The 56,017-nt window shown below is 70.0% G+C and carries 50 protein-coding genes and 1 tRNA gene (2 of these 51 cut by a window edge); 33 read left to right on the top strand and 18 right to left on the bottom strand.

What is annotated here, in order from left to right; genetic code table 11:
• Positions 1–1,041, top strand: partial view of a glutathione-regulated potassium-efflux system protein KefC gene (gene kefC, locus ALIDE2_RS19555; protein WP_013520296.1) — the 3' portion only. 810 nt of this gene lie to the left of the window's left edge; only the last 1,041 of its 1,851 coding nucleotides appear in the window; the start codon falls outside the window, past its left edge; the stop codon is at positions 1,039–1,041.
• Positions 1,042–1,095: 54 nt separating this feature from the next.
• On the opposite strand, the gene ALIDE2_RS19550 is transcribed toward kefC, so the two are convergent.
• Entirely contained in the window at positions 1,096–1,890 is a 795-nt protein-coding gene (locus tag ALIDE2_RS19550; protein WP_013520297.1) for a GntR family transcriptional regulator, read from the bottom strand.
• Between the two features lie 163 nt (positions 1,891–2,053).
• Here ALIDE2_RS19550 and ALIDE2_RS19545 point away from each other — a divergent pair, with 163 nt between their 5' ends.
• The 8 genes from ALIDE2_RS19545 to ALIDE2_RS19510 are packed head-to-tail and all read left to right on the top strand — an operon-like array spanning position 2,054 to position 10,599.
• Positions 2,054–2,917, top strand: coding sequence for an isocitrate lyase/PEP mutase family protein (locus ALIDE2_RS19545; protein ID WP_013520298.1), 864 nt, complete (start codon positions 2,054–2,056; stop codon positions 2,915–2,917).
• A 7-nt stretch (positions 2,918–2,924) separates the two neighbouring features.
• Positions 2,925–4,334, top strand: coding sequence for a 3-isopropylmalate dehydratase large subunit (leuC, locus tag ALIDE2_RS19540; protein ID WP_013520299.1), 1,410 nt, complete (start codon positions 2,925–2,927; stop codon positions 4,332–4,334).
• A 2-nt stretch (positions 4,335–4,336) separates the two neighbouring features.
• Positions 4,337–4,969, top strand: a complete 633-nt coding sequence (leuD, locus tag ALIDE2_RS19535) for a 3-isopropylmalate dehydratase small subunit (protein ID WP_013520300.1) — start codon at positions 4,337–4,339, stop codon at positions 4,967–4,969.
• A 4-nt stretch (positions 4,970–4,973) separates the two neighbouring features.
• On the top strand, positions 4,974–5,993 hold the full coding sequence (locus ALIDE2_RS19530) for a tripartite tricarboxylate transporter substrate binding protein (protein ID WP_238530056.1): 1,020 nt from the start codon (positions 4,974–4,976) through the stop codon (positions 5,991–5,993).
• An 11-nt stretch (positions 5,994–6,004) separates the two neighbouring features.
• Positions 6,005–7,183, top strand: a complete 1,179-nt coding sequence (locus ALIDE2_RS19525; protein WP_013722967.1) for a 2-methylaconitate cis-trans isomerase PrpF family protein — start codon at positions 6,005–6,007, stop codon at positions 7,181–7,183.
• A 4-nt stretch (positions 7,184–7,187) separates the two neighbouring features.
• Entirely contained in the window at positions 7,188–8,621 is a 1,434-nt protein-coding gene (locus tag ALIDE2_RS19520; RefSeq protein WP_013722966.1) for an MmgE/PrpD family protein, read from the top strand.
• Complete coding sequence (locus tag ALIDE2_RS19515) at positions 8,618–9,577, top strand: tripartite tricarboxylate transporter substrate-binding protein (RefSeq protein WP_013722965.1); 960 nt, start codon at positions 8,618–8,620, stop codon at positions 9,575–9,577. Before ALIDE2_RS19520 ends, ALIDE2_RS19515 begins: the two co-directional genes overlap by 4 nt.
• Positions 9,578–9,603: 26 nt before the next feature.
• Positions 9,604–10,599, top strand: a complete 996-nt coding sequence (locus tag ALIDE2_RS19510) for a Bug family tripartite tricarboxylate transporter substrate binding protein (protein ID WP_013520305.1) — start codon at positions 9,604–9,606, stop codon at positions 10,597–10,599.
• A 113-nt stretch (positions 10,600–10,712) separates the two neighbouring features.
• Here ALIDE2_RS19510 and ALIDE2_RS19505 read toward each other — a convergent pair whose 3' ends face one another.
• Complete coding sequence (locus tag ALIDE2_RS19505) at positions 10,713–11,900, bottom strand: M20 aminoacylase family protein (protein ID WP_013722964.1); 1,188 nt, start codon at positions 11,898–11,900, stop codon at positions 10,713–10,715.
• A gap of 13 nt (positions 11,901–11,913) precedes the next feature.
• The gene (locus ALIDE2_RS19500) at positions 11,914–12,516 is read right to left on the bottom strand and encodes a Bug family tripartite tricarboxylate transporter substrate binding protein (protein WP_238530055.1); all 603 of its coding nucleotides are present in this window, start codon (positions 12,514–12,516) and stop codon (positions 11,914–11,916) included.
• A 71-nt stretch (positions 12,517–12,587) separates the two neighbouring features.
• On the opposite strand from ALIDE2_RS19500, the gene ALIDE2_RS19495 reads away from it, so the two are divergent.
• Positions 12,588–13,412 carry a LysR substrate-binding domain-containing protein gene (locus tag ALIDE2_RS19495; RefSeq protein ID WP_013520308.1) on the top strand — a complete coding sequence of 275 codons (825 nt, stop codon included), beginning with the start codon at positions 12,588–12,590 and terminating at the stop codon, positions 13,410–13,412.
• Positions 13,413–13,793: 381 nt separating this feature from the next.
• On the opposite strand, the gene ALIDE2_RS19490 is transcribed toward ALIDE2_RS19495, so the two are convergent.
• From ALIDE2_RS19490 to ALIDE2_RS19470, 5 genes are all read right to left on the bottom strand, one after another.
• Positions 13,794–14,786 carry a Bug family tripartite tricarboxylate transporter substrate binding protein gene (locus tag ALIDE2_RS19490; RefSeq protein WP_013520309.1) on the bottom strand — a complete coding sequence of 331 codons (993 nt, stop codon included), beginning with the start codon at positions 14,784–14,786 and terminating at the stop codon, positions 13,794–13,796.
• Between the two features lie 44 nt (positions 14,787–14,830).
• Complete coding sequence (locus tag ALIDE2_RS19485; protein ID WP_013520310.1) at positions 14,831–15,556, bottom strand: SDR family oxidoreductase; 726 nt, start codon at positions 15,554–15,556, stop codon at positions 14,831–14,833.
• A 61-nt stretch (positions 15,557–15,617) separates the two neighbouring features.
• Positions 15,618–16,820, bottom strand: coding sequence for a 3-oxoadipyl-CoA thiolase (gene pcaF / locus ALIDE2_RS19480; protein WP_013520311.1), 1,203 nt, complete (start codon positions 16,818–16,820; stop codon positions 15,618–15,620).
• Between the two features lie 77 nt (positions 16,821–16,897).
• Positions 16,898–17,542, bottom strand: coding sequence for a 3-oxoacid CoA-transferase subunit B (locus ALIDE2_RS19475; RefSeq protein ID WP_013520312.1), 645 nt, complete (start codon positions 17,540–17,542; stop codon positions 16,898–16,900).
• A gap of 22 nt (positions 17,543–17,564) precedes the next feature.
• On the bottom strand, positions 17,565–18,260 hold the full coding sequence (locus ALIDE2_RS19470) for a 3-oxoacid CoA-transferase subunit A (RefSeq protein WP_013520313.1): 696 nt from the start codon (positions 18,258–18,260) through the stop codon (positions 17,565–17,567).
• Positions 18,261–18,362: 102 nt separating this feature from the next.
• On the opposite strand from ALIDE2_RS19470, the gene ALIDE2_RS19465 reads away from it, so the two are divergent.
• On the top strand, positions 18,363–19,166 hold the full coding sequence (locus ALIDE2_RS19465; protein ID WP_013520314.1) for an IclR family transcriptional regulator domain-containing protein: 804 nt from the start codon (positions 18,363–18,365) through the stop codon (positions 19,164–19,166).
• Positions 19,167–19,176: 10 nt separating this feature from the next.
• On the top strand, positions 19,177–19,611 hold the full coding sequence (locus ALIDE2_RS19460; protein WP_013520315.1) for a DUF1841 family protein: 435 nt from the start codon (positions 19,177–19,179) through the stop codon (positions 19,609–19,611).
• On the opposite strand, the gene ALIDE2_RS19455 is transcribed toward ALIDE2_RS19460, so the two are convergent.
• Complete coding sequence (locus tag ALIDE2_RS19455) at positions 19,546–20,427, bottom strand: universal stress protein (protein ID WP_013520316.1); 882 nt, start codon at positions 20,425–20,427, stop codon at positions 19,546–19,548. The two genes, ALIDE2_RS19460 and ALIDE2_RS19455, sit on opposite strands and share 66 nt — an antisense overlap.
• A gap of 446 nt (positions 20,428–20,873) precedes the next feature.
• The gene (locus tag ALIDE2_RS19450; protein ID WP_013520317.1) at positions 20,874–21,533 is read right to left on the bottom strand and encodes a c-type cytochrome; all 660 of its coding nucleotides are present in this window, start codon (positions 21,531–21,533) and stop codon (positions 20,874–20,876) included.
• A 120-nt stretch (positions 21,534–21,653) separates the two neighbouring features.
• Between ALIDE2_RS19450 and ALIDE2_RS19445 the strand changes: the two genes are divergently transcribed.
• Both ALIDE2_RS19445 and ALIDE2_RS19440 read left to right on the top strand, forming a co-directional pair.
• The gene (locus tag ALIDE2_RS19445; protein WP_013520318.1) at positions 21,654–22,496 is read left to right on the top strand and encodes an AAA family ATPase; all 843 of its coding nucleotides are present in this window, start codon (positions 21,654–21,656) and stop codon (positions 22,494–22,496) included.
• A gap of 11 nt (positions 22,497–22,507) precedes the next feature.
• Entirely contained in the window at positions 22,508–23,107 is a 600-nt protein-coding gene (locus tag ALIDE2_RS19440; RefSeq protein ID WP_013520319.1) for a GNAT family N-acetyltransferase, read from the top strand.
• Between the two features lie 15 nt (positions 23,108–23,122).
• Here the strand turns inward: ALIDE2_RS19440 and ALIDE2_RS19435 are convergent, their stop codons facing one another.
• Positions 23,123–24,136: a Bug family tripartite tricarboxylate transporter substrate binding protein gene (locus ALIDE2_RS19435; RefSeq protein ID WP_013520320.1), complete on the bottom strand. Its 1,014-nt coding sequence runs from the start codon at positions 24,134–24,136 to the stop codon at positions 23,123–23,125.
• 260 nt (positions 24,137–24,396) lie between these two features.
• On the opposite strand from ALIDE2_RS19435, the gene ALIDE2_RS19430 reads away from it, so the two are divergent.
• From ALIDE2_RS19430 to ALIDE2_RS19390, 9 genes are all read left to right on the top strand, one after another.
• Entirely contained in the window at positions 24,397–25,176 is a 780-nt protein-coding gene (locus ALIDE2_RS19430; RefSeq protein ID WP_013520321.1) for a GntR family transcriptional regulator, read from the top strand.
• Between the two features lie 7 nt (positions 25,177–25,183).
• Positions 25,184–26,380, top strand: coding sequence for a CaiB/BaiF CoA transferase family protein (locus ALIDE2_RS19425; protein WP_013520322.1), 1,197 nt, complete (start codon positions 25,184–25,186; stop codon positions 26,378–26,380).
• Between the two features lie 16 nt (positions 26,381–26,396).
• Entirely contained in the window at positions 26,397–27,557 is a 1,161-nt protein-coding gene (locus ALIDE2_RS19420) for an acyl-CoA dehydrogenase family protein (RefSeq protein WP_013520323.1), read from the top strand.
• Positions 27,558–27,569: 12 nt separating this feature from the next.
• Positions 27,570–28,352, top strand: coding sequence for an enoyl-CoA hydratase/isomerase family protein (locus tag ALIDE2_RS19415; protein WP_013520324.1), 783 nt, complete (start codon positions 27,570–27,572; stop codon positions 28,350–28,352).
• Entirely contained in the window at positions 28,349–29,686 is a 1,338-nt protein-coding gene (locus ALIDE2_RS19410) for an MmgE/PrpD family protein (RefSeq protein ID WP_238530054.1), read from the top strand. The genes ALIDE2_RS19415 and ALIDE2_RS19410 overlap by 4 nt, the downstream gene beginning before the upstream one ends.
• Before the next feature lie 74 nt (positions 29,687–29,760).
• Positions 29,761–30,948, top strand: coding sequence for a vWA domain-containing protein (locus ALIDE2_RS19405; RefSeq protein ID WP_013722962.1), 1,188 nt, complete (start codon positions 29,761–29,763; stop codon positions 30,946–30,948).
• A 4-nt stretch (positions 30,949–30,952) separates the two neighbouring features.
• Positions 30,953–32,848: an autotransporter assembly complex protein TamA gene (locus ALIDE2_RS19400; RefSeq protein WP_013722961.1), complete on the top strand. Its 1,896-nt coding sequence runs from the start codon at positions 30,953–30,955 to the stop codon at positions 32,846–32,848.
• Between the two features lie 105 nt (positions 32,849–32,953).
• Entirely contained in the window at positions 32,954–37,042 is a 4,089-nt protein-coding gene (locus ALIDE2_RS19395; protein ID WP_013722960.1) for a translocation/assembly module TamB domain-containing protein, read from the top strand.
• Positions 37,043–37,145: 103 nt separating this feature from the next.
• Positions 37,146–37,220 (top strand) — tRNA-Arg (locus ALIDE2_RS19390).
• Between the two features lie 31 nt (positions 37,221–37,251).
• Here ALIDE2_RS19390 and ALIDE2_RS19385 read toward each other — a convergent pair.
• Positions 37,252–38,151 carry a COX15/CtaA family protein gene (locus ALIDE2_RS19385; protein WP_013520403.1) on the bottom strand — a complete coding sequence of 300 codons (900 nt, stop codon included), beginning with the start codon at positions 38,149–38,151 and terminating at the stop codon, positions 37,252–37,254.
• Positions 38,152–38,417: 266 nt separating this feature from the next.
• Here ALIDE2_RS19385 and ALIDE2_RS25305 point away from each other — a divergent pair, with 266 nt between their 5' ends.
• The 9 genes from ALIDE2_RS25305 to ALIDE2_RS19345 all read left to right on the top strand — a co-directional run bounded on the left by ALIDE2_RS25305 (position 38,418) and on the right by ALIDE2_RS19345 (position 48,100).
• On the top strand, positions 38,418–38,570 hold the full coding sequence (locus tag ALIDE2_RS25305; RefSeq protein WP_013520404.1) for a hypothetical protein: 153 nt from the start codon (positions 38,418–38,420) through the stop codon (positions 38,568–38,570).
• A gap of 13 nt (positions 38,571–38,583) precedes the next feature.
• A complete protein-coding gene (locus ALIDE2_RS19380; RefSeq protein ID WP_013520405.1) occupies positions 38,584–39,123 on the top strand; it encodes a cupredoxin domain-containing protein in 540 nt (179 codons plus the stop codon).
• A 13-nt stretch (positions 39,124–39,136) separates the two neighbouring features.
• Positions 39,137–40,837 carry a cbb3-type cytochrome c oxidase subunit I gene (locus ALIDE2_RS19375; RefSeq protein ID WP_013520406.1) on the top strand — a complete coding sequence of 567 codons (1,701 nt, stop codon included), beginning with the start codon at positions 39,137–39,139 and terminating at the stop codon, positions 40,835–40,837.
• 17 nt (positions 40,838–40,854) lie between these two features.
• On the top strand, positions 40,855–41,757 hold the full coding sequence (gene cyoE, locus ALIDE2_RS19370; RefSeq protein WP_013722959.1) for a heme o synthase: 903 nt from the start codon (positions 40,855–40,857) through the stop codon (positions 41,755–41,757).
• 95 nt (positions 41,758–41,852) lie between these two features.
• Positions 41,853–42,632 (top strand): SCO family protein, encoded by a 780-nt coding sequence (locus ALIDE2_RS19365; protein WP_238530052.1) that lies wholly within the window; start codon positions 41,853–41,855, stop codon positions 42,630–42,632.
• Positions 42,633–42,646: 14 nt separating this feature from the next.
• Positions 42,647–44,230, top strand: coding sequence for a cytochrome b N-terminal domain-containing protein (locus ALIDE2_RS19360; protein WP_013722958.1), 1,584 nt, complete (start codon positions 42,647–42,649; stop codon positions 44,228–44,230).
• On the top strand, positions 44,227–44,730 hold the full coding sequence (locus ALIDE2_RS19355) for a hypothetical protein (protein WP_013520410.1): 504 nt from the start codon (positions 44,227–44,229) through the stop codon (positions 44,728–44,730). The genes ALIDE2_RS19360 and ALIDE2_RS19355 overlap by 4 nt, the downstream gene beginning before the upstream one ends.
• Positions 44,727–46,175 carry a cbb3-type cytochrome c oxidase subunit I gene (locus ALIDE2_RS19350; protein WP_013722957.1) on the top strand — a complete coding sequence of 483 codons (1,449 nt, stop codon included), beginning with the start codon at positions 44,727–44,729 and terminating at the stop codon, positions 46,173–46,175. Before ALIDE2_RS19355 ends, ALIDE2_RS19350 begins: the two co-directional genes overlap by 4 nt.
• Complete coding sequence (locus tag ALIDE2_RS19345) at positions 46,172–48,100, top strand: FAD-binding oxidoreductase (protein ID WP_013520412.1); 1,929 nt, start codon at positions 46,172–46,174, stop codon at positions 48,098–48,100. The genes ALIDE2_RS19350 and ALIDE2_RS19345 overlap by 4 nt, the downstream gene beginning before the upstream one ends.
• Before the next feature lie 15 nt (positions 48,101–48,115).
• Here ALIDE2_RS19345 and ALIDE2_RS19340 read toward each other — a convergent pair whose 3' ends face one another.
• The 6 genes from ALIDE2_RS19340 to ALIDE2_RS19315 form a co-directional block, all read right to left on the bottom strand.
• Entirely contained in the window at positions 48,116–49,519 is a 1,404-nt protein-coding gene (locus ALIDE2_RS19340) for a phospholipase D-like domain-containing protein (protein ID WP_013520413.1), read from the bottom strand.
• Complete coding sequence (locus tag ALIDE2_RS19335; RefSeq protein WP_013520414.1) at positions 49,516–50,892, bottom strand: ATP-binding protein; 1,377 nt, start codon at positions 50,890–50,892, stop codon at positions 49,516–49,518. The genes ALIDE2_RS19340 and ALIDE2_RS19335 overlap by 4 nt, the downstream gene beginning before the upstream one ends.
• On the bottom strand, positions 50,889–51,545 hold the full coding sequence (locus tag ALIDE2_RS19330) for a response regulator transcription factor (RefSeq protein WP_041701661.1): 657 nt from the start codon (positions 51,543–51,545) through the stop codon (positions 50,889–50,891). The genes ALIDE2_RS19335 and ALIDE2_RS19330 overlap by 4 nt, the downstream gene beginning before the upstream one ends.
• 40 nt (positions 51,546–51,585) lie before the next feature.
• A complete protein-coding gene (locus tag ALIDE2_RS19325; protein ID WP_013722956.1) occupies positions 51,586–53,106 on the bottom strand; it encodes a DegQ family serine endoprotease in 1,521 nt (506 codons plus the stop codon).
• Between the two features lie 66 nt (positions 53,107–53,172).
• Complete coding sequence (gene arsC / locus ALIDE2_RS19320; protein ID WP_013722955.1) at positions 53,173–53,523, bottom strand: arsenate reductase (glutaredoxin); 351 nt, start codon at positions 53,521–53,523, stop codon at positions 53,173–53,175.
• A gap of 15 nt (positions 53,524–53,538) precedes the next feature.
• Positions 53,539–55,200 (bottom strand): ABC transporter permease, encoded by a 1,662-nt coding sequence (locus ALIDE2_RS19315; protein WP_049791359.1) that lies wholly within the window; start codon positions 55,198–55,200, stop codon positions 53,539–53,541.
• Positions 55,201–55,271: 71 nt separating this feature from the next.
• Between ALIDE2_RS19315 and ALIDE2_RS19310 the strand changes: the two genes are divergently transcribed.
• Positions 55,272–56,017 carry the 5' portion of an ABC transporter ATP-binding protein gene (locus tag ALIDE2_RS19310; RefSeq protein WP_013520419.1) on the top strand. Its footprint extends 319 nt past the window's final position, so 746 of the gene's 1,065 nt are visible here — the first part of the coding sequence; its start codon is at positions 55,272–55,274; its stop codon lies off the right edge, out of view.

The following is a 56,017-nucleotide window of genomic DNA, read 5'->3' as shown; positions in this document are numbered from 1 at the left end:
ATCGAGCCCTTCAAGGGCCTGCTGCTGGGTCTGTTCTTCATCGCCGTGGGCATGAGCATCGACTTCGGCGTGATTCTGCGCCAGCCCTTGGTCATGCTGGGCCTGCTGCTGGGCTTCCTGATCGTCAAGGCGCTGGTGATCTGGCTGCTGGCGCGCGTGACCGCCATGCCCTACCAGGAGCGGCCCGTGTTCACGCTGATGCTGGCGCAGGGCGGTGAATTCGCCTTCGTGGTGTTCCAGGCCGGCGCCACGTTCGGCGCCATTCCCCCCGAGACAGCCTCGCTGCTGATAGGCGCGGTGGCGCTGTCCATGCTTATCAGCCCGCTGCTGCTGGCGCTGCTGGACCGCGTGCTGCTCAAACGCTTCGCCACGCTCAAGAGCGCGCCGCAGGTGCGGGAGATCTCCGAGCCGCAGAGCGCGCCGGTGATCATCGCCGGCTTCGGGCGCTACGGGCAGATCGTGGCGCGCCTGATGCTCGCCCAGGGCGTCCCCGCCACGGTGCTGGACCACAGCGTGGAGATGCTGGAGGTGGCCCATACCTTCGGCTACCGCGTGTTCTACGGCGACGCCACGCGCGCGAACCTGCTGCGCATGGCCGGCGCGGAGCAGGCCCGCATCCTGGTGGTGGCGGTGGACGCTCCCGACCAGTCGATCAAGATCGTGCAGCTGGCGAAGAAGCATTTTCCGCACCTGCAGGTGGTGGCCCGCGCGCGCGACGTGACGCACTGGCACAGCCTGCGCGACCTGGGCGTGACCCATGTGGAGCGCGAGCTGTTCGAGTCCAGCCTGCGCACGGCGCGCACGGTGCTGGAGCTCACGGGCCTGCCGCCCCAGGAAGCCGACCGGCTGACCGAGCGCTTCCGCGCCCACAACATCGCGCTGTCTGAGCGCATGTACGAGCACCACAACGACCGCGAGGCCATGATCGCCGTGGCCAAGCAGGGGCGCCAGCAGCTCGTGGAGCAGATGGCCAAGGAGCGGCAGGAACGCGAAGCGCAGGAGCACTCGGCCAAGAAGGCGGTGCACGAACCGCTGCCGTGATCCAAGCGCCCGCCCCTGCATGGGCGGCAGTAGCGCGGCACGCGCCGCTCGCGCCTACAAATCCGGGTCGTGCACGATCTGTCCGGCCCCCGTGGTGTTGACCGCGTCAGCCGCCACGTCCATCAGGATGCGGCTGCGCTCGCCCGTGAAATGGATCGTGATGTATTGCACCGGCCGCTTGCGCCTGTCGTGCAGTAGCCGGACCAAGCGGACCAGCGGCGCCCCCACGTCGACCTGCAGCAGATTCGCCAGCACCGGGTCCGCAGCGACCGCAGTCATCTCCTGGATCACGCGGCCGAACTTCACACCCTCGGCTATCAGGATTTCGAACAGCGCACGCTTCTTGAGCTCCGCCTCGCTCACGTGCTGACCCACCGCGCGCGGCACCCAGGCGTCGGTGGCCATCACCGGCACGCCATGCACCGAGCGCAGGCGCACCGCATGCACTGCGACCTCGCCATCAGGCAGTTGCAACTGCTGCGCCACCACGGATGGGGGCGAGACCATTTCCACTTTCTGCACAGTCACCTCGGTCTCGCGGGCCTGCCGGCCCAGTGAGTCGAGCAAGCCGAAGCTGGCCTGCGGCCGCAGCGGCCGGGGCGCCGCCCGCACGAAGGTGCCGCGGCCGGGACGCTTTTCCACCAGGCCCAGTTGTTCGAGGTCGGAGACGGCTCGGCGCACCGTGATGCGCGAGACGTCGAACTGCGCGCACAGCGCATCTTCGGGCGGAATCAATCCGCCCACCGGGTAAATGCCCTGGGCGATCTGGTCGCGCAGAACCATGAAAAGCTGGCGGTGCAGGGCAGTGCCGGGCTTGCGGCTCAGCAGGGGGGCAATGGCAGTGTCCATGGAACTTCGATCGGTGCTCGGGCGGCAAGGCGCTAACTGAACGTGATTGTGCCTGCCATCCGGGCATATCCCATCAACAACATAACATCATAGTGTTATGATGTTGTTACGTTGAGATTTTTACTGCAGCGCACTGCGATCTTCCAGCCTCGGCTCTTCCAACATGACACCTGCCCGCACACTGCGCGACCTGCTCGCGCGCCCCGAGATCACCGTCGCCCCCGGCGCCTACGACGGCATGACCGCCAAGATGGTGGAGGCCGCCGGCTTCCCCTGCGTCTACATGACCGGTGCCGGCGCGTCGGCCGCGCGTGGCTTTCCCGACTATGGCCTGCTCGGCATGAGCGAGATGGCCGATGCCGCCGGCGTGCTGGCGCGCTCGGTCGCCATCCCCCTGGTCGCCGACGCCGACACCGGCTACGGCAACGAGCTCAACGTCACGCGCACCGTGCGCGAGTACGAGATGCGCGGCGTCGCCGGCCTGCACATCGAGGATCAGGTCGCGCCCAAGCGCTGCGGCCACCTCGACGGCAAGGAGGTCATCCCCTGCGAGCAGTTCGTGGCCAAGATCCGCGCCGCGCTGCACGCCCGGCGCGACCCGGACTTCCTCGTGATCGCGCGCACCGACGCGCGCGCCATGCTCGGCCTGGACGAAGCCGTGCGCCGCGCCCGCGCCGCCCTGGCGGCCGGCGCCGACATGGTCTTCGTGGAAGCCGCCCAGTCCCTCGAGGAACTCGCATCCATCCCCCGCCTCGTGCAGGGGCCGTGCCTGCTCAACATCGTGCGCGGCGGCAAGACGCCGGACCTGGGCCTGGCCCAGGCGCAGGACATGGGCTACCGCTTGGCCATCCTGCCCAGCCTGCTGATCGGCGCGGCCGCCTCGGCGTGCGAGCAGGCACTGTCGGCGCTCAAGGCCACCGGGCAGCCGCCGGCCTCGGCAGGCACGCCCGGCGTGGCCGAGCGCTTTCGCCGCCTGGGCGCGGCCGAGTGGGATGCACTGCGCACCCGCTTCCAGACGGCGCAGTGAGGACGGCATGGACACGCCCCATCCACGCACGCTGTTCGACAAGGTCTGGGACGCCCATGTGGTGCAGTCCCTGGCCGACGGCTGGGACCTGCTGCACATCGACCGCCACCTGCTGCACGACCTGTCGGGAACGGCCGGGCTGCGCCAGCTGGCCGAGCGCGGCCTGCCCGTGCGCAACCCGGGGCTGGCCTTCGCCACGCCCGATCACGCCGTCTCCAGCGCGCCGGACCGTACCGGCGAGACCTTCGCCGGCGGCGCGCGCCTGTACCAGGGCCTGAAGCTGCTGACGCGGCAGGCGGGCATCCGCATGTTCGACCTCGGCGAGCCCGGCCAGGGCATCGTGCACGTGATGGGGCCCGAGCTGGGCATCGTCCAGCCGGGCATGACGCTGGTCTGCGGCGACAGCCACACCTGCACCAATGGCGCGCTGGGCGCCATCGCCTTCGGCGTGGGCTCGTCCGAAGTGACGCACGTGCTGGCCAGTCAGACGCTGGTGCTGCGCCGCCCGCGCACCATGCGCGTACTGCTCGACGGGCTGCCCGGCCCTGGCGTGGGCGCCAAGGATCTGGCCCTGGCCCTGATCGGCTGGCTCGGCGCCAACGCCGGCAACGGCTTCGCGGTGGAATACGCGGGCGCGGCCGTCGAGGCCATGGAGGTCGAGCAGCGCATGACGCTGTGCAACCTGTCGATCGAGCTCGGCGCGCGCATCGGCATGGTCGCCCCCGACGTGAAGACCGAGGCCTATCTGCGCGGCCGGCCCTTCGCGCCGCAGGGGGACGCCTTCGCGCAGGCCCTGGCCCACTGGCGCACGCTGCCCAGCGACCCCGGTGCCCGCTACGAGCAGGAGTGGCACGTCAACGCCGCCGCCGTGGCGCCCACGCTGACCTGGGGCACCAGCCCCGAGCATGCGATGGCCGTCGACACGCGCGTTCCCGACCCGGCCGACGCCGCCAGCCCGGCGCAGCGCCAGGCCTGGCAGGCAGCGCTCGCCTACATGGGCCTGAAGGCGGGCGCGCCGCTGCAGGGCACGCGCATCGACCGCGTGTTCATCGGCTCATGCACCAACTCGCGCCTGTCGGATCTGCGCGAGGCGGCGGGGCTGCTGCGCGGGCGGCGCGTCGCGCCGCATGTGCAGGCCTGGGTGGTGCCGGGCTCGGAGAACGTCAAGCGCGCCGCGGAGCGCGAAGGCCTGCACGAAGCCTTCCGAGCCGCAGGCTTCGCATGGCGCGAGCCCGGCTGCAGCATGTGCGTGGCCGCCAATGGCGAGCAGGCCGCGCCGGGCGAGCGCGTGGTTTCCACCTCCAACCGCAACTTCGTCGGCCGCCAGGGGCCCGGCGCGCGCACGCACCTGGCCAGCCCGGCCAGCGCCGTGGCCGCCGCGCTGGCGGGCGCCATCGCCGATCCACGGAGCCTGTGAGCATGCAGCCCTTCACCATCCTGCGCGGCGCTGCGGCGCCGCTGCCGATCGACAACGTCGACACCGACCTCATCATCCGCATCGAGCGGCTGACCAGCCTGCAGCGCCACGAGCTCGGCCCCTGGGCCTTCGAGTCGCTGCGCTACCGCGGCGACGGCAGCGAGAACCCGGACTTCGTGCTGAACCAGGCGCCATGGCGCGAAGCGCCCATCCTGGTGGCCGGCCGCAACTTCGGTTGCGGCTCTTCGCGCGAAGGCGCCGTGTGGGCCCTGCTGGCGCGCGGCATCCGCTGCGTGGTCGCCGAGAGCTTCGGCGACATCTTCCACGCCAACTGCTTTCAGAACGGCGTGCTGCCAGTGCGCCTGCCCGCCGACGCACTGGCGCGCGCGCGTGCAGCCTGCACGCCGCAGGCTGCCTGGGAGATGGACCTGCGCGCCCAGCGCATCCTGCTGCCCGATGGCACCGCCCTGGCCTTCGAGGTCGACCCGCTGCGCCGCACGGCGCTGCTGGAAGGCCTGGACGACATCGGCCGCACGCTGCAGTTGCACGAAAACATCGACGCCTGGCAGGCTCGCGACCGCACCGCACGCCCCTGGATCTGGCGGCCCGCCCCCGGCGCAACCACCGAAGCCTGAACCCATGCACCAACCACACGCCATGACAACCACGACGAGACGATCCCCCATCCACGTGCGCCGCCCCGGCCGCGCATCGCTGGCCCTGCTGGCAGCCGCCAGCCTCTTCGGTGCGGCCCGGGCTGCTCCTGCGGCCGCGTGGGCGCCCACCCGCCCCGTGACGCTGGTCGTGCCCTACAACCCCGGCGGCGGCACCGACGCCACGGCGCGCGCCGTGGCCAGCCGCCTGGCCGTGCTGTGGAAGCAGCCGGTGCTGGTGGAGAACCTGGGCGGCGCCGACGGCCTGATCGGCACGCGCCGCGTCATCGAGGCAGCGCCGGACGGCTACACACTGCTGTTCCAGGTGCCTTCGATCCTGCTCATGAAGTACCAGCGCAGCCTCAAGGGCATCGACCCGGTGGCGCGGCTCACGCCGGTGACGGCCGTGGCCACCTCGCCGACCGCGATCGTGGTGACGGCCACGCTGCCGTTCAAGACCCTGCCCGATCTGGTCGCGTATTGCCGCAGCAAGCCCTGCAACGCGGGCAGCGGCGAGAACAGTTCCAAGGTGCGTGCCCAGAAGTTCGCGGCAGATTACCAGTTGCCGAATCTGGCCGTCGTGAACTACAGGGGCACCGCCCCCATCGTGGGCGACCTGGTCTCGGGCAACCTGACCATGGCCTTCACCGGCATCACCGCGGCCATACCGCTGCACAAGAGCGGGCGCCTGCGCGTCCTGGTAACCAACGGCCGCGACCGCGCCCATGCCCTGCCCGAAGTGCCCACGAGCATGGAGGCGGGCTGGGCCGATTCGTATTCGGTCACCTGGTACGGCATGTTCGCGCCCCAGGGCACGCCCCCGGCGGTGGCCCAGGCCATCGCCGATGCCGTACGCGAGGCCGGCAAGGACCCGCATGTGCGCGAGGCGCTGGCGACGGCCGGGGCCGAACCGGCCTTCACCAGCCCGGCGGCCTTCACCGCGATGGTGCGCGACGACGACGCGCGGCTGGGCGCGCTGGTGAAGCGCTTTCCCCTCGAAGACTGATGGAGCGAAACATGCAGACATCGAATGAACAAATCGGCGTGCCCTGCGCCATCCTGCGCGGCGGCACCAGCAAGGGCATCTACTTCAAGGCTGCGGACCTGCCGCCGCCCGGCGCGCAGCGCGACCGCCTGCTGATGGCCGTGCTCGGCGCGCAGGACCTGCTGCAGATCGACGGCCTGGGCGGCTCCCGGCTGGTCACGGCCAAGCTGGCCATCGTAGGCCCGCCGACGCATCCGCAGGCGGACGTGGACTACACCTACGGTATCGTGCCGCCGGGCCAGGGGCGGGTGGTCTACACCAGCAACTGCGGCAACATCTCCGCCGGTGTCGGGCCGTTCGCCATCGATGCCGGCCTGGTCGACGCCCGGGGGGCCGACACGCCCGTACGCATCCACAACACCAACACCGGCAAGCTGCTGGTGGCCCACGTGCCGGTGGCCGATGGCGGGGCGCGCGTGGCCGGCGATTTCGCGATCCCCGGCGTGCCTGGCACCGGCGCGCGCATCTTCATGGACTACCGCGGCACCGTGGGCGCCAAGACCGGGCGCGGCATGCCCACCGGACGCGCGCAGGACCGCATCACGCTGTCGGACGGTCGCGCCTTCGACACCAGCCTGTGCGACGTGGGCAACCCCTGCGTCTTCGTGGCCGCCCAGGCGCTGGGCCTGTCGGGCAGCGAACTGCCCGACCAGATCGACGCCAACGCACCCCTGCTGGCCACCCTGAAGGAGCTGCGCGCCCGCGCCGCCGCGCTGCTGGGCCTGTGCGGCGGCTGGCGGGAGGCGGATACCGCCTCGCCCGCGCTGCCGCTGGTGGTGCTGGTGGCGCCGCCGGCCGGCTATGCCGATGCGCAGGGCCGCACCGTGCCCGCAGAGGCCATGGACCTGCGCGCGCGCCTGGTCTTCTATGGCCGCTGCCACGAAAGCATGGCCGGCACGGGCGCGATTTGCACATCGGCCTGCGCCAGCGTCGCGGGCTCGGTCGTGCAGCAGGCGACCCGACCCGAAGGGGAGCGCGTCGCGCCCGCGAGCCTGCACATCGGCCATCCGCTGGGGGCCATGCGCGTCGAAGTGCAGGGCCATGCCCGGGCCGACGAGCCGCTGGTGTTCGAAGCCCTGGGTTTCGCACGAACCGCCCGCCGACTCATGGACGGTGTGGCCTGGGTGCCGCGCAGCGTGCTCGAAGGGTAAGGCCGTGCCGTCCGCATCCAACGCCCCATCGGTGGCGCAGCGCATCGCCCGGTTCGCCACCACGTTCGACGCCAGCACCCTAGAACCGGCGCACCGGGACATTTGCGCCCGCACGCTGGCGGACACCTATGCCGTCGCATTCGCCGGACAGGGAGAGCCCGCAGTCCATGCGGCGCTGCGCTACCTGCACGGCGGCGGCCTGCTCCATGACGACGGTGGCCCCGGCCGGGCCCGGCTGTGGGGGCGCGGCGCCTGGGCGGCAGCAGAAACCGCCGCCTGGTTCAACGGTGTGGCCGGCCATGTGCTGGACTACGACGACGTGAACGTGGCGCAGCGCGGCCATCCGAGCGTCGTGCTGTGGCCGGCTCTGCTGGCACTGGCGCAGGCGCGCGGCCTGGACGGCGAGCGCCTGCATGCCTCCTACGTGGTGGGACTGGAGGTGCTGGTCAAGCTGTCGCGTGCCTTCGCACCGGAGCACTACGCCGCGGGCTGGCACTCCACCGCCAGCATCGGCGTGCTGGGCGCCACCGCGGCCTGCGCCTATCTGCTGCGGCTCGACGCTGGCCAGATCGCGCACGCGCTGGGCCTGGCCGTGGCGCAGGCGGCCGGCTCGCGCGAGAACGTGGGCACGCAGGCCAAGTGCTTCCAGGCCGGGCAGGCCGGCGGCGCGGCGGTGCGCGCGGCGCTGCTGGCGGCCGCCGGGTTCGAGGCCGGGGCGCATGCCATCGACGGCCCTCATGGCTACCTGCGCACTTACGCAGACGGCGCATCCGCCGACGCCTGGCTGGCCCGGCTCGGCGAGGCGCCGCTGGAGATCGAGCGCAGCGGGCTGGACATCAAGCAATACCCCATGTGCTACGCGACGCACCGCGCCATCGACGCCATGCTGGATCTGCGCGCCGCGCACGACCTGCGGCTGCAGGACATCGCGCGTGTGGACGTGCTCGGCAGCCCGGGCGCCTTCGTGCCGCTGGTGCACCCGCGGCCGGCCAACGGGCTGCAGGGCAAATTCAGCCTGCCCTATGCGATGGCTGCGGCCGCCGAGGACGGCGCGGTGCGGCTCGCCAGTTTCACGGATACGGCGGTGCGCCGCCCGCAGATCCAGCGCTTCTTCGACCGCGTGCACTGGCAGGAAGAAACGGGCGACATCGGAGCGCGCATGGCAGAGGTGCGGCTGCTGCTGCGCGACGGACGCCGGCTGGCGCAGCGCGTGGAACTGCTGCGCGGCTCGGCCCAGCGCCCGCTGGACGAGCCCCAGTTCGTGGCCAAGCTGGGCGACTGCCTGCACTGGGGCGGCGCCCAGCCGGACGGCCAGGCCGGGCTACGCCTGCTGCGCCATTGCGAGGCGCTGCCCGGCATGCGCGTACAGGCATGGGCGCAGGCGCTGGACGCGCTGCACCCGGTACAGGAATCACATCAAGGAGAGACGAACCCATGAAACGCTTGCATGCAACCCTGTTGGCCGCCGTGGCGCTGGCCAGCATCCCCATGGCCGCGCAGGCGGCCTACCCCGACCGGCCCATCAGGCTGGTGGTCGGCTTCGGCGCCGGCGGCGGCGCGGACAACGTGGCCCGCGCGCTGGCCGATGCCATGGGCCGCAGCCTGGGCCAGACCGTGATCGTGGACAACAGGCCGGGCGCGGGCACCACGCTGGCGGCGGGCACCGTGGCGCGCGCGCCGGCCGACGGCTACACGCTGATGATGCTCACGTCCACCAACACCATCTCGCCGAGCATGTACAAGTCGCTGTCCTACGACGCGGCGACCGCCTTCAGCATGGTCAGCACGGTGGCGCGCGGCCCGCTGCTGATCGCCGTGCCCAAGGACTCCGGCATCCGGACGCTGGCCGATCTGCTGGCGCGCGCCCGCCAGGCGCCCGGCAAGCTCAACTACGGCGCCGGCGGCGTGGGCACCACGCCCCACCTGGCTGCCCTGGTGCTGCAGCGCGACGCCGGCGTGCGCATGGCGCACATCCCTTACAAGGGGGGCAGCGAGACGGCCACTGCGCTGGTGGGCGGGCAGCTCGACGTGCAGTTCGGCACTCCGCCCGCGGTGGCACCCATCGCCTCACGCGCGAATGTGCTGGCAGTGGCCACGGCCCGGCGCACGCCGCTGGCGCCCGGCGTGCCGGCCGCCGCCGAAACGGTCAAGGGCTACGAGGTGACGAGCTGGTACGGCATCGGCGGGCCCGCCGGCATGCCGCCGGAGGTGGTGGGCACGCTGTCCAGGGCCGTGCACGCCGCGCTGGCTGACGAACGGCTGCGCCAGCAGTTCACGCTGCTGGGCGTGGAGGCGGCCCCCAGCTCGCCCGCGCAGGCCGACAGGCTCTACACCGAAGAACTGGCGCGCTGGGCCGAGGTGGTCCGCAGCGAAGGCCTGCAGTCCGACCAGTGACACCTATCCATCCTCCAGGAGACTCCATGCCCTCGCTCACCACCCGCCGCCGCTTCCTGCAATACGCCGGCACGGCCGCCACCGCTGCCCTGGGCGCGCCCCTGGCCCTCGCGCAGGGTGACGCCTTTCCTTCCAGGCCTATCCGCATCGTCGTGGGCTATCCACCGGGTCAGACCGTGGACAGCAGCGCCCGGGCGCTCGCCATCGCGCTGTCGGACATCCTGGGCAAGCCGGTGTACGTCGAGAACAAGGCCGGCGCCAATGGCATCCTGGGCGCCCAGGAGGTCAGGCAGGCCGCGCCGGACGGCCATACGCTACTGCTGGGAACGTCCGGCCAACTGGCGATCAACCCGGCGATCTACAGCAAGCCGGGCTATGACCCGCTCAAGGATTTCGAGCCGGTCATGCTCAACGGCGTGGGCCGCCTCTATCTGGTCGTGCCCGCTGCCTCGCCCTTCAACAGCCTGGCGGCGCTCGTGCAGTACGCCAAGGCCAACCCGGGCAAGCTCAACTACGGCTCGGGCGGGCGCGGCATCACCGCGAACCTGGCGATGGAGCTGCTCAAGAAGGCCGCGGGGCTGGACATCCTGCATGTGCCGTACAAGGGCTCGTCGGCAGCCCTGACGGACCTGATCGGCGGGCAGATCGACGTGATGATGGACGCTGGCGGCCTGGTGCTGCCGCAGGTGCGCCAGGGCAAGCTGAAGGTGCTGGCCGTCTCCAGCACGGCGCGCTACAAGGAGCTGCCCCAGGTGCCGACCATCGCGGAGCAGGGCTACCCCGGCTTCGAGGTGGCTTCGTGGACGGCGCTCGTGGCGCCGGCGGGCACTCCGCCCCAGGTGGTGGACCTGCTCAACAAGGCCGCGCTCAAGGCCCAGGCACGGCCCGACGTGATCAAGGCATCGGCCACCACGGGCAGCGAACCATCCGGCAGCTCGCCGCGGCAGCTCAGGGAATTCCTCGCGTCCGAGAACCGGAAATGGGCCGAGGCCGCGCAGGCCGCGGGGGTGGCGCCGGAGTGAGGCATGCGCCCCGAGGCTCCGAGGGTGCAGTGCAGCGTGTGGTGGTTTACATATGGAAAGTGCCGCCAACGCTTGTCCAGCAATCGCAGGCAGCTATCAATAGGATTGCAGACTCAATCCACGAGGTAGCGTTCCACCAGCAGGCTCCAGTACGCCGCCCCGGTGCGCAGGTTGTCGTCGTTGAAGTCGTACCGGGGGTGGTGCACCGGATGGCAGGGCTCATTGAACAGGCCATTGCCCAGGCGCAGGTAGCAGCCGGGCCGCCGCTGCAGCATGAAGGAGAAATCGTCGCCCGCCGTGACCAAGCCGAAGTCCGGATCCACGCGCTCGGGGCCCAGCAGTTCGCGGGCCACTTCCACAGCGAAATCCACCTCGCGGTCCGTGTTCACCAGCGCGGGGTAGCCCGTCTGGTAGTCGATCTCGGCCCGCGCGCCATAGCTCTGCGCCTGTCCATGCACCGTGGCCTCGATGCGCTCGCGCAACAGGTCGCGCACCCCGGGGTCGAAACAGCGCACGCTCAACTCGACGCGCGCCTCGTCCGGGATCACGCCGTAGAAGCCGCCCGACTGCAGCGTGCACACCGAGAGCACTGCGGTCTGCGTGGCATCCACGTTGCGCGAGACGATGGTCTGCAGCGCCATCACGATGCTGGCGGTCACCACGGAGGGGTCCACCGTCAGGTGCGGGCGCGCCACGTGGCCGCCCTTGCCGATGACGCGGATGCTCACCTTGTCCGTGGCAGGCTGGGACGCGCCCTTGCGCGCCATGATCGACCCCACCTCGGCGCCCGGATGGTTATGCAGGCCGAACACGGCGTCGCAGGGAAACCGCTCGAACAAGCCATCGGCCAGCATGCGCTCGGCGCCACTGTCGTAGCCTCGCTCCTCGGCGGGCTGGAAGTACAGGTGCAGCGTGCCCGAGAAGCGGCGCGTGCGCGCCAGGTACCTGGCGGCCCCGAGCAGGATGGAGGTATGGCCGTCATGGCCGCAGGCGTGCATCTTGCCGGGCACGGTGCTGGCATAGGGCAGGCCCGTTCTTTCCTCGATGGCCAGCGCATCCATGTCCGCGCGCAGGCCGATGCGCCTGGAGCCGCTGCCGGCCTTGAGCGTGCCGACGACGCCCGTCGTGCCCACGCCCGTGGCGACCTCGAAGCCCCACTCGCGCAGCTTGCGCGCCACCAGGTCGGCCGTGGCCGTCTCCTCGAAGGCCAGCTCCGGGTGGCGGTGGATCTGGTGCCGGATGGCGGTGATCTCCGGCAGGTCCTGGGCGAGCTCCTCGAGCCTCGGGTGCGGTGCGGGCATGGGTGCCCCTCTTTCAGTTGACGGTGATGTTGAGCTGCTTCACGGCATCGGTCCACTTGGCGTATTCGCCCTGCATGAACTGCTGGAACTGCGCGGGCGTCCCCGGCAGAACATCGTTGCCGGTGGCCGCCAGGGTGCGTTGCGTCTCAGGGTTGAGCAGCACTTTCTGGAGCGCGGCGTTGAGCTTCTGGACAACGGCGTCCGGTGTTCCCTTGGGCGCCACCAGGCCATACCAGGACGTGACGTCGAAGCCCGGGTAGCCCGACTCGGCCACCGTCGGAATCTGGGGCAGCATCTTCAGGCGGCTGGCGCCGGAAACGGCCAAGCCCCGCAGCCTGCCTCCCTGGATCATCGGGCCCGAGGACGAGGCGATGTCGAACGCCACGTCGATGTCGCCCGAGAGCATGCCCGTCAGCATGGGGGCCGTTCCCTTGTAGGGAACATGCGTCATGGCCACGCCGGCCTTGGCATTGAGCATTTCCAGGGCGACCTGCGGGCTGACGCCCGCGCCCGTGGAGCCGTAGTTGATCTGTCCAGGCTTGGCCTTGGCCGCCGCCATCAGCTCCTGGACGCCGCGCACCGGCGAGGTCAGTATATGGTCCGGGTATTGATTCAACAAATCGATACTGACGATGACACACATCGATCATTTCAATCTACGATCCTTCGATCATCAAGCAGCCGGCCATGAGCCATGCCCTCTCGGTCCTGCGGGTACTGCTGGACGACGATCTGTTCGTGCGCGTGGGCTACCGGATGGAGCCGACCCTGCGAGCGCGCGCGCTGCACGAGCCGGTGCGCGAGCTGCTCGGCGCCTCCCAGAAGCTGCTGCTCTCGCACCGCAGCTTCGACCCCGCCGTGGACGAGCGGGTCTTTCGGATCGGGTTGTCCATCCAGTCCGAGTCGATGCTGATCGCCGAGCTCTTCGCTGACCTCGCGCTGTCGGCGCCCCGGGTCAAGCTGCTGCTGAGCCCCACCAGCCGCGAGAAGGCCTACGGCGCGCTGGACACGGAGCAGATCGACCTGGCCATTGGCTACCTGCCCGGCGGCAGCAACTGGCACCACCGCGCCGAACTGCACGACCTGGGCGTGGTCTGCTGCTTCCATCCAAAGCTCCTGCCCTACCAGACGCCCATAGGGCTGAACCAGTACCGAGCCAGCCGCCATGCCCTGATCTCCGCCAAGAACAACCTGCACGGATACATGGAGGAAGCGTTCAACAAGGCCCGGGTGGACATCGAGCCGGTGCTCGCGGCGCCCAGCTTCCTCACCCTGTTCGCCACTGTGGCGCGCGCGCCGCTGGTCACCACCGTGCCGGCCATCGTCGCACAGCACTACGCGCCGATGTTCGGGCTGGCGACGAGCCCGCTACCGTTCGCGTTCCCATCGTTTCCGGTACAGCTCATCTGGCATGCGCGCAGCCATGAAGACAGCGCGCACCAGTGGCTTCGGCAGCGGATCGAGCGGAGCGCGGCGGCCATCGTTTCGCCGGGTCTGTTTCAGCCGGGATGATTGAATGCGCTCCACCTATTGCGAACGTATAGCCGCCCAAGCTCGCGCTTCCGATCACACCGGACGTATACGTCACCGACCCGGACTTCAGCGCTATCGGTGGTGAATTGGAGCGCAGAGGCATCATGGTCGAGTATGTCGACTATCGAATCAGTCGCTCGTTTGGCGGTGCGTTCCGCTGCAGCACGCAACCCCTGTGGCGCGCATAGGGCAGGATGGCCAAGGAAACCCAGCCCCAGCATTTGGAGCACCTGCGTGATGCTCAAGGACATGGCCCGCTGCTTGATGCGGATGCGCCAGCGGATCGCGCAGGATTGAACATGAAAATAGCCACCAACGCTTACCCAGTAAGCGCTAGCAGCTATTTTTTGATGCGCAATATCAATCGACCGTCGCGCCCGACTCCTTCACCACCTTACCCCACTTGGCGCTCTCGGCCTTGATGAAGGCGGCGAACTGCGCGGGCGTTTCGGCCACCACGTCGCCGCCCTGCTCGGCGATCTTCTTCTTCACGTCGGGCTGGTTCAGCACCTTGACCAGGGCGGCGTTGAGCTTGTCCAGCACGGGCTTGGGCGTGGCGGCCGGGGCGAACATGCCGAACCAGGACATGGCCTCGTAGCCGGGCACGCCGGCCTCGGCGATGGTGGGCACGTCGGGCAGTTCGGGCGAGCGCCTGGCCGTGGTCACGGCGATGGGGCGCAGCTTGCCCGAGCGCACGTGCTGGATGGCCGAGGGCATGTTGTCGAACATGATGGAGATCTGGCCGCCCAGCAGGTCGGTCATGGCCGGCGCGCTGCCCTTGTAGGGCACGTGCAGCAGGTCGGTGCCGGTCATGCTCTTGAACAGCTCGCCCGACACGTGGGGCGACGCGCCGCTGCCCGGCGAGCCGAAGGTCACCTTGCCGGGGTTGGCCTTGGCGTAGGCGATGAGTTCCTTCACGGTCTTGTACGGCTGGCTCGGGTGGGCCACCAGCAGGTTAGGCACCGTGGCCACGCGCGAGATCGGCGCGAAGTCCTTCACCGGATCAAAGGGCATCTTCTTGTACAGGGCCTGGTTGATGGCGTGTGTGCCCACCGTGCCCATGAACAGTGTGTAGCCGTCGGCGGGTGCCTTGGCGGCCAGCGAGGCGCCGATGTTGCCGCCCGCGCCGGCGCGGTTGTCCACCACGAAGGGCTGGCCCAGCTCGGTCTGCAGGCCCTGGCCCACGATGCGCGCCAGGATGTCGGTGGTGCCGCCGGCCGAGAACGGCACGATGATGGTCACGGGCTTGGCGGGGTAGTTCTGCGCGGCGGCGCCCAGGGGCAGCGCGCCGGCGGCGGCCACGGCCATGCCGGCCAGCAGGGTGCGGCGTGCGATGCGGTGTTTCATGGTCATTTGCGTTTCCTCGCTTGGATAGTGAATCAAAAAAAAGGGGGGGGTCAGACGCCGGCCACGCCCACGGTCATGCCGCCGCAGACGTAGAGCACCTGGCCGGTGACGAAGCCGCTGCGCGCGTCGAGCAGGTAGGACACGGCGTGCGCCACGTCCTCGGGTGTGCCCACGCGCCGCACGGGCACGGCATCGACGATGGCCTGCGTGCGCGGCGCGCCGGGCGGGTTGGCGCGGTCGAAGAGTTCGGTGCGGATGGGGCCCGGGCCGATGGCGTTGGCTGTGATGCCGTGGCGCCCCAGCTCCAGCGCCCACACGCGCGTCATGCCGATCAGGCCAGCCTTGGTGGCGGCGTAGGCGGTGCGCAGCTCCTTGCCCAGCGCCGCACGCGAGGAGATGTTGACGATGCGCCCGAAGCCCGCCTCCCGCATGCCCGGCAGCAGCGCCTGCATGCATTGCAGCGCGCAGCGCAGGTTCAGCGCGACGGCCAGGTCGAACTGCTCCAGGGTCTGCCGGTCGGCCTCGGCGGGCACCACGATGCCCACGTTGTTCACCAGGCGTGTGATGGGCCCGCCCGCCAGCGCCTGCTGCAGGGCGCGCGCGGTCTCCGCGGGGTCGGACAGGTCGGCCTGGATGCCGCCGGGCACATGCGCGGCCGAGCGGTCGATGACCACCGGCTCGTAGCCATCGGCACGGCAGCGCTCGGCGGTGGCCGCGCCGATGCCGGCGCCGCCGCCGGTGATGAGCACGCGTTCGCGGGAGTGGGATGCGGTCATGGTCATTCCAGACAAGGACGTGGCGGGCACGCGCGGGGTCAGCGGCGCAGCGGCCGCGCGCTCATACGCGCTCCAGCACCACAGCGATGCCCTGGCCCACGCCGATGCACATGGTGCACAGCGCGTAGCGCCCGCCCAGCTCGTGCAGCTGGCTCACGGCCGTGGTGGCCAGGCGCGCGCCCGAGGCACCCAGCGGGTGGCCCAGGGCGATGGCTCCGCCCCACTGGTTGACGCGCCGGTCGTCGTCGGCCAGACCCAGGTCGCGCAGCACGGCCAGGCCCTGGGCGGCGAAGGCCTCGTTGAGCTCGATCACGTCCATCTGCTCCAGCGTCAGGCCGGTCAGAGCCAGCACCTTGCGCACCGCCGGCGCCGGGCCAAAGCCCATGATGCGCGGCGCCACGCCGGCCACGGCCATGCCGACCACGCGGGCGCGCGGCGTCAGGCCGTACTGCCGGGCGGCCTCTTCATTGGCCAGCAGCAGGGCGCAGGCGCCGTCGTTCACGCCGCTGGCGTTGCCGGCAGTGACAGTGCCATCAGGGCGCACCACGCCCTTGAGCTTGGCCAGCGCCTCCAGCGTGGTGGCGCGCGGGTGCTCGTCCTGGCTCACGACGATGGGGTCGCCCTTCTTCTGCGCGATGTGCACGGGCACAATTTCCTTGGCCAGGTGGCCGGCGGCGATGGCGGCAGCGGCCTTTTGCTGGCTCGCCAGGGCCATGCGGTCCTGCGCCTCGCGCTCGATCTGGAAGTCGTCGGCCACGTTCTCGGCGGTCTCGGGCATGGAGTCCACGCCGTAGTGCTGCTTCATGAGCTTGTTCACGAAGCGCCAGCCGATGGTGGTGTCGTACACCGCGTTGCTGCGGCTGAAGGCGGACTCTGCCTTGGGCATGACGAAGGGGGCGCGGCTCATGCTCTCCACGCCGCCGGCGATCAGCAGGCGCGCCTCGCCGGCCTTGATGGCGCGCGCGGCCGTGCCCACGGCGTCCAGGCCCGAGCCGCACAGGCGGTTGATGGTGGCGCCGGGCACGGCGATGGGTAGCCCCGCCAGCAGGGCCGCCATGCGCGCCACGTTGCGGTTGTCCTCGCCGGCCTGGTTGGCACAGCCGTAGAGCACATCGTCCACGGCCTTCCAGTCCACGCCGGGGTTGCGCTCCATCAGCGCCTTGATGGGCACGGCCCCCAGGTCGTCGGTGCGCACGCCGCTCAGGGCGCCGCCGTAGCGGCCGAAGGGGGTGCGGATGGCGTCGCAGATAAAGGCTTGGGTCATGGTGTCTCCAGGGATGATGCTTCCAAAAAGTGAGCTTCCAGCACTTGCTGGACGGGCGTCACGGCCCGTTTTTGCATTTATTGCCGGATGGGCAGGCCGACTATGCGCTCGAGCTCCGCATGCGTGAGGCCCGGCACGGTGTCGATGAGCACCAGGCCATCGGGCGTGCATTCCAGTGTGCACAGGTCGGTGTAGATGCGCTTGACGCAGGCCAGGCCCGTGAGGGGGTAGCTGCATTCCTTGACCACCTTGCATTCGCCGGTCTTGGTCAGCAGGTCCATCATCACCCAGGTGGACTTGGCGCCCACGGCCAGGTCCATGGCGCCGCCCACGGCGGGGATGGCGCCGCTCTCGCCCGTGCTCCAGTTGGCCAGGTCGCCCGTGCTGCTCACCTGGAAGGCGCCCAGCACGCAGATGTCCAGGTGGCCGCCGCGCATCATGGCGAAGCTGTCGGCATGGTGGAAGTAGCAGCCGCCGGGCAGCAGCGTCACGGGCTGCTTGCCGGCGTTGGTCAGGTCATAGTCCTCCTGGCCCGGGGCGGGCGCCGGGCCCATGCCCAGGATGCCGTTTTCCGAGTGCAGCACCACCTCGCGGCCAGCCGGCAGGTGGTTGGCCACCAGGGTGGGCTGGCCTATGCCCAGGTTCACGTAGGCGCCGTCGAAAATGTCCTGCGCCACACGCGCGGCCAGCTCGGTCTTGCTTCGTTTCTGATAGTTGCTCACGCTTCGTATCTCCTGCGCTGTATTACTGCCTGATGCCACCGGCCTGGGTGGCGACACGCGGCACCTTCACCACGCGGCTCACGAAGATGCCGGGCGTGACCACGGCCTCGGGGTCGAGTTCGCCCAGCTCCACCAGCTCGTGCACCGTGGCCACGGTGTACTTGGCGGCCATGGCACACACGGGGCCGAAGTTGCGCGCTGACATGCGGTAGGTCAGGTTGCCCCAGCGGTCGCCCTTCTCGGCCTTGACCAGCGCCACGTCGCCGTGGATGGGGTACTCCAGCACGTAGTGCCTGCCGTTGATCTCGCGCGTTTCCTTGCCCTTGGCGAGCTCCGTGCCGTAGGCCGTGGGGCAGAAGAAGGCGCCGATGCCCGCGCCTGCGGCGCGCATGCGCTCGGCCAGGTTGCCCTGGGGCACGAGCTCCAGCTCGATCTTGCCGCTGCGATACAGCTCGTCGAACACCCAGCTGTCGGCCTGGCGCGGAAAGCTGCAGATGATCTTGCGCACCTGGCCGCTCTTGAGCAGCGCCGCCAGCCCCGCGTCGCCATTGCCCGCGTTGTTGTTGACCACGGTGAGCTCGCGCGCGCCGTGGGCGATCAGGCCGTCGATCAGCTCAATCGGGTTGCCCGAGGTACCAAAGCCGCCAATGAGCACCGTGGCGCCGTCCTGCACGCCGGACAGCGCCTGGGCGACCGAATCCGCAATCTTGTTGATCATGTCTTGCCGTTGAGTGGAGGAAAGAGAAGCCGGCCCGGAGGCCGGCATTGCTGTTCGAATAACGAACAAATGTTCGTATAATGAATTCTAGGACAAATCGCCATGAATGACACCCCCCTTTCCGCAGGCATAGGTAATACCCACAGGCCGGGGGACAACTACGTGCAGTCGTTCGCGCGCGGCCTGGAGGTGATCCGCTCGTTCAGCGCCGCAGCGCCGCAGCAGACGCTCAGCGAAGTGGCCGCGCGCACCGGCCTGACGCGCGCCGGGGCGCGGCGCATCCTGCTCACGCTGCAGACCCTGGGCTACCTGGAGAGCGACGGTCGGCTGTTCCGCCTCACGCCGCGCATCCTGGACCTGGGCTTCGCCTACCTGAGCTCCATGCCGATCTGGGACCTGGCCGAACCCATGATGGAGGCGCTCACCGACCGCGTGCGCGAGTCCTGCTCGGCCGCCGTGCTCGACGGGCTGGACATCGTCTACGTGCTGCGCGTGCACACGCACAAGATCATGAGCACCAACCTGGCCGTGGGCTCGCGCCTGCCGGCGTTCTGGACATCGCTGGGCCGCGTGCTGCTGGCCGCCCTGCCCGAGGACGAGCTGCGCGCGCGCCTGGCCACGCTGCCGCGCCAGCCGTTCACGCGCCACACGGTGCTCGACGACGAGACGCTGCTCGCGCGCATCGCCCAGGCGCGCACGCAGGGCTGGTGCCTGGTGGACCAGGAACTGGAAGAGGGCCTGATCTCGGTGGCCGCGCCGCTCAAGAACCGCGCCGGCGATGTGGTAGCCGCGCTGAACATCAGCGGCCAGGCCAACCGCACCAGCACCGAGATGCTGCGCGAGCAGCTGCTGCCCGAGCTGCTGCAGACCGCGCAGGCCATCTCGCGCACACTGCGCACACGTTAAGCTCGGCCCCATGTTCAATCCCACCCAAGCCGATGTGAGGCGCTTCTTCTGCGCCGCGCACGCCAAGCAGCAGGCCGGCCAGCCCATGGAGGCCATAGAGACGCTGGCCGGCCTGTGGATCGCCGAGCACCCCGAGTACCACACCGACCTGGCCGACGTGGACGCCGCCCTCGCGCGCAACTACGACGAGACGCCCACGCGCACCAACCCTTTCCTGCACCTGTCCATGCACCTGTCGATCAGCGAGCAGTGCAGCATCGACCAGCCGCGCGGCATACGCCAGGCCGTGGAGCTGCTGGCCGCGCGCCTGGGCTCGCTGCATGACGCCCACCACGCGGCCATGGAATGCCTGGGCCAGATGCTGTGGGAGGCGCAGCGCTCAGGCCGCCCGCCCGACGGCGACGCCTACATCGCCTGCGTGCAGCGCCGCGCCACGCGCGACTAGCTCACCGCCCGCCTGCTGCGGCCGGCACACCAGCACATCGCAATCGACCCCGCCCAGGAGGCGCCGCACCCTGCGCCCCTGCCACCAGCTGCGCACCAGCCCAGGGGGCAGGCCTCCCAGCACGAGCAGGTCGGCGCCGGTGCGCTGCTGCTGCACCACCAACTGCTGCACCGCATCCTGCGTGCCGGTGGTCATGGCGACGCGGTTGCGCCGGGCGTGGAAAGCGTCCGACAGGCGCACGCGCCGCTGGCGCGCCTGGAGCCGCACGTCCTGGCGATAGGCCTGCGCCACCGACGGCTCGCGCCGGTCCGCGCCATGGAAGAGCTCTATCGTGGCCGAGTCCTGCAGCTCGCCCGCGTAGCGCACCACGGCCCGCGAGGCCAGCGAGAAATCCACGTCCACCAGCACATGGCCATACGCGCCGCAAGGCGCCTCCCGCACCACGAGCACCGGGCAGGGGCTGCGGCGCAGCATCCGCATCAGCAGGCTGCCGTGCCACAGCGACCGCCAGCCCCGGCGCATGCGCGCGTCGAGCACCAGCAGGTCGGCCTGCGCCGCGGCACGCAGCACGCCATCGGCCGCGCCGTCCGGCTCCGGCGGCAGCGCCTGCACCGGCAGGCCGTGACGGCGCGACAGATGGCGCGCTCGCTGCACGAGCCGCGCCTGCGGATCGTCGAACCGGGCCACCGGACCATCGGCGGCGAACAAGATGCGCAGCTGCGCGCCATGGGCGCTGGCCAGCAGCGCAGCGCGTTCCAGCGCATGTTCGGTAGCCGGGGAAAAATCGGTGAGGGCGACGATGGTGTGCAGACGCATGTGCGGGACTCCTTGTGTTTTCTGGCGGCGAGGGTCGGCAAGGGCGGGCGCCGACGGCGGCAGCGTCGTCGGGCCGTGGGCGCATGCAGCGGACATGCGCGCGCCCCTGCCCGGAAGCACAGGGCCGCAGTACGGGCAGTGAAGACGCTAGGGGAGGATGTGCGAGGCGCGCGTGCGGGAGACGCCGGGCCTGGCGGGCTTGGCGATCAGGCCGAGTATGCGGGCTGCCAGACGCCCTGCTTGCGCAGCGCACGCGCCTGCGCGGCCGTGGCACAGGCCAGCCGGGCGGTACGAATGCAGGGGATGGAAGCAGGGAAGCGCATGGGCGTCACTGTAACAAATGACCCTGTTGCGGGCAATGATGCCCCTCGGATGGATGCCGGCTTTCGCGATTGGAAAAAGAAAACCCGCAGCGCCTGCGGGTTCGCCGCCTGACCGGACGAAGGTCAGCGGAAGCGCGACTCGGGCACCACCTGCAGATCGCCCTGGAGCGAGCTCACGTAGCCCGCCAGCGCCTTGAGCTCGGCGTTGGTGAACTGCTTGGCGATGCCGCCCATGATGGCGTTGGAGCGACCCACGTACGCACCCTGGTCGTTCTTGTACTGCTTGAGGGCTACGAACAGGTAGTCCGCATACTGGCCCGCGATCTTGGGGTAGGACGGGTCTATGGGCTTGGCGAAGTTCTCGCCGTGGCAGGACACGCAGGCACCCTTCTGCAGCAGCTGCGCCACCTGGGCATCGGGCTCGCGCGCGGGTTTGGCCGGCAGCTCGCCCTGCTTGCCATGCTCCGAATAGTAGGCAGCCACGTCGGCGATGTCCTGCTCGGTCAGCGTGTCGGCGATGCCGCGCATGGTGGGGTGCTTGCGCTCGCCTTTCTTGTAGGCCTCCAGCGCCGAGGCGATGTACCTGGCGCCCTGCCCCGAGATCATGGGCACCTTGTGCACCTGTGGAAAGCTCGCCTGGTAGCCCGGAATGCCATGGCAGCCGATGCACATGGCGATCTTGCCCGCCCCGGCCTTGGCGTCTCCCTTGATCTCCTCGGCATGGAGCAAACTGGTCGCACAGGCGACGGACAGGCCGAATAGCGTGGTCAGTGTCTTTTTCATTTTGCGCGCACAATCAATCGATTGGTTGTGGTTGTCTCCGTCTTCTGCATCGCAGACGATTATAGGCAGCGCCTGTCAAGCCCATTCATCAACGATTTCCCTATTTTCAAGCCAAGGCCCATGAAATTCCAAGGTTCACAGAATTACGTTGCCACGCAAGACCTGATGCTGGCCGTCAACGCCGCCATCAAACTGCAGCGTCCGCTGCTCGTCAAAGGCGAGCCCGGCACGGGCAAGACCATGCTGGCCGAGGAGGTCGCGCAGGCGCTCGACATGCCGCTGCTGCAGTGGCACATCAAGTCCACCACCAAGGCGCAGCAGGGCCTGTACGAGTACGACGCGGTGAGCCGCCTGCGCGATTCGCAGCTGGGTGACGAGCGCGTCAAGGACATTCACAACTACATCGTCAAGGGCGTGCTGTGGCAGGCCTTCACGGCCGAGCAGCCCGTCGCGCTGCTGATCGACGAGATCGACAAGGCCGACATCGAATTCCCAAACGACCTGCTGCGCGAGCTCGACCGCATGGAGTTCTACTGCTACGAGACGCGCGAGATGGTCGCTGCCCGCCACCGCCCGCTGGTCTTCATCACCTCGAACAACGAAAAGGAGCTGCCCGACGCCTTCCTGCGCCGCTGCTTCTTCCACTACATCAAGTTCCCCGAGCCCGAGACGATGAAGAAGATCGTCGACGTGCACTTCCCCACGCTCAAGAGCGAACTGCTCACCGTGGCGATGAAGACCTTCTACGACGTGCGCGGTCTGCCGGGCCTGAAGAAGAAGCCCTCGACCAGCGAACTCATCGACTGGCTCAAGCTGCTCGTGGCCGAGGAGATCCCGCTCGAAGCGCTGCAGAGCGCCGACAACAAGGTCTCCGTGCCGCCGCTCGTGGGCGCGCTGCTCAAGAACGAGCAGGACGTGAGCCTGTTCGAAAAGCTGGTGTTCATGAACCAGCGCAACCGCTGAAGGCGCGCGCCATGACCTTCGTGGAACCCATCATCCTGCGCGGGCGCGGCGTGCGCTTGGAGCCGCTGGCGCTCGAACACGAGGCGGGCATCGCCGCAGCCGCCGCCGACGGCGAACTATGGAAGCTGCGCGTCACCTCCGTGCCCGAGCCGCAGGACACGCGCGCCTACATCGAGACCGCGCTGAAGATGCGCGAGGAAGGTAGCCGCTTCGCCTTCGCCGTGATCGACGAGGCCACGGGCCGCGTGCTCGGCAGCACGAGCTACCACGACATCCTGCCCGCCGTGCGGCGCGTGGAGATCGGCTGGACATGGTACGCCAGGAGCGTGCAGCGCAGCCACGTGAACACCACGTGCAAGCTGCTCATGATGGGCCACGCGTTCGACACGCTGCAATGCCACGTGGTGGGCTGGCGCACCGACAACTACAACTTCGCCTCGCAAAAAGCCATCGAGCGCCTGGGCGCGAAGAAGGATGGCGTGATCCGCGGCCACGCGCTGCGCCGCGACGGCACCATCCGCGACACGGTGATGTACAGCATGCGCAGCGGCGAGTGGCCCGAGACCAGGGCGCAGTTGCTCTACCTGCTGGGGCGCCACGAGAGCGCCTGACGAAAGCGCCGCAGGTCAGTCCACCACCAGGTTCAGCTCGCGCGTCAGGCGCCGGTAGCTCGGCCAGGTGCGCTGGATGAACTGGCGCAGCGGGTCGCCCGTGAGTATCGGGCCTTCCTCGTGCAGCGTTTCACGCACTGCCTTGATGCGCGGAGACTCGTTCACCGACGACGTGAACAGATCGGCCAAGCGCCGCACCACCTCGGGCGGCGTGCCGGCCGGGGCGAACAGCATGTTGCATTCGGCAAGGTCTTCATAGGCCGGCCCCTTGAAGCCGGCATCGACCCATCGCGGAATGCCCGGCAGCCGGCGCGACTTGTCGCCGACGGTGATCACCACCGGCCTGACTGCGCCCTTGTCCAGGCCCGCGCCCATGCCCGCCAGCGAGCCTGCGCCCATATCGATGGTGCCGGCGTACAGGTCCATCAGCATGGCGCCGGTGCCCTTGTAGTTGACGACGTTGAACTGCCCGCCGGTGTCCTTGGCCAGTTGGGCCAGCATCAGCTGCCAGCCCGACCCGATGGAGTAGTTGCCGACATTGATCGGCTTTTTCTTGGAATAGGCGATCGCCTGCTCCAGCGTCTGCACGGGAAAGTCCTTGTTCACCACGGCCACGACCGGGCCGACGCCCATGGCCGCGATGGGCAGCAAGTCCTTGTCGGTGTCGATCGGCAGCTTCTTCAGCAGGGCCGGCGCCTGCGCGGGCTGGCTGTGCAGCGACAGCAGCAGCGTATAGCCGTCAGGGGTCGACCGGGCAACGCTCTCGGCGGCGATCATGCCCAGGCCGCCCGGCTTGTTTTCCACCACCACGGGCACGCCCAGCTTCTGCGCAGCGTAGTCGGCGAACGCCCGCGCCGTGGAGTCGTTGGACGAGCCCGGCGCCTGCCCCGCAATGATGCGGATGGGCTTGGCGGGCCATGCCTCGCTGGCGCGCGCCGACAAGGCATGGGCGGCCAGGGCAGCGGCGCCCAGGGCCAGCAGGTCGCGGCGACCCATCGCCCGGCGGGATTGTTCGAGATCGAGGGACATGGAAAGCTCCTGAAAAGCCGCATGGCTCGCGCCATCGGCCGTTGTCTCTGTTGTATATGGCACCTCGTCCGCAGATGTGTGGCCGGGCCTGGAACAGGCCTCCGTCGAAGCCCAGGGCAGTATAGAAATCGGTTTTTCGCCTCCCTTGCGGGACAACCCCGACTTGTACGGCGGCTACCGGACAAGACCGGGTTACCCCGAACCTCATGAAACGGCACAAGCCGCGAAGCTTGTCCGTACAAGCAGCGCCCCTCTTCCCGATGTCCGTACCTCATCCACCGTCCCATGCAGGCAAACGCGGCCACGTCCGCGCGCACATCCTGCGCGGCATCGAATGCGGCCTGTGGCCCGTCGGCGCCATGCTGCCGGCCGAATCCTCCCTTTGCGCCGAACTGGGCGTGAGCCGGCACACGGTGCGCGCGGCGCTGGCGGACCTGCAGTCGATGGGGCTGGTGGCCAGCCATCAGGGCGTGGGCACGCGCGTGCTGCGGCGCAAGCCGGAGCTGACGCCATCGCACTCGCTGCAGAACATCTCGGAGCTGGCCCTGTACGCCCGCAACACCATGGTGCGCATCCTCGGCGTCAAGGACGTCACGCTGGACGAGGCCACGGCCGAATGGATCGGCGCAGGCGCCGGCGAGACCTGGTGCATGGCCCGCACGCTGCGCACGGCCGCGGACCAAGATGCGCCGATCGTCCTGTCCTCCGTCTGGGTGCCGCAGGCCAGCAAGCCGGCCATCGAAGCCTCCGGCCGCTCCGGCCTGCCGGTGTTCATCGAGGTGCAGCGGCTGCACGGCCGCATGGTCAGCGAGGTGCGCCAAGTCATAGGCATCAGCATCGCCACGCGCGAGCAGGCCACGCTGCTGCGCTGCAAGACGCGCGAGCCGCTGCTGCGCATCCAGCGCTGGTACTACGGCCATCAGCGCGCCCTGCTGGAGGTGACCGATTCGCTGCATCCGCAGGACCGCTTCCAGTACGCCGTCACGCTGCGCCACGTATCGAGCGGCGGCATCACGCAATCCTCACCACACCAGGAATGAAAGCCCCATGAAGCCCTTGGCAGGACAACGCGTCATAGACCTCACGCAGAACGTCGCCGGCCCCTACTGCACCCAGGTGCTGGCCGACCTCGGTGCGGACGTGATCAAGATCGAGCGCCCCGGCGCCGGCGACGACACGCGCCACTGGGCCCCGAACATCGGCGAGGCCATGTCACCCACCTATGCCACCTTCAACCGCGGCAAGCGGAGCCTGGCGATCGACCTGGACCACCCGGATGGGCAGGCCCTGCTGGCCAGTCTGCTGCGGCCCGACGACGTCTTCGTGCACTCGCTCAAGCCCGGCAGCGCCGAGCAGCGCGGGCTGGGCTACGAGGCCCTGGCCGAAGGCCGCCCCGGCCTGATCTACTGCGCCATCAGCGCCTACGGCACGAGCGGACCGCGCGCGGCCTTTCCCGGCTACGACCCGCTGATACAGGCCTACTCGGGCATCATGTCCGTCAACGGTCACGAGGGGCTGCCGCCCGCCCGCGTGGGCGTGTCCATGGTCGATATGGGCACGGCGCTGTGGTCGGCGCTGGGCATCGCCGCGGCCATCTCGCAACGCAAGGACAGCGGCCGCGGCTGCCGCATCGACACCTCGCTGCTGGAGACCGGCCTGGCCTGGATGACCAACCCCATCGCCAACCACAGTGCCAGCGGCAAGCTGCCGCGCCGCATGGGCTCGGCCACCGCCATGCTCATGCCCTACGAGGTGTTCCAGTGCGCGGACGGCCAGGTGTTCATCGGCTGCGGCAACGACCGGCTGTTCCACAAACTGCTGCATGGGCTGGAGCGCAGCGACCTGGCCGGGGACGCGCGCTTCGCCACCAATGCCGAGCGCGTGAAGCACCGGGACCTGGTGCACGACACGCTGGAGGCCGCCACGGGCAGGCTGAAGGTGGCCCAGATCATCGAGCGGCTGGAGGCGCAGGGCGTGCCGGTCAGCCCCGTACACGACCTTTCGCAGGTGATGCAGGACCCGCAGATCCAGGCCGTGGACATGGCGCGCCCGCTGGACTGGGACGATGGTCCGGCCCAGCCCCTGAACGCCATCGGCACGCCCATCCGCTTCGACGGCACGCGCGAATTCGCCGGCCACCTGAGCGCGCGCGTCGGCGCCGATTCGCAGGCCCTGCTGCGTGCCGCCGGCATGAGCGAGGCGCGCATTGCGCAGCTGGTGCACAGCGGCGCCGTACAGATTTGACCGACAAGGAGACATGATGGATTTCGCGTATTCGAGCACCCAGCAGGAGATCCGCGCCGCGGTGGGCGAGCTGGCCCGCCGCTTCGGCGATGCGTACTGGCGCGACTGCGACGCGCGCGAGGCCTACCCCGATGCGTTCGTGGCGGCCATGACCGAGGCCGGCTGGCTCGCTGCCCTGATCCCCGAGCAGTACGGCGGCTCCGGCCTGGGCCTGCTGGACGCCTGCGTGATCCTGGAGGAGATCAACCGCCAGGGCGGCAACGCCGCCACCTGCCACGCGCAGATGTACACCATGGCCAGCGTGCTGCAGCACGGCAGCGCGGCGCAGAAGCAGGCCATCCTGCCGCGCATCGCCACGGGAGACCTGCGCCTGCAGGCCTTCGGCGTGACCGAGCCCGACGCCGGCTCCAACACGCTGCGCATCAAGACCTTCGCGAAGAAGGTCAATGGCGGCTACGTCATCAACGGCCAGAAGATCTGGACCTCGCGCTTTCGCCAGTCCGACATGTACCTGCTGCTGGCCCGCACCACGCCCTACGAGGACGTGGCGCGCAAGACCGACGGCCTGAGCCTGTTCCTGGTGGACATCGCCAAGGCCGGCCGTGCGCTGCAGCCGCGCACCATCGACACCATGCTCAACCACCACACCAACGAGGTGTTCATCGACAACCTGGAGGTGGCCGACGAATGGCGCGTGGGCGAGGAAGGCCAGGGCTTTCGCTACCTGCTGTCCTCGCTGAACGCGGAGCGCCTGCTCGTCTCCAGCGAATGCGTGGGCGACGGCAAGTGGTTCGTCGAGCGCGCGCGCACCTACGCCACCGGCCGCGTGGTGTTCGACAAGCCCATCGGTGCCAACCAGGGCGTGGCCTTCCCCATCGCACGAGCGCACATGAACCTCAGCGCGGCTGAACTCATGCGCAACCAGGCCGCCACGCTGTTCGACCAGGAGCAGCCCTGCGGCGGCGAAGCCAACATGGCCAAGTACCTGTGCTCCGAGGCCTCGTGGGAGGCCGCCGAGGCCGCCATGACCACCTATGGCGGCTACGGCGTGGCTACCGAGTACGACATCGAGCGCAAGTGGAAGGAAACGCGCCTGCTCCGCACCGCGCCGATTTCCAACAACCTGGTGCTGGCCTACGTCGCCCAGCATCTGCTGGACATGCCACGTTCTTATTGAGAGAAATCCACCATGGAAACCCTGCTGTTCGAGAAAGACGCCAGCCCCGGCGTCGCGGTGCTGACGCTGAACCGCCCCGAGGTGCTCAACGCCTTGAACACCGCCATGTGGCGCGAGCTGTGGGCGCTGCTGCGCGAGCTGGCCTACGACACGACGCTGGCATGCCTCGTCATTCAGGGCGCCGGCCCGCGCGCGTTCTCGGCCGGCGGCGACCTCAAGGAGCGCAACGGCATGAGCGACGCGGACTGGGCAGCGCAGCACCAGCTCATCGAGGACGTGCTGCTGCAGATCCGCGACTTCCCCCGGCCCGTGATCGCCGCCATGCACGGCATCGCGCACGGCGGTGGCATCGAGCTGGCGCTGATGTGCGACTTCATCATCGGTGACGACACCTGCGACATCGCCCTGCCCGAGGTCAAGCGCGGCTTCCTGCCCGGCGGCGGCGGGCTGCAGAACCTCACGCGCGCCATCGGCGTGCGCAAGACCAAGCAGATGCTCTTCAGCGGCGCGCGCGTGCATGCGCGGCAGGCGCACGAATGGGGCGTCCTGAACGAATGCGTGGCCGCGGGCATGCACCTGCCGCGCGCGCTGGAGCTCGCGCGCGAGATCGCCCGCGCGGCCCCCATGGCCATCCGCACCGCCAAGGTCGCGCTACAGCAGGGGGCGGACTGCGACTTCCGCAGCGGCTACGCCCTCGACCTGGCATTCCACAACCTGCTGGTGCGCTCGGAAGACCGGATCGAAGGCATACGCGCATTCAACGAAAAAAGGGAGCCGAAATGGACTCAAAGGTGAACACCGATTTCTGGAGCCTGGCCGAGACGATCTACGCGCGGCGCGCCCCGGCCATCGAGGTGGCCGCGATGGAACATGCCCGCCGCGCTTGGCTCGACACCCTGGCCTGCATGGTGGGCGGCGCCGGCGAGCCCGCCGCCCGCGCCGCCGCGCAGGCCGCCGACACGGCCGGCGCGGAGCACCGGGCGCTCGTGCTCGGCGCCGCATCGCATGCGCTGGACTACGACGACGTCTGCATGCTCGCCACCTGCCACCCCAGCGCGCCCGTGGTGTCGGCGCTGCTCGCGGGGATCGACCGCGCGGAGGGCGAGGTCACGCTGGCCGACCTGCTCGCGGCCCACCTCGTGGGCACGGAAACCATGCTGCGCCTGGGCGCCTGGCTGGGATTCGGCCACTATGCGCTGGGCTTTCACGCCACCGGCACGCTGGGCGTGGTGGGCGCGGCCGCCGCCTATGCCTACCTGCTGCGCCTGCCCGTGGCGCAGTGGCGCACGGCGCTGTCGATCGCGGCCAGCTCGGCCTGCGGCCTGCGCGCCAACTTCGGCACCGACACCAAGCCCCTGCACGTGGGCTTCGCGGCCAGCGCCGCCATTCGCGCCGTGGGCCTGGCACGCGCGGGCGCCACTGCGAGCGACGATGCCCTCGCCGGCTTCGCACAAGCATTTGCCGGCGGGGCCAGGCTCGATCCGCCACGCTGGGACGCCCTGACGCCCTGGGCCGTGCTGGCGCCGGGGTTCGAGGTCAAGCGCTATCCCAGCTGCTACCTGACGCACCGCATGATCGCGGGCATCCAGCGCCTGCGCGAGCGCCACCCGCCGCAGGCGGGCGACGCGCCCGTGGCCATCGACCTGCTGCTTCCCCATGGCAGCGTGGCGCCGCTCAAGTACCCACAGCCGCGAACCGGCCTGCAGGCCAAGTTCAGCGCCCCCTATTGCGCCGCCGCGGCATGGGTGGACGGACACGTCGGCCTGGCCAGCTTCAGCGATGCCGCCGCCAACCGCGGCGCGCTGCTGCCCCAAATGCGCCAGGTCCGTGTTGCTGAGCGGCCCGGCCCGCACGAGCCGCTGGAGACGGCGCCAGTACGGGTGACGATCACCGGCCCGGGCTGGAGCGACGCCATCCTGGTGGACTGGGCGCCCGGCTCCCTGCAGGACCCGGTCACCGACGAAGACCTGCTGGCCAAATGGGTCGACTGCGCCGCCAACGGCCAGGTCGCGGCGCCCGCGACCATTGCCACCGGCTGGCTCGCCGCGGGCATGGACCAGCCCATGGGCTCCCTGCTGCATTCCCTGCGCCGGGCGATTCTGGCGCGCAGCGGCAATGCCGGGGGGTAGCCGGCGGCGTCCTGCGCATGACAAGCGCCGCTTGCCGCTCGGTCCCATAATGGGAAGATCAAGGTTGTCTTCCCATGCTGATCGACTTTTTTTACACCATGCGCGCCGGCAAGCTGCCGGTGTCGGTCAAGGAATTCCTCGCGCTGCTCGAAGCGCTGCAGGCCGGCGTGGTCGGCCCGCGCTCTGACGACGCCTGGAGCCTGGACGATTTCTACTACCTCGCGCGCACCGCGCTCGTGAAGGACGAGAAGCATTTCGACAAGTTCGACCGCGCGTTCGCCGCCTACTTCAAGGGCGTGGAGATGCTGACCGACTTCCGCCAGGAGATCCCCGCCGACTGGCTGCGCAAGATGCTCGAACGCGAGCTCAGCCCCGAGGAGAAGGCCGCCATCGAGAAGATGGGCTGGGACGAGCTCATGGAGACGCTAAAAAAGCGCCTGGAGGAGCAGAAAGAGCGCCACCAGGGCGGCAGCAAGTGGATCGGCACGGGCGGCACCAGCCCCTTCGGCCACGGCGGCTACAACCCTCAGGGCATCCGCATCGGCGGCGCGGGCAAGAACCGCAGCGCCGTGAAGGTCTGGGAGCAGCGCGCCTACCGCGACTACGACGACCAGCAGGAACTGGGCACGCGCAACATCAAGGTGGCGCTGCGGCGCCTGCGCAAGTTCGCGCGCGAGGGGCACGAGCTGGAGCTCGATCTGCCCGACACCATCCGCGCCACGGCCGCGAACGCCGGGTACCTGGACATCAAGATGGTGCCCGAGCGCCACAACAACGTGAAGGTGCTGCTGCTCATGGACGTGGGCGGCACGATGGACGAGCACATCCAGCGCGTGGAGGAGCTTTTCAGCGCCGTGAAGAGCGAGTTCAAGCACCTGGAGTTCTACTACTTCCACAACTGCGTCTACGACTTCATGTGGAAGAACAACCGCCGGCGCTTCGCGGAGAAGTTCGCCACCTGGGACATCATCCGCAAGTACAACAAGGACTACAAGCTGATCTTCGTGGGCGACGCGACCATGAGCCCCTACGAGATCCTGCAGCCCGGCGGCAGCGTGGAATACAACAACGAGGAGCCCGGCGCCGAGTGGCTGCAGCGCCTCACGCACGCGTTTCCGAAGTTCGCCTGGATCAACCCCGAGCCGCAGGGCGTGTGGCAGTACCGCCAGAGCATCGCCATCGTCCAGCAGCTCATGGGCAACCGCATGTACCCTTTGTCACTCAAGGGCCTGGAGGAGACGATGCGGCTTTTGTCAAAATAGCCGCATGTTCCACAAGCCTCCAGCGCCGGCCGGATGGCCGGCGTTGCTGTTTCTGTCCATCGCCGTCGTACTGATGCAAGGCTGCAGCGTGCTGCGCGGCACACCGGACGAGCACGACGCAAGCACCGCCCAGACACGGCCCGCCGACGCGGGCGGCCCCGACGCCTTCGCGCTCGACGTCCAGTCGGACGACGACGCCGTGCGCGAATACCTGTCCCGCCACATGGAGCTGCAGCGCTTTCGCCAGTTGCCCGACCTGCAGGCCCAGGAGCTCACGCGCCTGCTGGGCGCGGCCGACGCCAACGTGCGCGACCTGCTGGCCACTCTGGGCTACTTCAGCCCCGACATCACCATCACGCTGAACGACACCCCCGTGCCGGACAAGAACACGCCGGCGCACACCGTGCAGGTGCGCGTGCTGCCGGGCCCGCGCACGCACATCGCCAGCGTGGACATCGCCGTGTCCGGCGACGGTGGCGCCGGCGCGCAGGACCTGGCTCGCCGCCAGGCCCAGCTGCGGCGCGGCTGGGGCCTGCCGCCGGACGCTCCCTTCACCCAGCAGGACTGGGACGCGGCCAAGGCCCAGGGCCTGCGCCAGCTGCAGGAGCGCCAATACCCCACGGCGCGCATCGCCGAGAGCCGCGCCGACGTGGACGCCGATCAGGCCCGGGCGCGCCTGTCGGTGCATTACGACAGCGGCCCCGCCTACCGCTTCGGCCCGCTGCAGATCAAGGGCGGCGAGCGCTACGACGCTGAAGGCATGCGCCGCATCGCGCGCCTGCCCACGGGCGAGGACTACAGCGAGACCAAGCTGCTCGACACCCAGCAGCGCCTGGCCAGCAGCGGCTACTACGACGCGGTGTTCCTCACGCTCGACACCGGGCACGGCGACCCGCAGGCCACGCCCGTGGTCGCGCAGGTGCGCGACGCGCCGCTGCAAAAGCTCATCTTCGGCGTCGGCATCTCCACCGACAGCGGGCCGCGCCTGTCCATGGACCATACCCACAACCGCCTGCCGGGCCTGGGCTGGCGCGCCGTCACCAAGGTTGCGCTGGACCGCGAGCGCAGGCTGCTGTCCACCGACTGGACCGCCCTGCCCGCCGCCGACGGCTGGCGCTGGTTCACCGGATTGCAGCTGCAGCGCGAGGCCACGGGCAGCTTCGACGTGGACAGCACCCGCCTGCGCGCCGGGCGCACGCAGAGCGGCAACCACATCGATCGCAGCTACTTCCTGCAGCACGACACGGCCAAGAGCCATGGCGTGGGCGCGCCCGCATCAAGCAGCGCCATCAGCGCCAACTACAGCTGGACGGGGCGCTACTTCAACAACGCCACCGCCCCCACGCGCGGCTGGGGCCTGGCGGGCGAGTTCGGCGCGGGCACCACGCTGCGGCCCGCGCGCGACCCGTTCCTGCGCGCGCTGCTGCGCTGGCAGTCCTTCATCGACCTGGGGCGCGTGGAGATGGGCAACAACCTGCGCCGCAGCAGCCGCCTGTCGCTGCGGCTGGAGGGCGGCGCCGTACTGGCGCGCGAGGGCGCCGACATCCCCGTGACCCAGCTGTTCCTGACCGGCGGCGACACCACGGTGCGCGGCTACGGCTACCGCAGCATAGGCGCGCGCATCAACAACGGCGAGCTCTTCGGCGGCCGCTACATGACCGTGGGCAGCATGGAGTGGCAGCGCCCCATCACCGTGCGCGGCAACCGCACCGACTTCGAAAGCGCCATGTTCATCGACGCCGGCGCCGTGGCCGACAAGCCCGGCGACCTGAGCGCGCGCGTGGGCGTGGGCGCGGGCCTGCGCTGGCGCAGCCCCGTGGGCCCGCTGCAGGCCGACCTGGGCTATGGGCTGCAATCGCGCCAGCTGCGGCTGCACCTGCGGTTGGGCTACACGTTCTGACATCAAAAAAGTGAGCTTCCAGCGCTTGTCCATCCTCAAATTCAGATTGATTCGATACTCAAAGCCAATAGGTACCAGCACAAGCAGCTATCGTTTTCATAAAGCATGACATCGCCCTACAACCCCCAGCCCTACGCCGCGGCCGCCGCGCAGCCACCCCGGCCGCCGCGCCGCAGCCGCGGGCGCCGGACCCTGGGCTACCTGGCCGCGCTGCTGGTCGTGCTGCTCGCGCTGTTGGGCGCGCTGTGGTGGTGGGCCGGCACCGGCACGTCCCTGGCCGCCACGTTGGCGCGCGTGGCGCAGTACCTGCCCGAGGGCCAGAGCCTGCAGGCCGGCGAGGTCAGCGGCTCGCTGCGCGCGGGCGGGCGCATCGGCTGGCTGCGCTGGAGCAGCCCCACGCTGGCCGTGGAGGTGCGCGACGCGCGCATCGCCTGGCAGCTGGCGCCGCTGCTGCGCCGCCAGCTGCGGCTGGGCACCGTGGAGGCTGCGCAGGTCACCCTCACGCCGCAGGGCGAGCCCAGCCACGGCGAGTCGCCCGCCGAGCCCCTGCAGCAGCTCGTGCTGCCGCTGCACGTGGAGCTGCCCTTCCGCGTGCAGCGCATCACCTGGGCCGGCACCAGCCCCGTCACCATCGACGGCCTGGCCGGCTCGTACCGCTACGACGGCGCGCAGCACCGCCTGGCCATCAACCAGGTCACGCTGGCCCAGGGCCGCTACGCCCTGCTAGCCACGCTGCAGGCGCACGCGCCCATGGCGCTCACCGCAACCCTCAACGGCAGCGTGCACACCAGCGTGCCGGGCAGCACGCACGCGCTGCAGGCCCTGGCCCAGGCCAGCGTGCAGGGCCAGCTGGCCACGGCCGACGCGCGGCTGAACCTGACGGCGCAGCTGCGCGGCACCGAGGACGGCGGGGCCAAGCCCCCCCCGCTGCACGCCGACCTGCAGGCCCGCATCGCCCCCTGGGCCGGCCAGCCCCTGCAGCAGGCTACGGCCGAGCTGCAGGCGCTGGACCTCGCGGCCCTGTGGCCGCAGGCGCCCGCCACGCGGCTCAGCGGCAGCGCCCGCCTGGAGCCCGCCACCGACGGCACCGGCGGTTGGCGCATGCAGGCCACGCTGCGCAACACCGAGCCCGGCCCCTGGGACCGCCAGCGCCTGCCCCTGTCCACGCTGCAGGCCAGCGCCGCCTACGACGGCCGGCAATGGAACGTGCCCGAGGCCCTGCTGCACGTGGGCCGCGGCAGCGTGGCCCTGCAAGGCAGCTTCACGCCCGCCACGCGCGCGCTGCAGGGCAGCGCGCAGGTGCGCGCGCTCGACCCCGCGGCCCTGCACACGCAGCTGGACGCCGCCCCCCTGAGCGGCACGGCCAGCGCCGACACGCGCGAGGACGGCGCCGTGCGCTTCGCCGTCCAACTGCGCGCAGCCGGCGGCCGGCCGGCGCGCGGCACGGCCAAGGCGCCCGCCCCCCTGCGCGTGCAGGAACTCGCCGCGCAAGGCCTGTGGCAGGGCGACCACATCGCCATCGACCGCCTGCTGCTCGATGCGCTGCAGGCCCAGGTCCGCGCGCAGGCGCTGCGCATCGACACGGCCAATCTCTCGGCACAAGGCCGGCTGCAGGCCACACTGCCCGGCGCCACGGCGCAGTTCGACGGGCAGGTGGCGACGCAGGGCGGCCAGGGCACGCTGGCGCTGCGGCTGGCCGATGCGCGGCGCACCCAGCGCTGGCTGGACGGCCTGCCGGGCCTGTCCGGCGCGCTGGCCGGCTGGAGCCTGGACGGCAGCGCCGAGCTGAACGCCCAGTGGCGCGGCGGCTGGCAGACGCTGCAGCGCCAGCTGCAGGCCGCGGGCATTCCTGCCGGCGCGCCGGTGGCGGCAGCCGCGCAGGGCGGCGGCTTCACGCTGCAGGCGCGGCTCGATGCCCCGCGCCTGCAGATCGCGCGCGCGGCGCAGCCGGGCGGCAACCCGGCCCCGTTCACGCTGGAACTGCTGCGCGGCACGGCAGCGCTGGACGGCACGCTCGCGCAGGCCCGATTGCAATGGGACGGCGAGCTGCGCCAGCCCGCCGCGCCCGGCCAGCCCGGCTGGCGCGCCCAGCTGCGCCTGCGCGCCGACGGAGGCAGCCGCGGCGCGGGCGGCTGGCAGGCCCGGCTGGGCGAGCTGCGCGTCCAGGCATCGGCCGACGGCCAGCCCGGCCCGTGGACGCTGAGCATGGCCGAGCCGCTGGCGCTGGACCTGCGCCAGTCGCCGCGTCTGGCCGTGGACGCATCGGCCGGCCAGGTGCGCATCACCGGCCCGCAGCCCGGCGAGGCCCTGCTGCGCTGGCAGCCCCTGCGCTACGCGCAAGGCGCGCAGGGCGCTGCGCAGCTGCGCAGCCAGGGCGAGCTGCTGGGCCTGCCGCTGGCCTGGGCCAACGCCTGGCGCACGGACGGCCAGGGCCTGCTCACGCGGCTGGGGCTGGCCGGCAACCTGGTGCTGGAGGGCCGCTGGGACATAGACGCCGGCGAGCGCCTGCGCGCCAGCGCCAGCCTGCGGCGCAGCAGCGGCGACCTGAACATCCTCACGGACGAAGTGGCGTCCGGCACCGCCGTGCACAGCAGCGGCCAGGGCAAGGGGGCGCAGGCGCCCCAGGCCGTGGCCGGGGCGGGCACGCCCGCCGGCCTGCGCCAGGCCGAGCTCACGATAGGCGCCGACGGCGACGGCCTGCGCGCGCAGCTGCAATGGGACAGCGAGCGCGCCGGCCGCGTGCAGGCGGACGCCAGCACCCGCCTGGCCCGCGCGGACGGCGGCTGGACCTGGCCCGAGGACGCCCCGCTGGCCGCCACGGTGCGCGCCGAGCTGCCCGACGTGGGCGCATGGTCCGCCCTGGCGCCGCCGGGCTGGCGCGTGAGCGGCACGTTGAGCGCCGACGCGCGCCTCTCCGGCACGCGCGCCGCGCCGCAGTGGCGCGGACAGCTCGCGGCCGACCGGTTCGGCGTGCGCTCGCTGCTCGACGGCGTTCAACTCACCGACGGCCGTCTGCGCGCCACGCTGCAGGGCGACCGGCTGGAGATCACCGAACTGCTGGTGCACGGCGGCCAGGGCAGCCGTGCCCGCATTGCCGGCTACAGCGGCAACCGCACACCCGCGCCGCAGGACGGCGGCACGCTCAGCGGCAGCGGCAGCCTGTCCTGGGGCGCAGCGGGCGGCACCGGCGCATCGGGCATCGCCATGGACCTGCGCGCCCGCGCCCAGGCCCTGCAGCTGCTGGTGCGCGCCGACCGGCAGCTCAGCGTCTCAGGCGACCTGCAGGCGCGGCTGCAGGGCGGGCAGTTCCAGCTGCGCGGCAAGCTCACCACCGACCGCGCCACCATCATCCTGCCCGAGGCCGGCGCGCCCACGCTCGGCAGCGACGTGGTCGTGCACTCGGCCGCCCTCGACCGCGCGGCCGCCGCCCAGGCCGAGCAGGCAGCCCAGGCATCGGGCCGCGTGCAGGCCGCCACGCCGCCGGACATTGCCGTCGCGCTCAACCTGGGCGAAGACTTCGCGCTGCAAGGCCACGGCATCACCACGCGCCTGACCGGCGAGCTGGAGATCCGCAGCAGCGCCGCGACCGGCGGCCAGCCGCGCGTGACCGGCGAAGTGCACACCGTACAGGGCCGCTACCGCGCCTGGGGCCAGGCGCTGGACGTGGAAACGGGCCTGCTGCGCTTCTCCGGTCCCTACGACAACCCGTCGCTGGACATCCTGGCCCTGCGCCCCAACATCAGCGTGCGCGCCGGCGTGCAGGTCACGGGCACGGCGCACGCGCCGCGCGTGCGCCTGTACGCCGACCCCGACCTGCCCGACGCCGAAAAACTCTCCTGGGTGGTGCTGGGCCGCAGCACCAGCGCCGGCGGCGCCGAAGCGGCGCTCCTGCAGCAGGCCGCCCTGGCGCTGCTGGGCCGCGGCTCGGGCGGCGGCACCGACGGCATCGCCAAGCGCCTGGGCCTGGACGAGATCGGCTTCAAGGGCCCCCAGGCCGGAGACGACGCCAGCGAAGCCGCCCTCACCCTCGGCAAGCGCCTGTCCGAAGACCTGTACGTGACCTACGAACGCAGCCTCTCGGGCGTGCTGGGCACGCTCTATATCTTTTACGACCTGTCCAAGCACCTCACGCTGCGCGGGCAGACGGGCATCCAGAGCGCGGTGGACCTGATCTATACGGTGCGCTACGACTGAATACAGGCAAAATTCGATTGCAGAGCACATCCACAAAGCGCTGATAGCTATCAGGGAAATAGCAAAAATGCCATGCTGCAGCGCCCTTACAATCGTGCCCGTCCTCCCCGTAGTTCAATGGATAGAACGAGCGCCTCCTAAGCGCTAGATACAGGTTCGATTCCTGTCGGGGGGACCATCTCCTCGCGGCGCCCCGCGCCCGCCGTCGCTCACCACGGAGCGGCGTGGCGCGGCCGGCGCAGCCCCATCAGCACCGCCAGCAGCAGCGCTGCGGCAGCGTTGTGCGCCAGCACCAGGGGCAGCGGCAGGCGCAGCCAGACCTGCACCAGCCCCAGCGCCACCAGCAGCACCGGCAGGACGACCAGCCAGGCGGCCACGGCCCGCCGCCCCAGGCGCCACGCCTGCCAGGCCAGCACCAGCAGCACCAGGGTCAGCGCCATGCCGCTCCAGCGGTGCAGCATGTGCACCAGAGCACCTTCGGAATGCGTAGGCAGCACGTCGATGGCCGGCATCACCCATGGATCGAGCGCCTGCCACGATCCGGCGCGCCAGTCGCATGCGCCCAGGGCCGGGCAGCTCAGCCCTGCCTGGCCGGCGCTGACCAGCCCCCCCAGCGCGACCTGGACCCACGCCAGGACCGTCGCCACGCCCAGCCACGGTGCCGGCACCGGCCGCCAGCCTGCCGCGCCGGTGCGCCCCGCCACCAGAGCCAGGCGCACGCTGACCGCGAACATGGCAAAGCCCCCCAGCAGGTTGCCCAGCGTCACCGCCGGAAGGCGCGACTGCCCGCTCCAGCGGCCCAGCACCGCCAGGAATAGCGCCAGCCCCAGCAGCACCAGCGCCAGGCGCGCCTCGGTCCGCAGGACCGCGCCCGAGGCGAGCGCCAGCCCCGCCATCGCAAGCACTAGCAGCAGGGTCGTCGACGCCACCACCCTGTGGCCCACGCGTGCCATGGCCACGCTGTCGCCCAGGCCTGGCTGCGCGGCCTCTGCGGCCGCGATGCCCTGGCACTGCGGCCAAGGCTCGCAGCCCTGCCCGGCCCGGGACAGGCGGATGAAGGCGCTCAAGCTGGCGATCACCAGCACCAGGGCCGCACACAGCCAGGCCATGCGCTGCAGTGCCAGACGCCTGCGTGGTTGTGAAGCGGGGAAAAACATGGTGGTGACGGGGTGATGCCAGAGGGCGCCAGTGTTCCCGGTAGATGAGGCATGTCAAGGCAATGGCGCCCGATTAGTGTCGCCAAGACCGTATTTTTTATACAAAGCAAAGGGTTTACCCAAGACCTTCAACGCCAAAGATTTGACATAGCGCATGTTTTAACCGACCTTCAAAGTCAAGAATCCAAAGGACCGAGAAGCGTGCCAAGGAGAAAGCTATGCACCACGACGATGAAGACGAGAAGGTTCCACTCATACAGCAGCTGCTGGACAGCCCGTTTCTACTGCTGTTTTTGGGCGTGATGATTCCCATGGTTGTCTACAACCTGTGGGGCGTGATCGACATCTTGACCATTCCATTGGCCAAGTAAAAGGAGCTACACCATGAGCGCAATACTGCCCCCTTCGGAGCGGCTGTGGTGGAAGCATCCACTCGATCGCGTGGAAGGCATCTGGATCGCCATTTCCTTCATCTGGTGCATGGTCATGTTCTTCATGATGGTGTTCTGGCACATCTACGGCAAACAGAACCTGGCCACCGAGACCTACAAGACGACGCCCGAGAAGTTCACCGCCCAGACGCAGGCTGCCGTGGACAAATGGACGGTGCGCACGGAGACCGAACAGAAGGTTCCCGTGGTCGCCCCGCCCGAAGGTGCCGACGTCTACATGATCGGCCGCCTGTGGAACTGGTGGCCGATTCTCGAGCTGGAAAAAGGCAAGACCTACAAGCTGCACCTGACCTCCATGGACTACAACCACGGCTTCTCGCTGCAGCCGACCAACATCAACATCCAGGTGGTGCCGGGCTATGAGCACGTGATCAAGGTCACGCCCAATGAATCGGGCACCTTTTCCGTCATATGCAATGAATACTGCGGCATCGGCCACCACGAGATGCTCGGCCGCATCTACGTGAAGTAAGGGGAGTATTGTCATGGCCGTCTCTACCACTTACCGTACCTGCCCGCGCACGGGCCTTCAATTCGAGGCCCAGGCCGAAAAACTCATGATGGCCAACGCCTTCATGGCCGTGGTGGCCCTGCTCGTCGGCGGCCTGCTGGCCATCGGCGTCGTGCTCACGCGCTGGCCCGCCGTGCACTGGCTGCCCGCCGACACCTTCTACATGGTGCTCACGGCCCACGGCATCGACATGCTGATCTTCTGGATCATCTTCTTCGAAGTCGCCGTGCTGTACTTCGCCTCATCGACGCTGCTGCGCTGCCGCATCGCCACGCCCAAGATAGCCTGGGCGGGCTTCGTGCTGATGCTGGTGGGCGCGGTGTGGAACAACATCACGGTGTTCCAGGGCGAGTCCAGCGTGATGATGACCTCCTATGTGCCGATGATGGCGCACTGGTCGTTCTACCTGAGCCTGATCCTGTTCGCCGTCGGCGCGCTGGTCGCCTGCGGCGTCTTCTTCGGCACGCTGGTCGTGGCCAAGCGCGAGAAGACCTACGAAGGCTCCATCCCCCTGGTCACCTTCGGCGCCCTGACGGCCGCGATCATCGCGGTGTTCACCATCCTGTCGGGCGCCTTCATCCTGGTGCCGACCTTCCTCGTCTCCGTGGGCCTGCTCAAGAGCGTCGATCCGCTGGTCTACCGCGTGGTCTGGTGGGCCTTCGGCCACTCCTCGCAGCAGATCAACGTGGCCGCGCACATCTCCATCTGGTACGCCGTGGCCGCCATCGCCTTCGGTGCCAAGCCCATGTCCGAGCGCGTCAGCCGTGGCGCCTTCCTGCTGTACATCCTGTTCCTGCAGTTGGCCAGCGCCCACCACATCCTGGCCGACCCCGGCGTCAGCACCGAGTGGAAGATTGTCAACACCAGCTACTTCATGTACTTCGCCGTGCTCGGCTCCATGATCCACGCCCTGTCCATCCCCGGCGCCATGGAAGTGGCCCAGCGCGCCAAGGGTTACAACAAGGGCCTGTTCGAATGGCTGCGCAAGGCCCCCTGGAGCAACCCCACATTCTCCGGCGTGTTTATCGCGCTCATAGGCTTTGGCTTCCTGGGCGGCATCTCCGGGGTGATGATGGGCACCGAGCAGCTCAACCTGCTGATCCACAACACCATCTACGTGCCCGGTCACTTCCACGCCACGGTGGTGGTCGGCACCACGCTGACCTTCATGGCGCTGACCTACTTCCTGATCCCGGCCCTGTTCAAGCGCGAGATGATCGCGCCCGGCCTGGCCAAGCTGCAGCCCTACCTGTTCGGCTTCTCGATGTACTTCTTCTGCCTGGTCATGATGGGCGCGGGCACGCTGGGGGTATCGCGCCGCCACTGGGACATGGCCTTCAGCGGCAACGCCCTGGCCTATGAATGGCCCGGCGCGGCCTACCTGATGATGGGGCTGGTCGGCATCGCCGGCGTGGCGGCCATCGCGGGTGGCGCGATCTACATCTACGTGACCGTGGGCTCGCTGCTGTGGGGCAGGCGGCTGGACGCCGGCGCACCCAGCCCGAGGTTCACCCCGGTCTCGCGCGCGGCCCCCACGGCAGCTGCGCAGACCTATGGCTCGGCCGGCTTCGTCGCACCCGGCACCTTCGTGCTGGCGATGTTCTTCCTCGTGGCCTTCGTGCTGTACTACTTCGTCAACTGGAAGTACCTCGGCCAGCTGTGGAGCCTGAGCTGACACGGAGCGCAGCCGCCATGCACACCACAACGCTCAAGCCCGCCACGCGCAACGCGGCGCAGGTGACACGCGACGTCATCTCGCTGTTCAAACTGCGTATCGGCATGCTGATCATGATCACCGCGCTCGTGGGCATGGCCATCACGCCGGGGCCCGCGCCCAGCTGGGCGGAGACGCTGGTGCTGGCGTTGTCCGTGCTGCTGGCCTCGGCCAGCGCGGGGGCCTTCAATCAGTACGTCGAGTACGAGAGCGACCGCCTGATGAAGCGCACCAGCCGGCGGGCCTTCGCCACCGGCGCACTGCCCCACCATCCGGTCTGGCTGGTCCTGATGGTGGCGCTGCTGGCGGCGGCGGTGGCGGCGGCCTGGCTGGTGCTCAACGGTGCGGCGGCGCTGCACGTGTTCCTGGGCGCCTTTTTCTACGGCGTGGTCTACACCCTGTGGCTCAAGCGCCGAACGACCATGAACATCGTCATCGGCGGCCTGGCTGGCAGCTTTGCCGTGCTGGCCGGCGCAGCTGCGGTCGATCCCGACCTGGGCCCCCTGCCCTGGCTGCTGGCGCTGGTGCTGTTCCTGTGGACGCCGCCGCATTTCTGGAGCCTGGCGATCGCCAACCGCGCCGACTACGCACAGGCGGGCGTCCCCATGCTGCCCGTGGTCGTGGGGCCGAAGCGCGCGGCGCGCACCGTGCTGCTCTGCACCACGCTGCTGTTCATCGCATCGCTCACGCCGCTGACCTATGGCGCCGGCCCGGTGTACGGCCTAGGCGCGCTGGCGGGGGGCGTGCACTTCGTGTACAAGTCCTGGCAGCTGGCGCGCAGGCCCGAAGACCGCGCCGCCGCCATGGGATCGTTCTTCGCATCGCTGGTGCAACTGAGTGTCCTGCTGGTCGCCGCCTGCCTGGATGCCGCGCTGCGGTGACATAGAGGGTGACCGCCATGGTCTGGTCGCTGCCGCCACGTCTGCTCCGGGGAGTCGCTTCATGCGCTCTGGGGCTGGCTCTGGCTCTGCCGGCCATGGCATCCACCGACGGCTCTGCCGATCTGGGGCTCGACCGTGAGGCGGCGCTGCGCGCCAGCCAGGCAGCCATCGGCCGCAAGGTCGGCGAGCACATCCTCCTGAACCGCGAAGGCCAGCCCGTATCCCTCGCGTCGTACCGTGGCAAGCCGCTGCTGGTGAGCTTCATCTACACCGGGTGCTTCCAGGTCTGCCCCACCACCACGCGCTCGCTGCAGGAAACCGTGGAGGGCCTGCAGAAAAGCGTGGGACCGAACCAGTTCAACGTGGTGAGCATAGGCTTCAACCAGCCGGCCGACTCGCCGCAGGCGCTCAAAGCCTTCGCCACGCAGTACGGCATCCGCCAGCCCAACTGGGAGTTCCTGAGCCCGCCCGGGGCCATCGTACCCGCCCTGGCGCAGGATTTCGGCTTCGTCTTCCAGGCCACGCCTGCCGGGTTCGACCATGTGCTGCAGGTCTCCATCCTCGATGCCGAGGGGCGCATCGTGCGCCAGGTCTATGGCGAGAGCCTGGTCCCGGCTGAACTGGGCGAGCCCCTGAAGATGCTGCTGGCGGGCACGCCCGTCGAGTCCAACGAACTGGTCGACCAGCTGCTCGACCGCGTGCGCATCCTGTGCACCGTCTACGACCCCAAGACCGGCGCCTACAAGGTGGACTACACCCTGCCGATACAGATCGCCGGCGGAGTGACCTTCTTCATCGCGATGATGATCTTCTTCATCAACGAATGGCGTTCCAGCCGCAAGAGCGCCCGCCACAAGGGAACGCGCAACGCCTGACGCGCCCCGTAGTCATGTCTTTGCCAGGTTCAGCCCTCGACCCCACGGGGCACAGCACGTCACCGCCACCGCTGCCACGCCTTGCCAATGCCTACCGTGCGTTGGAGCATGGCTTCGACGCGGCCTTTGGCAGCGCGGGCAATCCCCTCAAGCAACTGGGCGCACTGGGCTTTCTGCTGCTGTGGCTTCTGGTGGCCAGCGGCAGCATCCTGTTCATCGTCCTGGACACTTCGGCGGCCGGGGCCTACCGGTCGATCGCGTCGCTGGCGGACGTGCCGTGGATGCTGGGCACCGCCCTGCGCGGGCTGCACCGCTACGCGGCCGACGCCTTCGTGCTCGTGATGGGGCTGCACATCGTGCGCGAATGGCTGCTGGGACGCTACCGGCACTGGCGCAGGATGATCTGGTGGACGGGCGTGCCGCTGGTCGGTCTGGTCTTCGTCAGCGCCGTGGGGGGCTTCTGGCTCAACTGGGACCGCCTGGGCCAGTACTCGGTGGTGGCCACGGCCGAATGGCTGGACGCGCTCCCCTTCCTCGCCGCGCCCCTGGCACGCAATTTCCTGGGCGACGCGAGCCTGAGCGACCGGCTGTTCACCCTGTTCATCTTTATCCACATCGGGGTCCCGCTGCTGGCGGTCTTCGGCCTGTGGTTCCACATCCAGCGCATCAGCCTGGCCAAGGTGTTTCCACCCCGGCCCCTGGCAGGCAGCACCCTGGCCGTATTGCTGGCACTGGCGCTGGCGCTGCCGGTGCACAGCCAGGGCCCGGCGGACCTGGGCAGCCTGCCCACCACGCTGGCGCTGGACTGGTGGCTGCTGTTCATCCATCCGCTGATGGATGCCACCTCCCCGACGACGGTCTGGGTGCTGCTGGGCCTGGCCTTCGTGCTGCTGGCATTACCGCCATTCCTGCCCACGGCAACGCGCCAGGCGGTCGCCGTGGTCTACCCCGAGCACTGCAGCGGCTGCGCGCGCTGCTTCGATGACTGCCCCTATTCGGCCATCACCATGGTGGCGCACCCCAACGGCAAGCCGGGCATGCGCCTGGCGCAGGTCCGCGCCGACCTGTGCGCGAGCTGCGGCATCTGCGCCGGCTCCTGCCCTTCGTCCACCCCCTTTCGCAGCGCCGAGCAGCTGGTGACGGGCATAGACATGCCGCAATGGCCCGTCCACGCACTGCGCCGGCAGCTGGTGGACGGCCTGCGCGCCCTGCCCGGGCCCATGCGCCTGGTGGTCTTCGGCTGCGACCAGGGGGCACGAGGTCGACTGGATGCGCCCGACGTGCTCCATTTCAAGCTGGTATGCGCCGGCGCCCTGCCCCCTTCGTTCATCGAATACGCCCTGCGCGCCGGAGCCGACGCCGTGCTGGTCAACGGCTGCCGCGCCGGCGGCTGCGCGTTCCGCCTGGGGCAGCGCTGGACGGAGCAGCGCCTGACGGGCGAGAGAGAGCCCCACCTGCGCCAGTCGGTGCCGCACGACCGCTGGGATGTGGCCTGGACCGACACGGGCGACGAACCCGCGCTGGCCGCGGCGCTGGACGCCTTGCGCCAGCGCTGCCAGCCCGGCGCACACCCTGCTTCTGAGGAGAGCCATAGATGAACCGCGCACTCAACTGGACCGGCCAGGCACTGCTGTACGGCAGCTTCGCGCTGGCGCTGGGCGTGTTTTCACGCTGGCCGGTCTACCATCCGCTGCCAGACGGGATGGCGCAGGTCAAGGTCAGCTTCATCCACCATGGCGCGCGCCTGGCCGAATGCCGCCCCTACACGGCCGAGGAACAGGCCAAGATGGCCCCCAACATGCGCAAGGCCATGAAGTGCGAGCGCGAGCGTTCGCCCGTGCACATCGCGGTGGACATCGACGGCCAGACCGTGCTCGACCAGAACGCCCCTCCCGCGGGCCTATCGCGCGACGGCGCCTCCACGCTGTACCAGCGGTTCAACGTTGCCGCGGGCGAACACAGGATCGCCGTGCGCCTCAAGGACAGCCAGAGCGCCTCTGCGCAAACCCACCAGCTGGAACGAACCGTTACGCTGCAGCCCGCGCAGGTGCTGGTGATCGACTTCAACCCGGACAAGGGAGGCATCGTTCTGCAATGAGTGCCAACACCACCTTCCCCGGCCGGACCGCCAAGCCCGCCGCCAGCCCGCCGGCGGCGCGCCCCGGGGCCAGCTACCAGCTCAGCCTGCCGCACGACGGCCGCCTGCCCCTGGCGCGTGGCTGGCTGTGGCTGGGCCTGGCGGCCTTGATAGGGTCCGGCCTGTTTTCCGTGCTGCTCGTGGTCTCGCGCACGCCCTACGTGAACCAATGGCTGCCGGCGGCCAATTTCTTCCATATCTCCCTGGTGCTGCACGTGGACCTGTCGGTGCTGGTGTGGTTCGTCGCCATGGCCGGGCTGCTATGGAGCCTACATGGCCATCCGCGTGCGCAAGGCCTGGGCTGGCTGGCGCTGTGGGTGACCGGCGGCGGCACGCTGGCCATGGCACTGTCGCCCTTTGTAGACCCTGGCGAGCCCATCATGGCGAACTACATCCCGGTGCTGGAATCGCCGCTGTTCCTCGCCGGTCTGGTGGTGTTTGCCCTGGGCACGGCCCTGCTGGTGCTGCGCGGACTGCTGGCGGCACCGCGGCTGGGGCTGGGCTATGACGGCCGCGGGGCGCTGCATTTCGGCCTCAGCGCGGCCGCCATCGCCACCGCAGTGGCGCTGCTGTGCTTTGCCTGGTCATGGCTGGTGCTGCCCATCAGCCTGCACGGCAAGGCGTATTACGAAATCCTGTTCTGGGGCGGCGGCCATGCGCTGCAGTTCACCTGGACGCTGCTCATGCTGGTGGCCTGGCTGTGGCTGGCCAGCGCCTGCGGCGCGCGCATCGTCCTGAGCCCGCGCGTCACGCTGCTGCTGTTCCTGCTGGCACTGGCCGGCGTCTTCAGCACGCCCTATGCCTACCTGGCGCACGACGTGGCCTCGGTCGAGCACCGCAACCTGTTGACCTGGGCCATGCGCCTGGGCGGCGGCCCGGCCATCGTGCCCGTGGGCCTGGCCGCGGTGCTGGGCGTGCTGTCGCTGCGCCGCCTGGACACCGCCTTGCGCCCGCTGCGCGCGGCACTGCTGTCCTCTGTGCTGCTGTTTGCCGCCGGGGGCATGATTGGCGTTTTCATCCAGGGCAGCAACGTGCGCATCCCGGCGCACTACCACGGCTGCATCGTGGGCGTGACGCTGGCGCTCATGGGTGCCGTGTACCGCATCCTGCCCGCCCTCGGCTACCAGGCGCCGCAAGGCCGCCTGGCCACCTGGCAGCCCTGGCTGTACGGCATGGGGCAGCTGATGCACATCGTCGGGCTGGTCTGGTCGGGCGGCTACGGCGTGCAGCGCAAGGTGGCCGGCGCCGAGCAGGTGCTGCGCAGCACGGCCGAGATCGCCGGCATGGGCCTGATGGGTCTGGGCGGCCTGATCGCCATCATCGGCGGACTGCTGTTCGTCGTCGTCGTGCTGCGCGCCATGCGCCAAGCCGCAAGCCTGGAACGCATGAAGGAGCCCCGCTCGTGATCAAGAAATTCCAAGAACTGCTGCAGTGGCTTTTCCTGCGCGCCGAGGGCCTGTTCAACGCCGCGTTCGGCGACCGCATCAACCCCTTCTACCACCTGGGGGCCATCACCTTCTTCCTGTTCTGGATCGTCGGGGGCAGCGGCCTGTACCTCTACATCTTCTTCGAGACAGGCATCTCCGAGGCCTACACCTCGGTCGTCGACCTGAGCACCAAGCAATGGTGGCTGGGCGGCATCCTGCGCAGCGTGCACCGCTATGCGTCGGACGCCATGGTGCTGACCATGGTGCTGCACATGCTGCGCTACTTCGCCTTCAACCTCTACCACGGCTTCCGCTGGTTCTCGTGGATCACGGGGGTGATGCTGATCTGGATGGTCTATGCCTCGGGCGTCAACGGCTACATGCTGCCCTGGGACCACCTGGCCCAGTACGTCACGGTCACCAGCTTCGAGTGGCTGGACTGGCTGCCCATCTTCAACGGCAGCCTGATGCGCAACTTCCTGTACTCCGAGCATGTGGGGGCGCGCTTCTTCACGCTGCTGTCGTTCATGCACCTGGGCCTGCCGCTGGTGGTGCTGATGGTGATGTGGATCCACGTGCAGCGCGTGCCCAAGGCGCGCACCACGCCGCCCCGCCCCATCGTCATCGGCCTGATGACAACCCTGCTGGCGCTCTCGCTCGTTGCGCCCGTGCACAGCCAGGGAGGGCAGACCGATCTGGCGCGGGCCATCACCCGGATAGAGCCCGACTGGTTCTACATGGCCGTCTTCCCGCTGCTGACCGAATGGCCGCTGGGCCGCGTGTGGGCGCTGGTGGTGGGAGCCTCCGTCCTGGTGGCCCTGCTGCCGTGGTGGCCGCCCCAGTTCAGGCGCGGGGAAAAGCGCATGCACCAGGTGCAGGTACAGGGCGAGCAGGGTGCCAGCGCGGCGATCAAGGTGCGCGAGGGCGAGACCATCCTGGACGCCGGCCTGCGCCAGGGCCTGGCCCTGCCCTATGAATGCCGCAACGGCGGCTGCGGCCTGTGCCTGTGCTCGGTCGAGCAGGGCCAGTTCGAGCACCGTCCTTACCAAAGGAGCGCGCTACCCGACGCCGACAAGGCGCGCGGCAAGGCGCTGATGTGCTGCGCCGTGCCGCGCGAGGACATGGTGATCGACGTGGCGGGCTTCACTGGCGCCGCGGCCGAGGCCCAGGAGGTCTACAGCGCCACGGTCACCCAGATGGAGCGCCTGGCGCCGGACGTAATGCGCGTCTCCCTGCAGTTGCCCGAAGGCCAGAGCCTGCCCTTCGTCGCGGGCCAGTACATCAACATCCTGCTGGACGACGGCCAGCGCCGGGCGTTCTCCTTTGCCAGCCGTCCCGGCGCCGGCAGCCAGATTGAGTTGCACGTGCGCCTGGTGCCCGGCGGGCGCTTCACCACCCATGTGTTCGAGGCCATGAAGGTGGGCGACACCGTGCGCTTCGAAGGGCCGCTGGGGCAGTTCACCCTGCGCGAGAGCACGCACCCCATCCTCTTCATCGCCGGGGCCACGGGCTTCGCACCCATCAAGAGCATCGTGGAAGACGCCTTCGCGCGCGGCGTGCAGCGTCCCATGCGCCTGTACTGGGGGGTGCGCCAGCCGCAGGACCTGTACCTGCTGGCGCAATGCGAGGAATGGCAGCGCCAGCACGGCAACTTCACCGTGGTGCCCGTGGTCTCCGAGCCCGCGCCGGACGATGGCTGGACCGGCCGCACCGGCCTGGTGCACGAGGCCATGCTGTCGGACTTCCCCGACCTGAGCGGCAACGAGGTCTACCTGTGCGGCTCGGTGCGGATGGTGGAGACCGCCGTCCCGGCCTTCATAGCCCAGGGGCTTGACGAGAACTTCTGCTTCTCCGATGCCTTCGTGATGGCCGCGCCCGCGCAGGCGCAGCAGCCGGCCGGTTGATCTGCGGGCGCGCGGCTACAGCTGGAACCCCACCGAACGCACCACCCCTTCTGCGATGTCGCGCACCAGGGAGGGGCGGCGCGCATGGTAGGGGCGCGCGGCGGCGATCTGCCGCGCGCACCATTGCGAGAGCCAGCGCAGTTCCTGGGCGCCATAGAAGGCCGTCATGGCCTCGTAGTTGAGGAACAGGCTGCGCGCGTCGAGGTTGAGCGAGCCCGCGAGGGCCAGCTCGTCGTCGATGAGCACTGCCTTGGCATGAACCATGGCGGGGCTCAGCCAGACCTGCGCGCCGGCGGCGCTGAGCTCGCGCAGGGCGCGCTCGCGCGCGATATCAGCCAGGCGGTGGTTGGAGCGCGCGGGCACCAGCAGGCTCACGCGCACGCCGCGGCGGCAGGCCAGGCACCAGGCGTCGAGCAAGGCCTCGTCGGGCACGAAATAGGGGGTGACGGCCACGATGCGCCGCTGCGCATGGTAGGCCGCAGCCAGCAGCAGCGCGTGCACGGTGTCGTCGGCATGATCGGGGCCACTGGGCAGCCACTGCGCCAGCGGGCCATCCTCGGGCCCGGCAAGCAAGTCCGGCGCGTGCACATGCCGCGCCCTGCGCCCCTTGCGCAGCGCCAGGCCGTGGGCCACGCGCCAGTCGGTGGAAAACTGGGCCTGCGCCAGCTCGGCCAGCGGACCGCACACCTCGTAGCTCAGGTCGATCCACGCGGGCCGGCCCGGACGGTCCACGAAGTATTCGCTGGCCAGATTGCGCCCGCCGCTCCACAGGCGCAAGCCATCGGCCACGGCGAGCTTGCGGTGATTGCGCAAATTGGTGCGTCCGCGCAGGGGGTTGTGCAAGAGCGGCATAAAGCGGCGCACCTGCACGCCCCGGCGCCTGAGCGCGCGCAGCATGCCGGGGGGCGTGCGCATGCTGCCCATCGCGTCCACCAGCAAACGCACGTTCACGCCGCGCCGCGCGCAGGCCAGCAGCGCCTGCGCCACCTGGCGGCCGACATCGTCATGGCCGAGCACGTAGGTGCAGACATCCAACCGGTGGCGTGCCGATGCGATGGTGGCCAGCAGGCCCTGCAGCGCCTCGCCGCCATCGGCATGCAGCACCACCTGCCGGTTGCGCATGGCGGGCGCCAGCTCCATGCTGGCCAGCAGCCGCGCGGCCCAGGCGGGCGCACCGTCCGGCACCAGCAGCGCCTGGCCACGCGTGCGGCGCGCGGGACGCGCGAACTTGCGCGTGCCGAACAGCAGGAACAGCGGCACGATGAGGTAGGGGAAGGCCACGATGCCCAGCACCCAGGCCACGGCCGCCGAAGGGTGGCGGCGCTGGTGGCCGATGCGCGTGCCCATCACATAGACCAGCAGGCCCGCGGCCACGAACACCGCATGGCCCAGACCCGAAAGCACGGCCACGCGGATCATGCGTGCGCGCCCTCCCCCCGCTCTGCGGCGCGCGCCAGCCGCACGCACACGCGCAGCCCTCCCAGGCGGGGAGCGCTGCTCAGCTCCAGCCGCGTGCCGTGCATGCGCGCAATGCTCTCGGCGATGGCCAGGCCCAGGCCGCTGCCGGCCACCGCCGTACCGCCGTCCTGCGGGCCGCGGTGGAAGCGCTGCAGCACGCGCTGGCGCTCATCGGGCGCAATGCCCGGACCGCTATCGTCCACCACCAGCGCCAGGTGGCCGGGCTCCGCCTGCAGTTGCACGTCCACCACGCCGCCCTGCGGGGTGTATTTGATAGCGTTGTCGACCAAGTTGCGCAGCAGGATCTCCAGGGCTTGGGGCTGGCCGGGCACGCTGGCATGCTCCGCCTCGGGGGCCAGCGCCAGCCCCAGGTCCACGCCGCGCTGTTGAGCCGCAGGCGCCGCGTCGGCCACGGCCTGGCGCGCCAGATCGGCCAGCACCACGGGCTTGGGCGGAGCGCCTGCGGTGGCCTGCGCCTCCTGGCGGGCCAGGACCAGCAGTTGCTCGACCAGGCGCGTGGCGCGGTCTATGCCGCCGGCCAAGCGCTCCACGGCCAGCATGCGTGCGCCGGCGTCGCTGGCGCGCTGCAGGCCCTGCACCTGCAGCTTGAGCGCGGCCAGCGGCGAGCGCAGCTCGTGCGCGGCGTCGGCCACGAAATGCTGCTGCGCCTCGAAGGCATGCTGCACGCGCGCCAGCAGGCCATTGAATTCACGCACCAGGGGTTGCAGCTCGCTGGGCAAGCCGGCGTCGCTGACGGGCACCAGGTCATCGACCTGGCGCCGCGCCAATTGGCCGCGCACGCGCTCCACGGGCGCGAGCAGGCGGCCTACGGCCCACCACACGGCCAGGGCCAGCAGCGGCGCCATCGCCGCCAGCGGCAGCAGCGAACGCAGCGCGAGCGCGCGCGCCATGGTGCGGCGCGCCGCCATGTCCTGCGCAACCTGGATGACCTGCGAGCGCGTCTGCAGCGAAAACACGCGGTAGGTGGTGCCGCGCGCCTGCACCTGGGTGAAGCCCAGCACCGCGATCTGCGGCAGCGCGACGCCCACGGCGGACTCGAAGATACGCAGGCCCTCGTTGGTCCAGACCTGGACGATGAGCTCGTCGTGCTGGTATTCGGGGCGCGCACCGCCGCCGGCCCGCGCATCGGGCGGCAGGCCGGCGCGCAGCGCGAACGCGGTCTGCTGCATCTGGTAGTCGAACAGCGCGTCGGTCTCCGCCAGCGCATGACGGTAGGCCAGCACGCCCTGGACCAGGGCGGTGACGGCGATGGCGGCCAGCAGGAACACCAGCAGCCGCAGGCGCAGCGAAGAGGGACGGCGCAGGACGCTCATTTGGGCACCATGTAGCCGAGGCCGCGCACGTTGAGCACGATATGAGCCCCGAGCTTCTTGCGCAGGCCGTGCACGTAGACCTCGACGGCGTTGCTGCTGACCTCGTCGCCCCAGCCGTAGAGCTTGTCTTCGATCTGCTGGCGCGACAGCACCATGCCCGGGCGCGCGATCAGGGGTTCGAGCACCGCCCATTCGCGCGCCGACAGCACCACCGGCCGGCCCTGCACCGTGGCCTCGCGCGTGCCGGGGTTGAGCGTGACGCCCTGGTGCTCGTACACCGGCTCGGCCCGCCCGCTCGCGCGGCGCAGCAGCGCGCGTATGCGCGCCAGCAGCTCGCCCGCGTCATAGGGCTTGAGCACGTAGTCGTCGGCGCCGGCGTCCAGCCCCTCGACGCGCTGGGCCACGCCGTCGCGCGCGGTGGCGATCAGGACGGGCGTGCGGTCCTTGCGCGCGCGCAGCGACCGCAGCACGGCCAGGCCATCGCGGCGCGGCAGGCCCAGGTCCAGCAGCACAAGGTCGTACTGCTGGGTGGCGAGCGCGGCGTCGGCCATGTCGCCGTCGGTGGCCCAGTCGACGGCGTAATGCTCGGCGCGCAGCAGGTCGCGCACGGCCTCGCCGATCATGGTGTCGTCCTCTACAAGCAGCAGGCGCATGGGGTGCAGCATAAGCCAATCCCCCGCGCCCGCGGACTCCTCAACCCAGGCGCACCGGCACGAAGATCTTGTCGCCGTCGCGCTCGATGAGCAGGGCCACCGACTTGCCCGCATGGGCCATGGCGGCGCGCACCTGCTCCACGCCCTTGACCGGCATGCCGTTGATGGCCAGCAACACGTCGCCGCCCTGCACGCCCGCCATGGCGGCCGGGCCGCGCGCGTCCTCAATCAGCAGGCCCTGCCCATTCTCCACGCCCGCGGCGCGAGCCTCGTCGGGCTGCAACGGGCGCAGCGTCAGGCCCAGCTGGCCCTTGCCCACGGCATCGTCGCCTCTGGCGACCTTGGCGGCCTTGTCGTCGGCGTTGCCCAGGGTGGCGGCCAGGGTCTCGGCACGACCCTGGCGCCAGACCTCCATCTGCACCTTGTCGCCCGGGGCCTGCTGGCCGACGAAGGCGGGCAAGTCGCCCGAGGCGACGATGGGCCGGCCATTGATCTTGAGGATCACGTCGCCCACCTTCAGCCCCGCCTTGTCGGCCGGGCCGCCGGCATCGACGTTGGCCACCAGCGCTCCTGCAGGCCGGGGCAGCTTGAACGAGTCGGCAAAGGTCTGGTTGACCTCCTGCACGGCGACGCCCAGGCGTGCGTGCTCCACACGGCCGGTGGCCACGATCTGCTGCTCCACGCGCGTGGCCACCTCGATGGGGATGGAGAACGACAGGCCCTGGAAGCCCCCGGAACGGCTGTAGATCTGCGAATTGATGCCCACGACCTCGCCGCGTGCGTTGAACAGTGGGCCGCCGGAGTTGCCGGGGTTGACGGCCGCATCGGTCTGGATGAAGGGCACGTAGCTGTCGTCGGGCAGCGAGCGGCCCTTGGCGCTCACCACGCCGACGGTGACGGAGTTCTCGAAACCGAAGGGCGAACCGATGGCCAGCACCCAGTCGCCGACCTTCAGGTCGTCCGAGCTGCCCAGCTGGACGGTGGGCAGGTTGCTGGCATCGATCTTCAGGACGGCGACGTCAGTCTTGGGATCCGCACCGAGCACCTTGGCGCGGAACTCGCGCCGGTCGGTGAGCTTCACGGTCACGTCGGTGGCGCCCTTGACCACATGGGCGTTGGTCAGGACGATGCCGTTGGGGTCGATGATGAAGCCCGAGCCCTCGCCGCGCACGGGCACGCTGCGCTGGCCCTGCCCGCCCATGTCGGGCATGGGGATGCCGAAGCGGCGGAAGAACTCGTAGAACGGGTCGTCGGGGGTTATGCCCGGCATGCCGCGCTGGCGCGCCGTGGGGCTGTTGGCGCCATCATCATCCGAGACCTTGCGCATGCCGCTGACACTGATGTTGACCACCGCCGGGCCGTAGCGCGCGGTGATGGCCGAGAAATCGGGCAGCGCGGCGGCGGCCGGCGCCGTGGCGGGCGCCGCGGCAGCCGCCACCGGCTGCGCCAGCTGCGCGCGTGCCTCGTGCGCCGTGATCAGGCCCGCGCCCGTGGCGCCCAATGCGCCCGCGGCCACTAGGGCCAGGACGAGGCGGCGGGGAGTGGCGAGTAGTGTGTTCATGGTCTGCCTTTCCATAGCATGTAGTGCCGATGGAAGGCAGTGTGGGAGTGCCGGCTTAGGCGATTCTTAAAGCAGATCCAGCACCAGCTGCGGCGGCCGGCACAGCCGGGCGCCCTTGGGGCTTACGACGATGGGGCGGTTCAGCAGCACCGGGTGGGCGGCCACGGCCTCTATCAGCTGCCGGTCGCTCACGCTTGGTGCGTCCAGGTTCAGCTCCTGGTAGATCGCTTCCTTGCTGCGCAGCAGCTCGCGCACGGGCACGCCCAGGCGGGCCGCCAGGGCCGTCAGTTCAGCCACGCCCAGGGGCTCCTTGATGTAGTCCACGATGGTCGGCTCGATGCCGCGTTCGCGCAGCAGTTCCAGGGCGCCGCGCGAGTTGCTGCAGCGGGCGTTGTGGTAGATGGTGATGTCGCTCATGCCCGGCAGTGTGCCTCAGCGCGAAGAGCCGCGCAGCGTTCGGCTCAGCAGGATCACCGGCACCAGGCCCACGGCCACCAGCGCCAGCGAAGGCAGCGCCGCCTCGCCCAGGCGCTCGTCGCGCGCCAGCTGGTAGGCCACCACGGCCAGGGTGTCGCTGTCGAAGGGGCGCAGCACTATGGTTGCCGGCAGCTCCTTCATCACGTCCACGAACACCAGCAGAGCGGCCGCCGCCGTGGAACGCTTGAGCAGCGGCCAGTGCACGCGCGCCAGCAGCCCCATGCCGCCCACGCCGAGCATGCGCGCCGAGTCGTCCAGGCTCGCGGGAATGCGCGCATAGCCGCTCTGCACCGACTGCAGCGCCACGGCGCAAAAGCGCACCAGGTACGCCCAGACGATGCCCACGGCGGTGGTGGTCAGCAGCGCGCTCAGGCCCCAGCCGGGGGCCGCGGCCTGCAGCCAACCCACGGGCAGCAGCAGGCCCACGACGATCACCGCGCCCGGCACGGCGTAGCCCAGGCCCACGAGCTGCACCACCGCGCGCGTGAGCGCCCCGCCCCGGCGGCGCACGGCGAACGCCAGCGCCAGCGCGATGCCCATGGCCAGCACGGCCGTGATGCCCCCCAGGCGCACGCTGTTGCCCGCCCATTGCACGAAGCGGTCCCAGGGCAGCACCGACCAATCCGCCGCCAGCGGCCGCAGCATGAACAGCACCGGAGCCACGAAGCCCATCAGCACCGGCAGCGCGCACACCAGCCAGGCCGCCGCGCAGCCCGGGCCGCGCAGGCGCGTGGGCTGCGCCTCGGCCGAGCCGGCCCGGCCCACGCCGCCCGTGGCGAAGCGCATGCGCCGCTGCGCGCGCAGCTCCAGCTGCAGCAGCAGCGCCACCAGGGCCAGCAGGAAGGTGGCCAGCTGCGCCGCGGCCAGCCGGTCGTCCATGGACAGCCAGGTCTTGTAGATGCCCGTGGTGAAGGTCTGTATGCCGAAATAGGACGCCACGCCGAAGTCGGCCAGGGTCTCCATGAGCACCAGCGCCACGCCCGCCGCCACGGCCGGGCGCGCCAGCGGCAGCGCCACGCGGCGCATGCGCCGCGCCGGCGATGCGCCGAGCAGGCGCGCCGCCTCCATCAGGTGCGCGGCGCGCTCGCCCAGCGCCGTGCGCGCCAGCAGGTACACGTAGGGGTAGAGCGAGAAGATGAACACCCACACCGCGCCACCCAGGCTGCGCACCTCGGGCAACAGGCGGCCTTCCAGCCCGAAGGTGGCGCGCAGCCAGACCTGCAGCGGGCCGCTGAACTGCAGGAAGTCGGTATAGGCGTAGGCCGTCACGTAGGCCGGCATGGCCAGGGGCAGCAGCAGCAGCCATTCCAGCTGACGCCGGCCGCGGAAGTCGAACAGCGTCACCGCGGCTGCCGTGGCCGTGCCCACCACGGCCGCGCCCACGGCGACGGACAGGCCCAGCCACAGCGTGGTCCACAGGTAGTCCGGCAGTACGGTGGCTGCCATATCGCGCAGGATGGCACCGGACTGGGCGCCGCCCTCCGCCTGGGGCAGCCACGCGCCCAGCACCGCCAGCACGGGCAGAGCCAGCAGCAGCGCCAGCACGATGGGAGCGAGGGAGCGCAGGGCGCGTTGGATCGGAAGCAAGGGATAGCCCGTGGCGGGAAGCGTCGGCATGCGCCAATGGCTGCATGCGGCCATGATGCAAATCGGAATGATTCTACGCAACCGGCTTCTAGAATCCTCCCATGTTTCTCGAAGTCTCTCAGCTGGAAGTACGCTACGCCAACCGCCCACAGGCCGCCGTGCAGGGCGTGACCCTGGGGCTGGCGGCGGGCGAGATCGGTGTGCTGATCGGCCCCTCGGGCTGCGGCAAGACCACGCTGCTGCGCGCCGTGGCGGGCCTGGAGGACGTCGCGGGCGGCAGCATACGCCTGGGCGGCGAGGTGGTGGGAGCGCCCGGCCGCAGCGTGCTGCCCGAGCAGCGGCGCATCGGCATGGTGTTCCAGGACTACGCGCTGTTCCCGCACCTCACCGTGGGGCGCAACGTGGCCTTCGGCATTCACGACCTGCCGCGCGGCGAGCAGGCCCAGCGCGTGCGCGAGGCCCTGGACCTGGTGGGCCTGGCGGGCAGCGAGGCGCGCTTTCCGCACGAGCTATCGGGCGGGCAGCAGCAGCGCGTGGCCCTGGCGCGCGCGCTGGCGCCGCGCCCGCGGCTGATGCTGCTGGACGAGCCGTTCTCCAACCTCGACGTGGACCTGCGCGAGCGCCTGGCGCACGAGGTGCGCGGCATCCTCAAGACCGCGAACGCCACGGCGCTGTTCGTCACGCACGACCAGCTGGAGGCCTTCGCCATCGGCGACCGCATCGGCGTGCTGGAGAGCGGCCGCCTGCACCAGTGGGACGACGCCTACGCGCTCTACCACCGCCCGGCCACGCGCTTCGTGGCCGACTTCATCGGCCACGGCGTGTTCGCACCCGCCACGCTGGTGCA

The organism is Alicycliphilus denitrificans K601, from assembly GCF_000204645.1.
GTDB classification, from domain to species: Bacteria; Pseudomonadota; Gammaproteobacteria; order Burkholderiales; family Burkholderiaceae_C; genus Alicycliphilus; species Alicycliphilus denitrificans.
This window is presented reverse-complemented; position numbering and strand designations above follow the sequence as displayed.

Excerpts from the sequence above, each read along its gene's own strand:
- ALIDE2_RS19550 (WP_013520297.1), bottom strand. The coding sequence starts at position 1,890 with ATGGACACTGCCATTGCCCCCCTGCTGAGCCGCAAGCCCGGCACTGCC.
- ALIDE2_RS19545 (WP_013520298.1), top strand. The coding sequence starts at position 2,054 with ATGACACCTGCCCGCACACTGCGCGACCTGCTCGCGCGCCCCGAGATC.
- leuC (WP_013520299.1), top strand. The coding sequence starts at position 2,925 with ATGGACACGCCCCATCCACGCACGCTGTTCGACAAGGTCTGGGACGCC.
- leuD (WP_013520300.1), top strand. The coding sequence starts at position 4,337 with ATGCAGCCCTTCACCATCCTGCGCGGCGCTGCGGCGCCGCTGCCGATC.
- ALIDE2_RS19530 (WP_238530056.1), top strand. The coding sequence starts at position 4,974 with ATGCACCAACCACACGCCATGACAACCACGACGAGACGATCCCCCATC.
- ALIDE2_RS19525 (WP_013722967.1), top strand. The coding sequence starts at position 6,005 with ATGCAGACATCGAATGAACAAATCGGCGTGCCCTGCGCCATCCTGCGC.
- ALIDE2_RS19515 (WP_013722965.1), top strand. The coding sequence starts at position 8,618 with ATGAAACGCTTGCATGCAACCCTGTTGGCCGCCGTGGCGCTGGCCAGC.
- ALIDE2_RS19510 (WP_013520305.1), top strand. The coding sequence starts at position 9,604 with ATGCCCTCGCTCACCACCCGCCGCCGCTTCCTGCAATACGCCGGCACG.
- ALIDE2_RS19505 (WP_013722964.1), bottom strand. The coding sequence starts at position 11,900 with ATGCCCGCACCGCACCCGAGGCTCGAGGAGCTCGCCCAGGACCTGCCG.
- ALIDE2_RS19495 (WP_013520308.1), top strand. The coding sequence starts at position 12,588 with ATGAGCCATGCCCTCTCGGTCCTGCGGGTACTGCTGGACGACGATCTG.
- ALIDE2_RS19490 (WP_013520309.1), bottom strand. The coding sequence starts at position 14,786 with ATGACCATGAAACACCGCATCGCACGCCGCACCCTGCTGGCCGGCATG.
- ALIDE2_RS19485 (WP_013520310.1), bottom strand. The coding sequence starts at position 15,556 with ATGACCGCATCCCACTCCCGCGAACGCGTGCTCATCACCGGCGGCGGC.
- pcaF (WP_013520311.1), bottom strand. The coding sequence starts at position 16,820 with ATGACCCAAGCCTTTATCTGCGACGCCATCCGCACCCCCTTCGGCCGC.
- ALIDE2_RS19470 (WP_013520313.1), bottom strand. The coding sequence starts at position 18,260 with ATGATCAACAAGATTGCGGATTCGGTCGCCCAGGCGCTGTCCGGCGTG.
- ALIDE2_RS19465 (WP_013520314.1), top strand. The coding sequence starts at position 18,363 with ATGAATGACACCCCCCTTTCCGCAGGCATAGGTAATACCCACAGGCCG.
- ALIDE2_RS19460 (WP_013520315.1), top strand. The coding sequence starts at position 19,177 with ATGTTCAATCCCACCCAAGCCGATGTGAGGCGCTTCTTCTGCGCCGCG.
- ALIDE2_RS19455 (WP_013520316.1), bottom strand. The coding sequence starts at position 20,427 with ATGCGTCTGCACACCATCGTCGCCCTCACCGATTTTTCCCCGGCTACC.
- ALIDE2_RS19450 (WP_013520317.1), bottom strand. The coding sequence starts at position 21,533 with ATGAAAAAGACACTGACCACGCTATTCGGCCTGTCCGTCGCCTGTGCG.
- ALIDE2_RS19445 (WP_013520318.1), top strand. The coding sequence starts at position 21,654 with ATGAAATTCCAAGGTTCACAGAATTACGTTGCCACGCAAGACCTGATG.
- ALIDE2_RS19440 (WP_013520319.1), top strand. The coding sequence starts at position 22,508 with ATGACCTTCGTGGAACCCATCATCCTGCGCGGGCGCGGCGTGCGCTTG.
- ALIDE2_RS19435 (WP_013520320.1), bottom strand. The coding sequence starts at position 24,136 with ATGTCCCTCGATCTCGAACAATCCCGCCGGGCGATGGGTCGCCGCGAC.
- ALIDE2_RS19430 (WP_013520321.1), top strand. The coding sequence starts at position 24,397 with ATGTCCGTACCTCATCCACCGTCCCATGCAGGCAAACGCGGCCACGTC.
- ALIDE2_RS19425 (WP_013520322.1), top strand. The coding sequence starts at position 25,184 with ATGAAGCCCTTGGCAGGACAACGCGTCATAGACCTCACGCAGAACGTC.
- ALIDE2_RS19420 (WP_013520323.1), top strand. The coding sequence starts at position 26,397 with ATGGATTTCGCGTATTCGAGCACCCAGCAGGAGATCCGCGCCGCGGTG.
- ALIDE2_RS19415 (WP_013520324.1), top strand. The coding sequence starts at position 27,570 with ATGGAAACCCTGCTGTTCGAGAAAGACGCCAGCCCCGGCGTCGCGGTG.
- ALIDE2_RS19405 (WP_013722962.1), top strand. The coding sequence starts at position 29,761 with ATGCTGATCGACTTTTTTTACACCATGCGCGCCGGCAAGCTGCCGGTG.
- ALIDE2_RS19400 (WP_013722961.1), top strand. The coding sequence starts at position 30,953 with ATGTTCCACAAGCCTCCAGCGCCGGCCGGATGGCCGGCGTTGCTGTTT.
- ALIDE2_RS19395 (WP_013722960.1), top strand. The coding sequence starts at position 32,954 with ATGACATCGCCCTACAACCCCCAGCCCTACGCCGCGGCCGCCGCGCAG.
- ALIDE2_RS19385 (WP_013520403.1), bottom strand. The coding sequence starts at position 38,151 with ATGGCCTGGCTGTGTGCGGCCCTGGTGCTGGTGATCGCCAGCTTGAGC.
- ALIDE2_RS25305 (WP_013520404.1), top strand. The coding sequence starts at position 38,418 with ATGCACCACGACGATGAAGACGAGAAGGTTCCACTCATACAGCAGCTG.
- ALIDE2_RS19380 (WP_013520405.1), top strand. The coding sequence starts at position 38,584 with ATGAGCGCAATACTGCCCCCTTCGGAGCGGCTGTGGTGGAAGCATCCA.
- ALIDE2_RS19375 (WP_013520406.1), top strand. The coding sequence starts at position 39,137 with ATGGCCGTCTCTACCACTTACCGTACCTGCCCGCGCACGGGCCTTCAA.
- cyoE (WP_013722959.1), top strand. The coding sequence starts at position 40,855 with ATGCACACCACAACGCTCAAGCCCGCCACGCGCAACGCGGCGCAGGTG.
- ALIDE2_RS19365 (WP_238530052.1), top strand. The coding sequence starts at position 41,853 with ATGGCATCCACCGACGGCTCTGCCGATCTGGGGCTCGACCGTGAGGCG.
- ALIDE2_RS19360 (WP_013722958.1), top strand. The coding sequence starts at position 42,647 with ATGTCTTTGCCAGGTTCAGCCCTCGACCCCACGGGGCACAGCACGTCA.
- ALIDE2_RS19355 (WP_013520410.1), top strand. The coding sequence starts at position 44,227 with ATGAACCGCGCACTCAACTGGACCGGCCAGGCACTGCTGTACGGCAGC.
- ALIDE2_RS19350 (WP_013722957.1), top strand. The coding sequence starts at position 44,727 with ATGAGTGCCAACACCACCTTCCCCGGCCGGACCGCCAAGCCCGCCGCC.
- ALIDE2_RS19340 (WP_013520413.1), bottom strand. The coding sequence starts at position 49,519 with ATGATCCGCGTGGCCGTGCTTTCGGGTCTGGGCCATGCGGTGTTCGTG.
- ALIDE2_RS19335 (WP_013520414.1), bottom strand. The coding sequence starts at position 50,892 with ATGAGCGTCCTGCGCCGTCCCTCTTCGCTGCGCCTGCGGCTGCTGGTG.
- ALIDE2_RS19330 (WP_041701661.1), bottom strand. The coding sequence starts at position 51,545 with ATGCGCCTGCTGCTTGTAGAGGACGACACCATGATCGGCGAGGCCGTG.
- ALIDE2_RS19325 (WP_013722956.1), bottom strand. The coding sequence starts at position 53,106 with ATGAACACACTACTCGCCACTCCCCGCCGCCTCGTCCTGGCCCTAGTG.
- arsC (WP_013722955.1), bottom strand. The coding sequence starts at position 53,523 with ATGAGCGACATCACCATCTACCACAACGCCCGCTGCAGCAACTCGCGC.
- ALIDE2_RS19315 (WP_049791359.1), bottom strand. The coding sequence starts at position 55,200 with ATGCCGACGCTTCCCGCCACGGGCTATCCCTTGCTTCCGATCCAACGC.